This is a genomic window from Nisaea sp., assembly GCF_017640745.1.
In the GTDB taxonomy this organism is placed as follows: domain Bacteria; phylum Pseudomonadota; class Alphaproteobacteria; order Thalassobaculales; family Thalassobaculaceae; genus Nisaea.
The window spans coordinates 1-57,198 of record NZ_JAEPQA010000006.1; the positions used below are offsets into that span (position 1 = coordinate 1).

51 protein-coding genes and 1 riboswitch (1 of these 52 only partly in view) are annotated in these 57,198 nt (G+C 59.7%); of the genes, 27 read left to right on the plus strand and 24 right to left on the minus strand.

All coding sequences use genetic code 11. The features are described 5' to 3' along the window. Together JJ959_RS06225 and JJ959_RS06230 are read right to left on the minus strand one after the other, a co-directional pair. Window positions 1-3,183: YhaN family protein (locus JJ959_RS06225; protein ID WP_292880953.1), on the minus strand; the 3,183-nt coding region annotated here is incomplete at its 3' end. Between the two features lie 11 nt (window positions 3,184-3,194). Continuing rightward, window positions 3,195-4,439: a DNA repair exonuclease gene (locus JJ959_RS06230; RefSeq protein ID WP_292880956.1), complete on the minus strand. Its 1,245-nt coding sequence runs from the start codon at window positions 4,437-4,439 to the stop codon at window positions 3,195-3,197. A gap of 210 nt (window positions 4,440-4,649) precedes the next feature. Here JJ959_RS06230 and JJ959_RS06235 point away from each other — a divergent pair, with 210 nt between their 5' ends. Continuing rightward, on the plus strand, window positions 4,650-7,292 hold the full coding sequence (locus JJ959_RS06235) for an AAA family ATPase (protein WP_292880959.1): 2,643 nt from the start codon (window positions 4,650-4,652) through the stop codon (window positions 7,290-7,292). A gap of 84 nt (window positions 7,293-7,376) precedes the next feature. Here the strand turns inward: JJ959_RS06235 and JJ959_RS06240 are convergent, their stop codons facing one another. The 4 genes from JJ959_RS06240 to JJ959_RS06255 form a co-directional block, all read right to left on the minus strand. After that, window positions 7,377-8,237, minus strand: coding sequence for an HNH endonuclease (locus tag JJ959_RS06240; RefSeq protein WP_292880963.1), 861 nt, complete (start codon window positions 8,235-8,237; stop codon window positions 7,377-7,379). A 271-nt stretch (window positions 8,238-8,508) separates the two neighbouring features. After that, the gene (locus JJ959_RS06245; protein WP_292880965.1) at window positions 8,509-9,078 is read right to left on the minus strand and encodes an HNH endonuclease; all 570 of its coding nucleotides are present in this window, start codon (window positions 9,076-9,078) and stop codon (window positions 8,509-8,511) included. Then, window positions 9,075-9,617 (minus strand): HNH endonuclease, encoded by a 543-nt coding sequence (locus tag JJ959_RS06250; RefSeq protein WP_292880967.1) that lies wholly within the window; start codon window positions 9,615-9,617, stop codon window positions 9,075-9,077. The genes JJ959_RS06245 and JJ959_RS06250 overlap by 4 nt, the downstream gene beginning before the upstream one ends. 238 nt (window positions 9,618-9,855) lie before the next feature. Next, window positions 9,856-10,509, minus strand: a complete 654-nt coding sequence (locus tag JJ959_RS06255; protein WP_292880968.1) for a dienelactone hydrolase family protein — start codon at window positions 10,507-10,509, stop codon at window positions 9,856-9,858. A 110-nt stretch (window positions 10,510-10,619) separates the two neighbouring features. Here JJ959_RS06255 and gluQRS point away from each other — a divergent pair, with 110 nt between their 5' ends. The 4 genes from gluQRS (at window position 10,620) to JJ959_RS06275 (ending at window position 14,949) form a co-directional block, all read left to right on the plus strand. After that, window positions 10,620-11,480, plus strand: coding sequence for a tRNA glutamyl-Q(34) synthetase GluQRS (gluQRS, locus tag JJ959_RS06260; protein WP_292881283.1), 861 nt, complete (start codon window positions 10,620-10,622; stop codon window positions 11,478-11,480). 79 nt (window positions 11,481-11,559) lie between these two features. Beyond that, a complete protein-coding gene (locus tag JJ959_RS06265) occupies window positions 11,560-12,414 on the plus strand; it encodes a TauD/TfdA family dioxygenase (protein ID WP_292880971.1) in 855 nt (284 codons plus the stop codon). Between the two features lie 140 nt (window positions 12,415-12,554). Beyond that, complete coding sequence (locus tag JJ959_RS06270) at window positions 12,555-13,814, plus strand: ATP-binding protein (protein WP_292880974.1); 1,260 nt, start codon at window positions 12,555-12,557, stop codon at window positions 13,812-13,814. A 7-nt stretch (window positions 13,815-13,821) separates the two neighbouring features. Beyond that, window positions 13,822-14,949 (plus strand): PrpF domain-containing protein, encoded by a 1,128-nt coding sequence (locus tag JJ959_RS06275; protein ID WP_292880977.1) that lies wholly within the window; start codon window positions 13,822-13,824, stop codon window positions 14,947-14,949. On the opposite strand, the gene JJ959_RS06280 is transcribed toward JJ959_RS06275, so the two are convergent. From JJ959_RS06280 to JJ959_RS06300, 5 genes are all read right to left on the minus strand, one after another. Then, window positions 14,946-15,818, minus strand: a complete 873-nt coding sequence (locus JJ959_RS06280) for a DMT family transporter (RefSeq protein WP_292880980.1) — start codon at window positions 15,816-15,818, stop codon at window positions 14,946-14,948. The two genes, JJ959_RS06275 and JJ959_RS06280, sit on opposite strands and share 4 nt — an antisense overlap. 108 nt (window positions 15,819-15,926) lie before the next feature. Beyond that, on the minus strand, window positions 15,927-16,853 hold the full coding sequence (locus tag JJ959_RS06285) for a helix-turn-helix domain-containing GNAT family N-acetyltransferase (RefSeq protein WP_292880983.1): 927 nt from the start codon (window positions 16,851-16,853) through the stop codon (window positions 15,927-15,929). Window positions 16,854-16,925: 72 nt separating this feature from the next. Beyond that, window positions 16,926-18,083, minus strand: a complete 1,158-nt coding sequence (locus tag JJ959_RS06290) for an acyl-CoA dehydrogenase (RefSeq protein WP_292880986.1) — start codon at window positions 18,081-18,083, stop codon at window positions 16,926-16,928. A 119-nt stretch (window positions 18,084-18,202) separates the two neighbouring features. Then, complete coding sequence (locus tag JJ959_RS06295) at window positions 18,203-19,573, minus strand: MmgE/PrpD family protein (protein WP_292880987.1); 1,371 nt, start codon at window positions 19,571-19,573, stop codon at window positions 18,203-18,205. Window positions 19,574-19,596: 23 nt separating this feature from the next. Continuing rightward, complete coding sequence (locus JJ959_RS06300) at window positions 19,597-20,298, minus strand: haloacid dehalogenase type II (protein ID WP_292880989.1); 702 nt, start codon at window positions 20,296-20,298, stop codon at window positions 19,597-19,599. Window positions 20,299-20,597: 299 nt separating this feature from the next. On the opposite strand from JJ959_RS06300, the gene JJ959_RS06305 reads away from it, so the two are divergent. The 3 genes from JJ959_RS06305 to JJ959_RS06315 all read left to right on the plus strand — a co-directional run bounded on the left by JJ959_RS06305 (window position 20,598) and on the right by JJ959_RS06315 (window position 24,201). Continuing rightward, window positions 20,598-22,238, plus strand: coding sequence for an ABC transporter substrate-binding protein (locus JJ959_RS06305; RefSeq protein ID WP_292880991.1), 1,641 nt, complete (start codon window positions 20,598-20,600; stop codon window positions 22,236-22,238). A gap of 83 nt (window positions 22,239-22,321) precedes the next feature. Then, entirely contained in the window at window positions 22,322-23,293 is a 972-nt protein-coding gene (locus JJ959_RS06310; RefSeq protein WP_292880994.1) for an ABC transporter permease, read from the plus strand. A 14-nt stretch (window positions 23,294-23,307) separates the two neighbouring features. Continuing rightward, window positions 23,308-24,201 carry an ABC transporter permease gene (locus JJ959_RS06315; RefSeq protein ID WP_292880997.1) on the plus strand — a complete coding sequence of 298 codons (894 nt, stop codon included), beginning with the start codon at window positions 23,308-23,310 and terminating at the stop codon, window positions 24,199-24,201. 157 nt (window positions 24,202-24,358) lie between these two features. On the opposite strand, the gene JJ959_RS06320 is transcribed toward JJ959_RS06315, so the two are convergent. Next, window positions 24,359-26,218: an ABC transporter ATP-binding protein gene (locus JJ959_RS06320; protein ID WP_292880999.1), complete on the minus strand. Its 1,860-nt coding sequence runs from the start codon at window positions 26,216-26,218 to the stop codon at window positions 24,359-24,361. Window positions 26,219-26,567: 349 nt separating this feature from the next. Between JJ959_RS06320 and JJ959_RS06325 the strand changes: the two genes are divergently transcribed. From JJ959_RS06325 to JJ959_RS06340, 4 genes are all read left to right on the plus strand, one after another. Next, window positions 26,568-27,293 (plus strand): AzlC family ABC transporter permease, encoded by a 726-nt coding sequence (locus JJ959_RS06325; RefSeq protein WP_292881002.1) that lies wholly within the window; start codon window positions 26,568-26,570, stop codon window positions 27,291-27,293. Next, entirely contained in the window at window positions 27,290-27,628 is a 339-nt protein-coding gene (locus tag JJ959_RS06330) for an AzlD domain-containing protein (protein WP_292881005.1), read from the plus strand. Before JJ959_RS06325 ends, JJ959_RS06330 begins: the two co-directional genes overlap by 4 nt. Window positions 27,629-27,747: 119 nt before the next feature. Beyond that, a complete protein-coding gene (locus JJ959_RS06335; RefSeq protein WP_292881008.1) occupies window positions 27,748-28,257 on the plus strand; it encodes a hypothetical protein in 510 nt (169 codons plus the stop codon). Window positions 28,258-28,280: 23 nt separating this feature from the next. Further along, window positions 28,281-28,949, plus strand: coding sequence for a 5-formyltetrahydrofolate cyclo-ligase (locus JJ959_RS06340; protein WP_292881011.1), 669 nt, complete (start codon window positions 28,281-28,283; stop codon window positions 28,947-28,949). A gap of 24 nt (window positions 28,950-28,973) precedes the next feature. Here the strand turns inward: JJ959_RS06340 and JJ959_RS06345 are convergent, their stop codons facing one another. After that, window positions 28,974-29,930, minus strand: a complete 957-nt coding sequence (locus tag JJ959_RS06345; protein ID WP_292881013.1) for a radical SAM/SPASM domain-containing protein — start codon at window positions 29,928-29,930, stop codon at window positions 28,974-28,976. A gap of 137 nt (window positions 29,931-30,067) precedes the next feature. Continuing rightward, window positions 30,068-31,114: a 2OG-Fe(II) oxygenase gene (locus JJ959_RS06350; protein ID WP_292881016.1), complete on the minus strand. Its 1,047-nt coding sequence runs from the start codon at window positions 31,112-31,114 to the stop codon at window positions 30,068-30,070. Window positions 31,115-31,476: 362 nt separating this feature from the next. On the opposite strand from JJ959_RS06350, the gene JJ959_RS06355 reads away from it, so the two are divergent. Continuing rightward, window positions 31,477-32,391, plus strand: coding sequence for a flagellin (locus tag JJ959_RS06355; protein ID WP_292881019.1), 915 nt, complete (start codon window positions 31,477-31,479; stop codon window positions 32,389-32,391). 45 nt (window positions 32,392-32,436) lie between these two features. Here the strand turns inward: JJ959_RS06355 and JJ959_RS06360 are convergent, their stop codons facing one another. Continuing rightward, window positions 32,437-33,573 (minus strand): dimethylsulfoniopropionate demethylase, encoded by a 1,137-nt coding sequence (locus JJ959_RS06360; RefSeq protein WP_292881021.1) that lies wholly within the window; start codon window positions 33,571-33,573, stop codon window positions 32,437-32,439. Between the two features lie 500 nt (window positions 33,574-34,073). Here JJ959_RS06360 and JJ959_RS06365 point away from each other — a divergent pair, with 500 nt between their 5' ends. Further along, window positions 34,074-34,769, plus strand: a complete 696-nt coding sequence (locus JJ959_RS06365) for a hypothetical protein (protein WP_292881023.1) — start codon at window positions 34,074-34,076, stop codon at window positions 34,767-34,769. A gap of 15 nt (window positions 34,770-34,784) precedes the next feature. Here JJ959_RS06365 and JJ959_RS06370 read toward each other — a convergent pair whose 3' ends face one another. Further along, complete coding sequence (locus JJ959_RS06370) at window positions 34,785-36,137, minus strand: AarF/ABC1/UbiB kinase family protein (RefSeq protein WP_292881025.1); 1,353 nt, start codon at window positions 36,135-36,137, stop codon at window positions 34,785-34,787. Between the two features lie 114 nt (window positions 36,138-36,251). Continuing rightward, a riboswitch (FMN riboswitch) is annotated at window positions 36,252-36,409 on the plus strand. A gap of 86 nt (window positions 36,410-36,495) precedes the next feature. Here JJ959_RS06370 and JJ959_RS06375 point away from each other — a divergent pair. The 4 genes from JJ959_RS06375 (at window position 36,496) to JJ959_RS06390 (ending at window position 39,492) form a co-directional block, all read left to right on the plus strand. After that, entirely contained in the window at window positions 36,496-36,978 is a 483-nt protein-coding gene (locus JJ959_RS06375) for a 6,7-dimethyl-8-ribityllumazine synthase (RefSeq protein WP_292881027.1), read from the plus strand. A gap of 109 nt (window positions 36,979-37,087) precedes the next feature. Continuing rightward, on the plus strand, window positions 37,088-38,101 hold the full coding sequence (gene msrP / locus JJ959_RS06380) for a protein-methionine-sulfoxide reductase catalytic subunit MsrP (protein ID WP_292881030.1): 1,014 nt from the start codon (window positions 37,088-37,090) through the stop codon (window positions 38,099-38,101). Window positions 38,102-38,141: 40 nt separating this feature from the next. Next, the gene (locus JJ959_RS06385; protein WP_292881031.1) at window positions 38,142-38,831 is read left to right on the plus strand and encodes a class I SAM-dependent methyltransferase; all 690 of its coding nucleotides are present in this window, start codon (window positions 38,142-38,144) and stop codon (window positions 38,829-38,831) included. Window positions 38,832-38,946: 115 nt separating this feature from the next. Continuing rightward, window positions 38,947-39,492: a PAS domain-containing protein gene (locus JJ959_RS06390; protein WP_292881034.1), complete on the plus strand. Its 546-nt coding sequence runs from the start codon at window positions 38,947-38,949 to the stop codon at window positions 39,490-39,492. Between the two features lie 6 nt (window positions 39,493-39,498). Here the strand turns inward: JJ959_RS06390 and JJ959_RS06395 are convergent, their stop codons facing one another. Beyond that, a complete protein-coding gene (locus tag JJ959_RS06395) occupies window positions 39,499-40,305 on the minus strand; it encodes a class I SAM-dependent methyltransferase (protein ID WP_292881037.1) in 807 nt (268 codons plus the stop codon). Window positions 40,306-40,418: 113 nt separating this feature from the next. Here JJ959_RS06395 and JJ959_RS06400 point away from each other — a divergent pair, with 113 nt between their 5' ends. The 3 genes from JJ959_RS06400 to JJ959_RS06410 all read left to right on the plus strand — a co-directional run bounded on the left by JJ959_RS06400 (window position 40,419) and on the right by JJ959_RS06410 (window position 42,934). Next, the gene (locus JJ959_RS06400) at window positions 40,419-40,832 is read left to right on the plus strand and encodes a GFA family protein (RefSeq protein ID WP_292881040.1); all 414 of its coding nucleotides are present in this window, start codon (window positions 40,419-40,421) and stop codon (window positions 40,830-40,832) included. Window positions 40,833-40,929: 97 nt separating this feature from the next. Then, window positions 40,930-41,898 carry a thioredoxin-disulfide reductase gene (trxB, locus tag JJ959_RS06405; protein ID WP_292881042.1) on the plus strand — a complete coding sequence of 323 codons (969 nt, stop codon included), beginning with the start codon at window positions 40,930-40,932 and terminating at the stop codon, window positions 41,896-41,898. A gap of 142 nt (window positions 41,899-42,040) precedes the next feature. Beyond that, complete coding sequence (locus JJ959_RS06410) at window positions 42,041-42,934, plus strand: LysR family transcriptional regulator (RefSeq protein ID WP_292881286.1); 894 nt, start codon at window positions 42,041-42,043, stop codon at window positions 42,932-42,934. Window positions 42,935-43,281: 347 nt separating this feature from the next. On the opposite strand, the gene JJ959_RS06415 is transcribed toward JJ959_RS06410, so the two are convergent. Both JJ959_RS06415 and JJ959_RS06420 read right to left on the minus strand, forming a co-directional pair. Beyond that, window positions 43,282-43,593, minus strand: coding sequence for a hypothetical protein (locus tag JJ959_RS06415; protein WP_292881044.1), 312 nt, complete (start codon window positions 43,591-43,593; stop codon window positions 43,282-43,284). 365 nt (window positions 43,594-43,958) lie between these two features. Beyond that, window positions 43,959-45,845: a tetratricopeptide repeat protein gene (locus tag JJ959_RS06420; RefSeq protein ID WP_292881047.1), complete on the minus strand. Its 1,887-nt coding sequence runs from the start codon at window positions 45,843-45,845 to the stop codon at window positions 43,959-43,961. A 206-nt stretch (window positions 45,846-46,051) separates the two neighbouring features. Here JJ959_RS06420 and JJ959_RS06425 point away from each other — a divergent pair, with 206 nt between their 5' ends. From JJ959_RS06425 to JJ959_RS06435, 3 genes are all read left to right on the plus strand, one after another. After that, window positions 46,052-46,732 carry a class I SAM-dependent methyltransferase gene (locus JJ959_RS06425; RefSeq protein ID WP_292881049.1) on the plus strand — a complete coding sequence of 227 codons (681 nt, stop codon included), beginning with the start codon at window positions 46,052-46,054 and terminating at the stop codon, window positions 46,730-46,732. Window positions 46,733-46,768: 36 nt separating this feature from the next. Then, window positions 46,769-48,148: an aminotransferase class III-fold pyridoxal phosphate-dependent enzyme gene (locus JJ959_RS06430; protein WP_292881052.1), complete on the plus strand. Its 1,380-nt coding sequence runs from the start codon at window positions 46,769-46,771 to the stop codon at window positions 48,146-48,148. Between the two features lie 61 nt (window positions 48,149-48,209). Beyond that, on the plus strand, window positions 48,210-49,397 hold the full coding sequence (locus tag JJ959_RS06435; RefSeq protein ID WP_292881054.1) for a hypothetical protein: 1,188 nt from the start codon (window positions 48,210-48,212) through the stop codon (window positions 49,395-49,397). A gap of 68 nt (window positions 49,398-49,465) precedes the next feature. Here the strand turns inward: JJ959_RS06435 and JJ959_RS06440 are convergent, their stop codons facing one another. After that, complete coding sequence (locus JJ959_RS06440) at window positions 49,466-50,242, minus strand: hypothetical protein (RefSeq protein ID WP_292881057.1); 777 nt, start codon at window positions 50,240-50,242, stop codon at window positions 49,466-49,468. A 194-nt stretch (window positions 50,243-50,436) separates the two neighbouring features. Here JJ959_RS06440 and JJ959_RS06445 point away from each other — a divergent pair, with 194 nt between their 5' ends. Continuing rightward, window positions 50,437-51,078 carry an FkbM family methyltransferase gene (locus JJ959_RS06445; RefSeq protein ID WP_292881059.1) on the plus strand — a complete coding sequence of 214 codons (642 nt, stop codon included), beginning with the start codon at window positions 50,437-50,439 and terminating at the stop codon, window positions 51,076-51,078. A 115-nt stretch (window positions 51,079-51,193) separates the two neighbouring features. After that, window positions 51,194-52,663, plus strand: coding sequence for a hypothetical protein (locus tag JJ959_RS06450; RefSeq protein WP_292881062.1), 1,470 nt, complete (start codon window positions 51,194-51,196; stop codon window positions 52,661-52,663). On the opposite strand, the gene JJ959_RS06455 is transcribed toward JJ959_RS06450, so the two are convergent. The 4 genes from JJ959_RS06455 to JJ959_RS06470 all read right to left on the minus strand — a co-directional run bounded on the left by JJ959_RS06455 (window position 52,632) and on the right by JJ959_RS06470 (window position 56,188). Continuing rightward, window positions 52,632-53,624 carry a class I SAM-dependent methyltransferase gene (locus JJ959_RS06455; protein ID WP_292881065.1) on the minus strand — a complete coding sequence of 331 codons (993 nt, stop codon included), beginning with the start codon at window positions 53,622-53,624 and terminating at the stop codon, window positions 52,632-52,634. The two genes, JJ959_RS06450 and JJ959_RS06455, sit on opposite strands and share 32 nt — an antisense overlap. Window positions 53,625-53,630: 6 nt before the next feature. After that, window positions 53,631-54,515 carry an SPASM domain-containing protein gene (locus tag JJ959_RS06460; RefSeq protein WP_292881068.1) on the minus strand — a complete coding sequence of 295 codons (885 nt, stop codon included), beginning with the start codon at window positions 54,513-54,515 and terminating at the stop codon, window positions 53,631-53,633. Between the two features lie 542 nt (window positions 54,516-55,057). Further along, entirely contained in the window at window positions 55,058-55,249 is a 192-nt protein-coding gene (locus tag JJ959_RS06465) for a hypothetical protein (RefSeq protein WP_292881071.1), read from the minus strand. An 18-nt stretch (window positions 55,250-55,267) separates the two neighbouring features. Next, entirely contained in the window at window positions 55,268-56,188 is a 921-nt protein-coding gene (locus JJ959_RS06470) for a hypothetical protein (RefSeq protein ID WP_292881073.1), read from the minus strand. Window positions 56,189-56,730: 542 nt separating this feature from the next. On the opposite strand from JJ959_RS06470, the gene JJ959_RS06475 reads away from it, so the two are divergent. Further along, window positions 56,731-57,198, plus strand: partial view of an SDR family oxidoreductase gene (locus tag JJ959_RS06475; protein ID WP_292881075.1) — the 5' portion only. It continues 393 nt past the right edge of the window; 468 of the gene's 861 nt are visible here — the first part of the coding sequence; its start codon is at window positions 56,731-56,733; its stop codon lies off the right edge, out of view.

Sequence of the window (57,198 nt, forward strand, 5' to 3'; positions counted from 1 at the left end):
CGTGATCGGATTGGCGCCGGTCGAGGCTACCGCAGCGAAGATCTCGCTCGCGCGTTGGACGAGCGGGTGCTGGTTCGCCTCTCGATACCGCTCGACGGCCCGATTCAGGATGATGTTGGCGGCTCGGAGACGTAGCCAGCGCTCGACATGGTCGACCATCTCGGCCGCGGCGTCGTTCGCCTCCTGGGCTGCCGATCCAGCGCCTTCTCGCTGTCCCAGCGCCCTTAGCTCGCCCTGAGCCTCAGTGAGCGTCCGTTCGGCTCCCTGGACGTCCTGCAGCTGGCGCGTGATCTCGTCGCCGATGCGGGAGATACCCGCGACCACATCGTCCGCACCCAAGCGGCTGACCGCCTCCCGCAGGGCATCTTCATCCAGACCGTCACCCGCCGAGCTCAGGTCGTCACGCTCCTTCTGGAGGCCATGTACGATCACCCGTCGCTCGTCCGATGCCCGGGCCAGTGCAGGGACATCAGCATCGGCCTGAAGGCCGTGCGTCTGGCGAAGCGATGCCAGTTCTTGATTAGCGGCCGCGAGTTGCTCTTCGGCAACCTCATGGTCCGCTTCTGCCTTACGGATGCGGGCCTGGACCTCATCGATACGGGCCTGGCGCTGCTGAGCCTCGTCCAACCGGTTCCGGAGCAACGGCACCAGAACGGCACAATCGGTCTCCTTGCTCAGATCGGCGGCGGCTTCGCCGAGTTCGCTCATCAGGGATCCGACATCGGCCTCATAGGCCGCGATCACCTCCTGCATGTCCCTCAGGCGCTTTGCCGTCTGCAACAGGTCCGCCCGGAGCTTCTCGATCTCCTGCCAGACCGACAGCGCCTCGTCCGCTTCCTCGGGCGCGGCGTCCGACGGCAACCCAAGTGCGGGCACCTCGGCCGCCCACTGCTTGCGCCATTGATTCTGATCCGCCTCGACCTGGGCCAGATCCTCCCGACGCTCCTCGACCTGCTGGCGGCTGGCGGTCAGCGTACGCTTGAGCTCTACCGCTCCCGTCCAACGCTTGTCCGCCGCATCCAACGCGACCGTCACCCGTTCTCGCAGGACCGGCGTCGTAAGCTCCTCGGTGCCGTCGAGCCCAAGTTTCGCGGCCGCACGAATGAGATGGTCCCGGACCTGATGGTCCTCGGCTGCCGCTTCCTGTTCGGCCGACCGCGCTGATCTGAAGTCCCGGAGCTTCGAGAGAACCTGATCCTTGCGCGCCAACCAATCCCGCATATCCGCCGGTGCACCAGGCTTGACGCCGCTCTGCTGCCACAGGGCCTCCCACTCCGTTGTCCAGGTGTGCTTCCGCTGCTCAAGGTCCTCCTGGCGCGTCTCCAGGGCAGCGAGATCCGCTTTGACCTTCTCAAGCTGGCCAGTGGATGTAGCGAACCGGGCAATACGGTCAGCCTCCCGTTCACGGCCATCGGCCAGGTAATCGGCGTGGTGCACCGCACCCTCAAAGGCCTCGGCCACACCGGCGTCCCCGCCGAACTCCGCAAGCGCCTGTTCGGGCAAGTCGGCGCCTTCGACATAGCGGCGCCGGATTAAACGCCATCCATCGTCGCGGTGCTCGCGAGCCGTCTGCAGGGCTTCGGGCGTCGGAACTTCGCCTCCGGCCTCAAGCGCTATGAGTTCGCCTCCCAGATCTCGCTGTTCCGACAGCTTGCGTTCGCGCTCATCGGCCAATGCTTCCTGATCACGCCCGAGGCGATCCAAGGCCTGCCCCAGTCGGGCGACGGCTTCACCAGCGGGGAATGCCCTCTTCGCCAGTTCATCGGCGCCGAGGGACCATCGCCCGAGGCCGGACAGAACGTCGGCAAGGTCTTCCTCGGTCTTCTCGAGCGCGCGTTTGGCCTGAGCATGCCGGGCAGCCGTGTTTCCCAGTTCGGAGGCCGATTTCACGGCGGCCGCCGCGGCCGCAGGGTCGACCGGCGAGCCCGCCTCTTCCAGCTGTCTCTCGGCCTGGCGCACAGCCGCCTCGACCTGCTCGAGTTCATCACGGGCCGAGGTCATCTTCACGTCGAGCCGGTTGGACTCAGCGATCAGCGCCTTCACCCGACCGACTGATCGCGCGGTCGGTGCTCGATCCGCGATCTCCTCCGGCGACATGGACAACCCAAGCTTCTTCAGAAGCTCTTCGACTTGTCCCCATCCAAGGGCAAGCTCCCGTTCGCGGTTCGGTATGCTCCGACACTTGTCGATGTAGTCACCCAGGTGCGTCATGAGGGCGGTGATCCGGTCCGCCGATGCAGGCCACGGGTCCGCGCTCCCAAGCGCTTTCAGGTCACCCCGCAGGTGATCTAGCGCCTCGGTGGTCCTCTTGACTGCCGCGAATGTGTCCTCGAACGCCTTGGTCGCCTGCTGCCAGGTCTCAGCGAAGCCCTCAGGGAGATCCACTCCGTCGCCTAGGGCATCCAGGCGTTCCTGCAGATCCTCGATCCTGCGGAGGATCGGTGCCACCCGGCGGATCCGCTCAAGGGCGCTCTGCTCCCTGCGCGACTCCGCCAAGGCATCCTCGGCTTCCTTCAGAGCCGTTCTGGCCGCTGTGACCGCCCGCTCGGCCGCGACCCAGTGGTCCGCGCGCAGCATCTCGGACTTCATGCGGGAAATGGCCTTCTCGTAGAGATCATGTGCCTGCCAGTACGGCTTCGACGAAGCCTTCCTGATCGGCGCCCCAATGGCGTCCGCGTCGTCAGACAGCTGCCTCATAACGGTCGATAGATGGGCGGTACCGGCACCGGCCTCGAACAGGCTGCGGGCGATGTCGCCACCGGCCTCCAGCATGCCCTTGCCGCCCTCACGCAGACGCTGATGATTCAAGCCGAACATGCGGGTGAAGAAATCTTCCGTCGCGCCGCCCATAAACGGCCCCAAGCTATCCGCCGGAAGCTCTCCGCTCTCGTCTGGCTTCAAAAGGCTATTCCCACGGGCCTTGCGACGCTTAAACGCCAGATGCTGTCCGGCTGCGTTCGTGATCGTCGCGCCGATCCTCAGACGGCTGTAGTCGTGCAAGAAGTTGTATGGCGTGCGCTCGGGGATCCCAAACAGCACGTCACAGATCGCAGCCAATGCGGTTGACTTGCCCGCCTCGTTCGGCCCGTAGATCACATGAAGGCGGACATTGTCGCCCGAAAAGTCCAAGTGCAGATCGTCGAAGTGGCCGAACCTCTCGAGATGGAATTTCTCAATCCGCATCGTGACCGCCCTTAACCCGCGCCGAGCAGGCGATGGCGAAGAGTCGCCGTCGCGCCCTCGAGCACCGTGACTAGGGTCCCGTCATCAACCTCCTTCAGGCCAGCCAGTTCCCGTACGCGTGCTGGCACCCGGGTCAGTGACTGCTCAAGCGAGGCCTTGAGCGCATTCATCTCCTCGGAGCTCTTCAGGATCTCGTCGACCGTTCGCAGGAGCTCGGCGATCGCATCGGCGTCGGTCGAGGCCACAGGCCGCTCAAAGTCCTCGGTCTGCAGAACCACGCGCTCGACCCAGACGTCGCCGCCGACCTGCTGAGCGATGCCAAGGCATTCGGCCCGAGTGCGCTCAAGATCCCCGGCGAGTTCGCTATGCAGCGGTGTACGGCCCGAGATCGTCAGCCGAGCTGCCAGTGTCCGCCCCTCAGCCGCGTCAACAGCATTGGACAGTACGTCCCGGACCCGGGCCAGGGCATCTTCGTACTCATCGGATCCCGATAGATCGACACGCACATGCTCCCATCGCACGACGTCCAACGTGACGTGCTCGACGCCGGTGATCTCATGCCCGTCGACAGTCAGGACAGTAGCGCCCTTAGGACCGGCCTCGTTGGCGTGGCGCCCCTGAAGGTTACCCGGAAATACGACCCACGGATTCTCGCTCAGGACGGCTCGGGCATGGATGTGTCCGAGCGCCCAGTAATCGTAGCCCTTGGCGACGAGTTCGCGAATGGAGCAAGGAGCGTAGAAGGCGTGGCCCGGGCGACCGTCGGCGGCGGTGTGCAGCATACCGATGTTCAGCAAGCCGGGCACTGGATCCGGATAAGCCAGCGCAATGTTTTCGGTAACATCCCGCTTCGGGAAGCTGCGGCCATGGACCGCGACGCTAAGGCCGTCAAGTGTCCACGTTTCGGCGCGGTCGCTCCGAAAGACCTTCACATTGCCGGGCCAGGTCAACGACCGTGTCATCTGGTTCTCTGCGTCGTGGTTGCCCTTGATGACACCGACCCGGATCCCGGCGCGGTCCAGGCGAGCCATCTCGGACACGAAGAACAGGCCGGTCGAGAAGTCCCTCCAATCGCCATCGTAAAGATCGCCCGCGATCAGCAGCAAAGATGCCTCTATTTCGATGGTGTGGTCGACTAACGCTGTGAATGCTCGACGGGTTGCACCGACGAGGTCTGATGCTCGCTCACCGGCGCGCAACGTCAAGCCAGCGAGTGGGCTATCGAGGTGAATGTCAGCCGCGTGAACGATCAACATGAAATGGTTTTCTATCTTCCTTCGTGGGATATGTGCGTCAGCACAAATAGATTAGTTTTCAGCGCTTCCTGGAGATTCATCGCGGTAATGCAGGCGGCCACCTTGGTTAGCACCATTATCGCAGGCTCCCTACTTGCTTAGATCGATTGATTTTTAGAATTCCACAATCAAAAATCAATCCGAGATTGCAGGTGATTTATGAGGAACGTGATGGCCGCCACGCCAATCGACGAGATCGAATCTTGGTCCAAGAAGCTATCGCCTTGGCGACAGGATTGCCTTCGGCGCTTGGCGACTCAGAACACCCTGACAGAGAGCGACTTCACCGATCTCCTGGCCATTATTAGAGACGGCTCAAAACTCTCGCAGACTGTTACGCCGCCGACACCGATTTCCTTCGAACGAAAGCATTTCAGTGGAGGAAACAGCCAGCCCCTTATTCTTAAGGGAATTGCCGAAGTTCAAAACGTCAACCGGCTTCAATCGAACGCCTCCCTTAGCTTTTCTCCCAACTCGCTAACTGTTGTTTATGGAAGGAATGGCAGCGGGAAGAGCGGTTTCGTACGCATTTTTCGAACGGCCTGCCGAACTCGAATTGAGAATCCTGCAAAGCTCAAAGTTCTCGCCAACGTATATGGCGACAATTCAGCCCCACAGAGCGCCAACATAATCATCGACTTGGGAAACGGTGACCTAGCAGTACCTTGGACTCCAGATGGCGAGGTCGACGCACGACTCGCGCCGATTGCCGTTTTCGATTCGGCGTCAGCCCAGCTTTACGTCGATGGCGGCAACCAAATCCGATATTTGCCGTTTGGTCTGGATTTGCCTCACCGGTTAAATTCTGTGGGGATGATTTTGAAGGAGCGCTTGGATGCCGAACGGGCAAGCGCGATCGGAAACAAAGTCAGTCTGACAGCGGTGCCATTTGTAGCGGCACGCCAAACCGCGGCCCAGTCATTTAATCGAAACCTGAACAAAGACACGACTGACCAGCAAATCGATGCCGCCGCGCGATTTGACGACAATGATCAGACGCGTTTGGATGAGATCACTTCAATCTTGTCTGCAGCCTCGACAGCGGCAGCGGACCTAACTGCGCTGCTCTTATGGCTGGATTCCATTCTAAAAGAGAGTGAGGTGGCAATCGGTGCGCTTTCGGACGAAGGACTTGCGAAATGCACCGCAGCGAAGGCCAAAGCTTTCACTGCGCGCCAAGCGGCGGAGGTCGCCGCGACAGAGCTATTCACGGAAGAACCATTGTCAGGGGTCGGGAGCGAAACCTGGAGAGCACTCTGGGCAGCAGCCCGCGATTTTTCTGTCAGCGAGGCTTACGTAGACCAGCCCTTTCCGGTCACAACAAGCGACAGCGATATCGCAGCATGCGTCCTGTGCCAACAGACGCTTCTTCCTGAAGGGGCGAACAGATTGCAACGCTTTCAAGCGTTCATGGATGACACTCTCGATAAATCGGCCTCTCTGGCCGAGACGGCAGTAATCGAAGCGCTTGAGGGTTTGCCGGAACTAACTGGTTTGTCCGCCGCTGATTTCTCCGAACGTCTGGAGCAATTACGGAAACGAAATCAGGCAGCCGCCGAAGCCTTGGCAACTTTTCAAGCAGTTGTCACTAAACGAAGGATCGAAGCCTTTAACCGTCTTAACGGCGAAGCCGAGACTTCCACGCCGGTTCTCACATCCCCAATCGCGCTACTGGCTGAATTGAAGGAGAAATTGCTGGCTGAGAAAAGCGCATTGGAAAAAGTATCAGATGCGGACGAGCGAGAGAAATTTCTCGCCGAGAAAGCCGAGCTTGAGGACCGGAAAATTCTGGCTACGCATCGTTCGAATTTGAGCACCCGACGAGACCTCATGCTTACCGACGCTGCCTATGCCAACGCCCTCGCCGAAGTCCAATCTCGCTCTATAACCCAACGCGCAAATGAACTTGTAGATACCCATCTAACGGCCGCCGTGGTCGAACGTTTCAATCAAGAGCGATCAAGGTTTGAAATCGGGCATCTGAACATTGGACTGACCCGAAAGAGCGGCCAGACCAAAGCAGAATTCGAAGTTGACCCCCAAACGAAGGTGACTCGCTTAACGTCTGAGATCCTGAGCGAGGGTGAACAACGTGCATTGGCGCTAGCAGGCTTCCTAACGGAAGTCGCTTTGACAGATGGCTCCGGCCCAATCGTCATCGACGATCCAGTTTCTTCGCTGGATCGCGACCGAAGCGAGAAGGTTGCGGAGCGATTGGCAGAGGAAGCTGCCAAACGACAGGTGATTGTCTTCACTCACGACATGATATTCTTCAACGAGATTTGTCGCGCTGCAGATAGCATCGACATTGAGCCGACAACAATTGCGCTGTTCAGCGACAAAAGCTCTGCAGGCAAAATTGATGATGGCGGAGTAGCCTGGAAAGGGCTCAATGTTTCCAAACGGATCGGGAAGATTAAGAACCACTCCGCGCCGTTCAAAAAGCTTCAGATGTCCAGCCCCGCTGAGTATGAGTTCCAAGTCAAAAATCTATACGGTCGGCTGCGTGATACGTATGAGCGTGTAATCGAAGAAGTAATATTTAGCGACGTCGTGCGGCGTGGATCCGACGTCGTTCAGACACAGAGACTACGCTACGTGTCGCTCTCAAACGAATTGGCGATCCGATTTCACGAGGGCATGACAAAAGCAAATACGCATAGCCACGATAACCCAGCAGCAGACACTGTGACTGTTCCTGACCCAGAACAATTCCAAGACGACATCAAGGCTCTGGAGCAGCTTATCTCTGATTTTAAATTGGAGAGCGCTGCGGCCGAGGCCGCGCGACCGCAGATGAAGCCTAAAAACTGAGCTCGATAAAGTGGCTAGGAAACGTCAGGGGGAACTCCTGAAGGAAGCGGAGTGCCATTGCGAGGCAGATCGTCTGGGGCCGGACTACGACCTCCATGGCGAGATATTTTTCATTCTGCCGTTAGCGCGGTGTTTCTCGAACGCGGCACGGTGACTCGGGCAATAGAGGTTAATTTCACCGACGATCGCGTGATAGATAGGGGTATTCATAGCGGAAAATAAGCGAATCCGAACGATCACCAACGCGATGCCAGCCCGGACAAATAAGGCGTCTATGTTCAGAAGGTGGTCGCCGCCGTCTATTGGGGCCTCCAGATCGAAGCTTCCTCCCACCAGTTCAAATAGGTCATCTGATCTGCCAAGAATGATATCGTTCGCAATTGGTCGGAAGGCCCCATACCCGAGTTCTGCGACAGCGTAACCGTACCCAATTTTTGCGATAAGTCGTGCGAACTCATGCACCCGAATTTTAACCTGGTGCCCTCCGTCCCACTCCGGATATTTGGCTCTCATCTCTGTTTCAGAGCGATCTTCCGTCAGTACCTTCATTGTCCAGCTTAATGGGTCAATCGAGGCAGCGCGGCCGGACAAGATGCGGGCCTCGCTGAGCAGGTATAGGGGAACCGGTGACGGGTAATCTCGGATTGGTACCTGTAGTGGGCCACCGTCGTATTTTTTCAAAGTAACGTGGGTTTTCCGGCGTCTCTTATTGCGCGTCGGGAAATTGTGTTTGGATCTGAAATATCCCCATTCCTGGCTAGAGATGGGCGTCTCGATCAATCGATTGATTGTTGCCTCGCAGGTCTTGCAACTCGCCTCTGGGAGAATAAGGTTCCCCCCCAGCGCGAGCGGGATAATGTGCTCGTCCCCAAATCTCGGCACATCGTCAGGCAGTTCGGTTTCACCGCAATAGATGCAGATGCCAAGAGGCTCATATCGACTCATATGGAAATACCCGGCGAAGGAGCCAAAATCCAACCAACACAGACGTAGCAAAGGCATTTGGCTGAGTGCATGCCGACACGACACAGCCACGAGCCTATAACAGACGGCAGTTATCTGAAGTCGGCTGCAGATTGAACACGAAAGCAGTCCCTAGGCTACGGAAACCAAAATGCACGAGGCTAAGCGCACTTAATGAACCGGGTGCTTCCCACGCTCTTTCGGATACCTTGCAGACGAACCTCTTGAGCACACGAACCGCGGCCGCGCACAATCAGGGCTCCAGTTCGCTATCCCAATATAGGAAGTCAGACCATGTTCGGTGCAGGTCTTCCCTGATGGACATCGAACGACGTGCAATCGCATCAAGCTGGTGGGGTGTCGGTTCAAAAGGCGCGCGAAGAAGTCTCATCCCAGACTGCTCGAGCGTCAGATTACCCTTTCGGAGATTATCCGCCGGGCACGAGGCAACGATATTGGTCCAGCACGACGCCCCATTGCGGCTCCGAGGGATTACGTGATCGAAAGTCAAATCTTTAGCGTGGAATTGATTGCCGCAATATTGGCAGCGAAACTCGTCGCGTAGGAAAAGATGATATCGGGTGAAGGCTACTCGTCTGCGTTTATGATAGTTCTTTAACGCGACAACAGCTGGCACCTCATGCGACCTGGTTGCCGAGTGCACAAGGACATCCTCATAGGTCTTAAGTTGGATCACGCGTTCCTGCATGACGGCAACGAAAGCATCCTGCCAACTGAGAACCGACAAAGGCGCCCAACTTAACGGCTGCATGTCCGCGTTAAGAACGAGCGTCCGCAGATCGCCGAGCACCGCGCTGGTCATCGCGCGCCCTCCGGCCGAAAGCCTCGCGGCCCCAACAGGAGATCATTCAGCTGGCCAAAAACCGAAGCGAGATTTCTCCGAAAGCGGTTACACGATATCGATAGAATATATATATTATTTCTAATGCATTGTTTTTCATGAAACAATATATTTCTGGCTGCACCCAGTTTTAGCCAGCTGGTCCGGCCGCCGCGCGAGCGCGGCACCACATGATCGAAGGTCAGATCATGCGTCGGGAAGCGGGCGCCGCAATACTGGCAGCTGAAGCGGTCGCGCAGGAAGACGTTGAAGCGTGTGAAGGCCGGACGCCGCGACTGCGGCACGAATTCCTTCAGCGCGATGACACTCGGCAACTTCATCTCGAAACTCGGCGAGCGGACAACGTGGTCGTATTCGGAGAGGATGTTCACCCGGTCGAGGAACACCGCCTTCACGGCATCCTGCCAGGACCAAAGGGAAAGCGGGAAATAGCTGAGTGGTCTGAAATCCGCGTTCAGGACAAGTGCCGGAGAAGGATGAGCCGCCGATTGAACATTCATGCGTGTCTCTCCCTCCGGCCCGAGGCTTACCGACTAGGAAGCCGGCGAGAGAGTACCGCGCCCGACCACAACATATTGTGGGGTATCACGATGTACATGTGTCGCCGACCTCTATTTCCAACACGTTGAGCCTGAACGGCAATCGGTAGATATCAATATATTGTTACGGTTTTTGTAACTTGTCACCGGGTTTTTCCGCACAGCGAATAGGTCCGGAAAAACCCCCCGTTATCCACTGTTATTGAGGTAGCACACGCTGCAGGAAAACAAGTCCGCGGCGCAGTCCGTCCTCATCGATTCCATGCCCGAGGCCCGGCCGAGACATCGATTCGACTTCGATCCCGGCATTCGCAAGCGCTGCCTCGGCCGCAGGCATCGCACCGTGCGGCACAACCTCGTCCGCCTGGCCGTGGACCAGGGAGACCGGAGGTTTCGACCTGATCTCTTCCGCCAGCAGATCGCCACCGACCAGGGCGCCGGAATAACCGACGACGCCCGCCACCGCGTTTTCAAGGCGCGGCGCGAGATGCAGCGACATCATCGTACCCTGCGAGAACCCGACCAGCGCCAGCCGGTCCCAGCCGAGCCCGTGGCGCTCCAGCTCCTGCGCAAGGTAGTTTTCGAGGATCGGCGCAGCTTCGCGGACGCCCTTCAGCATGACCTCCTCGGTCCGCACCTGCAGGCTGAACCATTGCCGGCCGAAGGGAGCCATGTCGCAGGGGAATGGCGCATGCGGCGAGGCGAAGGCGACATGCGGCAGATGCGGCGCCCAGACCGGCGCCAGTCCGATCAGGTCGTTGCCGTCCGCGCCCAGCCCGTGCAGCAGCACGACGAGCGCCGTCGGTTTCTCGCCGCTGGCAGCTTCCATCCGGGGGCCGTCGAGTTCGATCATCTCCGTCTCTCCAAAAAGTACTCGGGACACAGGTTTCTCTCCCGCATCGGCTAAGGTACCTATAGCAGGAACCGCGTCGCGCCAAGCATGGAGCCTCAGCCCTGCCGTCGATACCGCCAGCCGCCAAACCGTCCGGCACCGTCACCCGCTTCGCGCCCTCTCCTACCGGCGACCTGCATCTGGGGCATGCCTATTCGGCACTCTTCGCCGCGGAAGCAGCGGCGCGGGAGGGAGGCAGCTTCCTGCTCCGCATCGAGGATATCGACGTCACGCGCTGCCGGCCCGAGATCGAGGCCCGCAATCTGGAGGACCTCCGCTGGCTCGGGCTCGACTGGCCGGAACCGGTGCGCCGGCAGTCGGAACATTTCGCCGACTACCAGGCCGCGCTCGACCGGCTGGGAGAAATGGGGCTGCTCTACCGCTGCTACCTCTCCCGCCGCGAGTTGAACGAAACGCTGTCCGCCCCGCACGGCGCACCGGAGACCGCACCGACCGACACCGACCGCCTGCTGTCCGACGAGGAACGGGCAAAACGTGAAGAGGAAGGCGCGTCCTTCGCACTCCGGCTCCGCATGGCCCGCGCGATGGAGCGCACCGGACCACTCACCTGGCATGATCGCGGCAAGGGTGCTCAACAGGCCCGGCCGGAGATCTTCGGCGACGTGGTCCTGGCCCGGCGGGACATTCCAACCAGCTACCACCTTTCGGTGACGCTCGACGACGCGCTGCAGGGCGTGACCCTGGTGACCCGCGGCGAGGATCTGTTCGAGGCGACCCATATCCACCGCCTGCTGCAGGCACTCCTCGGTCTGCCCGTGCCGGACTACCAGCATCACGGATTGCTGCGGGACATGACCGGAAAACGTCTTGCGAAACGCCACCAATCAGCGGCAATCCGCGATCTGCGCGCAGAAGGCCTCACGCCGGAGGAGGTCCGCGGGATGGCCGTTCCGGACCGCTTCGTGGAATAAGAACGCCACCGCTTGCCGGACGGCACTACCCGGAGCAAAAATTGCAGAAACGCAACTCAATTGCGGCCGGGAGGAAAACATGGCGCATTCAAGAAAGATCGAGCCCGCGCTCGATATCCGTCCGATCGCGGGGGCGCTCGGCGCGGAGATTCATGGCATCGACGCATCACGCGACCTCGACGCGGCGACGGTATCCGCCGTCAGACAGGCCCTGCTCGAGCATCTCGTGATTTTTCTGCCGGACCAGAAACTGACTCCCGTCCAGCAGCTCGCATTCGCAAAGCGCTTCGGCGAACCAATGATCTATCCCTTCGTCAAGGGACTGGAGGATTTCCCCGAGATCACGCCGATCCTGAAACGCGAGGAGGACCGAAACAATTTCGGCGGCATCTGGCATTCCGACACGGTCTACCAGCAACAGCCGCCCATGGGCACGATGCTCTACGCGCTGGAACTTCCGCCCTTTGGCGGCGACACTCTGTTCGCCAACCAGTACCTCGCCTACGACGCCCTGTCGGACGGCATGAAGGATCTGCTGGGCGGCCTAAAGGCGATCCACATTTCCGGCAAGAGCCGGGTGCAGCAGACCCGCACCGACATGATGAAACACGCGTCTGTCGGGATGAAGGGCGACGAGCTGCAGTCCTGCCATCCGGTCGTGCGCACGCATCCCGAAACCGGTCGCAAGGCGCTATACGTCAATACTGCCCACACGATCCGCTTCGACGGTATGACCGAAGAGGAAAGTGCGCCAATCCTGAATTTCCTTTTCGAGCACCAGATTCAGCCGGAATTTACCTGCCGGTTCCGTTGGAGTCCGGGTGCAATGGCGTTCTGGGATAACCGCGCGGCGATGCATTACCCGATCAACGACTATCATGGGTTTCGCCGGCTGATGCACCGCATAACCCTCGCGGGAGACACTCCATTCTGAAGGGATTCCCCGGACGCGAACACCATTCCAAATTGAGTACAATTTCAATAAACCCACCACTAAATAAAGTGGATCGAGAACCATTTTGCACTTAGTGTTGTGACGTGGCGGCAAAGAATGGCCGTCGGCCGCCTGTTCGGATGGGGGGGACAGGCAGGGCCGGATCTGTTCAAAGAAATCAGCCGGGAACGACCACATTGCCGCATACGAGCCTCCGGGGCCAAGGTAACTTGGGGAACGACTCAGAGCCGCCATTTGGCAGGGCCTCGGGAGGTCTTAGCCAAAATGATCTGCCGATTCCGATCGATGCGGTTCCGGATCCTTTGGTCGTGTTCGATTCCGAGGGTATCATCCGCGGCGCCAATCGGCTGCTCGGGCAGTTGCTCGGCTACAAATCCTCCGATCTGATCGGCCAGCAGGTCGAAATCCTGTTTCCCGATGCCGACCGCGCCGCCCACCGTTCTATCCGCCGCAGCCTTCTGGCGCGCTCCGACGACGCGGCGCCGACCCTGCACCGGGAGGTTTTCGCACGGCAGCGGCAGGGGAGCCTGGTTCCCGTCGAAATGTCCATGATGCGCGTCCCGACCGGGATCGGCATCATGTTCACCGCATCGATGCGGGACAGCTCGCGCCATGTCGAGATCGAGAAGGCACTGACCGAGGCGGTCGACGAGGCGGATGCCGCCAATGTCGCGAAGAGCCGCTTCCTCGGCACCATGAGCCACGAGCTGCGCACGCCGCTGAACGCGATCATCGGCTTCTCGGAGATGATCCAGCACGAGACCCTCGGCCCGATGCCGCACGAGAAATATGCGGATTACGTTAAGACCATTGGCGTTTCGGCCCGGCACCTGCTCGACCTGATCAACGAACTGATCGACCTCTCGCTGATCGAGGACAACAATCTGCGGCTCAAGCTCGAGCGCTGCGATCTGAAGGAAATCCTCCGGGAATGCCGCTCGGTGATCGAGCCGCGCGCCCGGTCGGAAAAGCTGAAGATCCGCGTTCTGCTGCCGAAGGATAATGTCAATCACCCTGTCGATCCGCAAAGACTGCGTCAGGTTCTGCTGAACCTGCTCAGCAACGCGGTGAAGTTCACCGATGCGGGCGGCACGATCACTCTCGCCCTCTGGCGCGATGCGACCGGCGTGAAGATCCAGGTCGCCGATACCGGGACCGGCATTGCGCCCGCGGTACTCGAAAACATCTTCGAGCTCTATGTTCGCTCCGAGGCGAAGCGCAACGTCACGGCTGGCGGGCTCGGCATCGGCCTGCATGTCTCCAAACGGCTGACCGAGGCGATGGGCGGCACCATAGGTGTGGAAAGCGAGCTTGGCCGCGGAACGACGGTGACGCTATCCTTCCCTCCGACGACTGCGACACCCGCCAACGAGAGATAAACGTCCCATGCCCAGCATCAGGATCCCGGCCTGTTTCATGCGCGGCGGTTCCAGCAAGGGCGTGTTCTTTACGGCGGCCGAGCTCCCGGCGGCGCATGCCGAATGGGATCCTCTTTTCCTCTCGGTTATCGGCAGTCCGGATCCCTATGGCCGGCAATTGAACGGCATGGGCGGCGGCGTCTCCTCGCTCTCGAAAGCCGCCGTGATTTCGGCGAGCCTGCGCGAAGAGGCCGATCTCGATTTCACCTTCGCCCAGGTCGCGGTCGGCGAGGCTCTGGTCGATTACAGCTCGAACTGCGGCAATCTCTCCTCCGCAGTGGCGCCTTTCGCGCTCGAACGCGGACTGATCCGGCTCGAGGACGGACCGGCCTCCGTCCGCATTTTCAACACCAACACAAACAAGGTCCTGATCGCCCATTTCGAGGTTTCGGGCGGGCGCGCGGTCGAGACCGGCACCTTCGCCATTCCGGGCGTCTCCGGCTCCGGTGCGCCGATCCGCCTGGAGTTTCTCGATCCCGCCGGCGCCGGGACCGGCCGCCTCTTCCCCAGCGGCAATCTCAAAGACCGGATCGTGGCCGAGGACGGTCGCGCCTTCGAAGCAACCCTGCTCGATGTCGGCAATCCCTGCGTCTTTGTCGATGCGGCTGCTTTCGGCCGGACGGGAAACGAGATGATCCGGGAGCTGGAGAGCGACACCGCCCTGATGACCCTTCTGGAGGATCTGCGCCGCAAGGCCGCGGTCCTGATGGGCCTCGCGGAGGACGAAAGCGCGGCGCCGTCGGCAGTCCCGAAGATCGCGATCGTCGGCGCGCCTCTTCCCGCAAAGGATCTCGCCGGCAATGCGATCGATCCGGCCGCCGCCGACCTCGCTGTCCGGATGCTCTCGATGGAGAACGTCCACCGGGTCCTGCCGCTGACGGGAGCCATGTGCTCCGCCGTCGCCAGCCGCATTCCCGGCACCGTTCCGGCAGATCTCGCGCGGCAGGCCGATGGCGACGTGCGGCTCGCCAATCCCTCGGGCATTCTTCCCATCGGAACCGATGTCAGCCTCGACGGTGCGCCGACGGTCCGCTCCGTCACGGTGATTCGGACGGCGCGGCTGCTGATGACCGGAGAGGTCGTCCTGCCGTCCTAGCGGTAGAAGGCGATCAAAGCCACCGAAGCACAGACGATCAGGACAGCAACGGCAATCTTCACGGTCAGCACCTCGCGGCGGAAGATTGCCAGACTGAGCATCATGCTGAAGATCGGCGCTGCGGCGATGATCGGCACGACGGTCACGACCTCGCCGAGTAGAAGTGCCTGATTGAGGCAGACCACCGCAAAGCCGAATGCAAGCCCGGCGAGAGCGAAGTGTCTCGGCCCCGGCGCATTCCAGACGAACGGCGCATCGACTTTCTTCACGAATCGCGCACCGGTGGCGATGAACGCAGAAACGGTGAATCCGACCAGCGTGGCGAAATAGGAATCGGGGATGAACTCCATTCCGACCTTGGAAAGCACATGCGCCAAGGCCCTGAGCATAGCCGCGCCCAGCGGAAACAGCAGGGCCCAGAGCGGCCAGGAATGCGTGCTCAGCTTTCCCCGCCGGGACAGCATGAACACGCCCGCGACGATCCCCGCCGTTCCGAGCGCAGTCGCCGGCGTCAGATGTTCCCCGAGCAGGAAGATACCGAGCGCCAGCCCCCAGAGCGGCGAGGTCGAGGCCAGTGTCGAGGCCAATGTGGGGCCGAGATAGCGGATTCCGATGACCGAGAGGTTTGCCGAGAGCGCCGGCCGGAAAAGACCGACCGCGGCGAAGATCAAGACCGCCGGGTGCAGCCAGTGGGACCAGTCCATGAAGATTGGCGCGACGACCCAGTACATCAGAGCGGAGAACGTGATCGATATTGCCGCGCCGGTCCGCGAATCCAGGGTCTGGACCCCGAGATTCTGGAACTGACCGCCGACGGCGAACATGAAGGCCGCAAAGAGCGCCAGCAGCGGCGGGACGTATTCAGTCATCGGTCGACCAGTCGGCAAGAGATGGAGATGCGGGCCGACAGAGCGCCCCGACCGACTGATTTTCAAGCAAGAATAAGTATCGCGAAAGCGCCGATCGCGGCACGGGTGCTATGCCAGATCGCGCCGCCAATGCTGCTCGGTAAGCGCCTGTCCGTAGATCTCCATATCCTCGCTCCGTTCAAGCGAGAACCCCGCCGCCTGGTAGACCCGGCGCGCCGCCGTCAACACACTGAAGGTGGAGAGCACCATATCGCCATATCCGCGGTTCCGGGCGAAGTCGATGCAGGCGCCGACCAGCTTGTGCCCGAGCCCGAGACCGCGCGCCCAAGGCTCGACATAGACGATCCTGAGCCTCGCCGTCGTGTCTCCATCCCGGACCACGGCGGCCGATCCGGCGATCCGTCCTTCATGCTCCGCGATCCAGAGACAGTCATCATCCGGATTGTAGCTCTCGAGGAATTCTCGTCCGATCTTCAGAAGGGTCAGCTCGAAAGCGCCGTCCCATCCGTATTCCTCGGCATAGAGCGTGGCCTGCCGCGAGAGGATCCAGGAAAGCTCGCCGATGCGATGCGGCCGTATGACCGGAACGGAAGGAGACGCCATGCCGCGGAGAAGCCGTTCGGCCGCCTGCAGACTGTCGACGAGGTCACGCTGCTTCGCCGGCGGGAGAGGTTCCAGCACTTCGCCGATCTCGGCCCTCGATCGCGCCTCGAGGGTTTCGAGCGCCGCCACGCCGCTTTCGGTCAGGGACAGCAGTTGCCGGCGCCGGTCTCGCTCCGAGACACGGTGCGAGACCAGTCCTTTTCGCTTCAGTCCGCCGAGCAGCCGACTGAGATAGCCAGGATCGAGGCCAAGCAACTCCGCCAGATCGCGCGCCGTCATGCCGTCGTGATGCCCGAGTTCGAAGATCACACGGGCTTCGGGCGGGGTGAAATCGCTGTCCAGCAGACGCTCCTTCAGCACCCCGACCTTACCGGTGAAGAAGCGGCTGAAATGCCGAACCGCTTCGACCGGATCCTGACGCAGTTCCACCATGCGAACCTCCTTTGAGGTCCTCACGGTGACGCAATCAATTGCTTTCGGCAATCAATTAATTGCTAACAGCAATCACCTTGCCTTTGGAGGTCGTTGCGAGAAGCGGCGCCCGAAGACACCCTCGGCGATGCGGTTCTTCATCATCTCGAGACTGCCGCCGGCGATCTGCCAGCCACGGGTCCGGCGCCAGCAATATTCGACCAGGCTCTCCTCGGTATAGCCGAGCGCGCCCAGCACCTGCATGGCGTCGTTGGCGGCGCGGAAGCCTGCTTCATTACAGAGCAGCTTGGTGATCGCCGTGTCGTAGGCGGACGGAAGCCGGTCGGTCGCTTCCGTCGCGACCTTGTAGAGCATGAGCTGCGCCGCCTCCATCTGCGCTGCGGCTTCCGCGAACTTCCACTGGATACCCTGGAAATCGGCCAGCTCGCGGCCGAACTGCTTGCGCGTGAGGGCGTGTTCCTTCGCGATCTCGAAGGCATGCCGGCCGAAGGCGAGCGCGCGGGCGGAGTTGCCGATCCGCTCCACGTTGAAGGCCGAGATCTGCTTGCGGAACCCGCCCTCGCCGAGGAGCACGTTCTCCGCCGGGACATAGACATTATCGAAATAGAGCTGGCACCAGTGTTCGCCGCCGACATAGCGCACCGGCTCTCCGAAGGTGAACCCTTCCTGCCCGCGCTCGAGAATCACCGATCCGATGCCATCGACACCGGGACCGTAGCGGACATAGATCAGGAAGATCTCCGCCTCAGGGCTGTGGGTGGAGAAGACCTTGCTGCCATTGACCCGGAAACCGTCTCCGTCGGGGGTCGCCGAGGTCACGAGTTCGGTCGCCGCGGAGCCCGCTTCCGGCTCGCTCATGCCGAGCGAGATCGCGATCTCTCCGGCGAGCAGGCGGGTCAGCCACTTTTCCTTCTGCAACGGCGTCGCATATTCGGCAAAGGTACGGATCGGGCCGAAATTCCCGGCCTGGATGACGTCGGCGCTGCGCGGGCAGACTTCGGCGACCGCCTGGATCGCAAGCACCGCATCCATCACCGTGCCGCCCTGACCGCCATCCTCTTCGGAGAAGGTGATGCCCATCAGGCCCTGTTCGGCCATCAGCTTGGCAATCTCGAAGGGGAAGCCGTCCTCGTGCGCCCGGGCAAGCGCACGGTCGCGAAGATGACGTTCCGCGAAGCCGCGCACCGCATCCTGGAAGAGCCGCTGCTCCTCGCTCAAACTGAAGTCCAAGTCCGCCTCCCGGTGGTTCTTATTGATCGGCGACTGTCCCATCCGGGCGCCGGCGGCTCAACAGCGCTTTCCGTCAAGATGCGGAGTCCACTTGGGAAAGATTGCGACCGAAGCCGGCCCTATCCGGCTTTGCGCGCCGGGACGGCGACCGGCAGTTCGGCAAGCGTGCGCATCTTTTCGAGGCCCCAGATCGCCTTTCGCAGATTGTCACTTTCGGAACCGAGGACTTCCGCCGTCAGCTCCATGAACTTGGCGTCGAGCTCGGCATCGCTCAGCGGCGCGTCGGGATCGCCCTTTCGCGTCGGCGCGTAGTGGCTGAAGCGACGTCCGTCCACCGTCTCGATCATCACGCGGGCGGACCGCTTCTTTGGGAATGCCGCCTCGCAATCCGGGTCGACCGAATGCACGACCTTCGCCGCCAAGGCGCGGATGTCGGGATTGGCGAGCGTCTCGGGCGTGAAGGCGGCGATCCGGACCGCGCCGGTCGCAATCGCCGCGCCGACGCAATAGGGCAGCGAGAACTTCGCCTCGAACGCCGTCTTCGGATCCGCGTTCCCGCAGATCTCCAGCGACTTCGCATAGGACCCAACCTCGATGCGTGCGATATCCGCGGCCGCGAGGCAGTTTGCGGCGACGATCTCCCGCGCCGCGTCCACAGCGGCGTGGACATGACCGCAGGCGGCATGGTTCTTCTGTGTCGTCCGCTCGATGGTCCAGTCCGTGCCGAGACCGGCAACCGCTTCCGTCCAGTCGACGTCCCGGCTCATCGCGGCGCCGAACCCGGCCGCGCCGTCGAGAATGTCCAGCGCCCCCGTCACTCCGGCTTCCGCCATGAGCGCCGCGAGCACGCCGCCTTCGGCCGCCCGGCCGGCATGCAGCGGCTTGCTCATCGCCTCAGCCCGGAAGGCCTGCTGCAGCCCTGCCGCCATGGTGCCGGCACTGGCCAGCGCATGCGCCGTCTGCGCCGCGCTCAGCCCAAGAATCGCCGAAGAGGCCGCTGCGGCGCCGAAGAATCCGACGGTCGCAGTGGTGTGCCAGAAATCGTAATGCGCCGGATTGACCGCGGCGGCGATCCGATTGGCGGTCTCGTAGCCCGCGATCACCGCGCGCAGAAAATCATCGCCGGAAACGCCCTTGTCCTCGGCAAGCGCAAGCGCCGCCGGGATCACGACCACACCCGGATGGAACAGCCCGTCCCGGTAAATATCGTCGAACTCGACAGTGTGCGAGGCCGCACCGTTGATCAACGCGGCCGCCCGCGCCGTCGCATGGCGGCCGGAGGGAACGATTCTGGAGCGTCCGCGGTCGAGGTCCTCGGCAATCGCATTCTCAAGAAGCGTCGCAGGCGCCAGAACGCCCCCCGGCACGGCGGCGGCGAACCAGTCGAGCACGCAGCGCCGGGCATGATGACGCGCGCCCTCGGGGATCTCTGTATTGTCCAGGCCGGCGATAAAATCGGCAAAAATCTCGATGGGGCTCTTCTCGGCCATTTCCCGTCCTCCCTATTCCTCGATCAGCATCCGAGCTGATCGGCGACACCTTCCATGGACTCCGCGATCACGTCGAACGCGTGTTCGGCCTTGAAATCGACCGTCTGCTCCGGTCCGTATTCCGTCGGCCGCGCGATGAAGGCCGTCTTCAGGCCGAGATTTCGCGCGGCGACCAGATCGTCATTATGCGCGGCGACCATCATGCACTCCTCGGGCGCCAGATGCAGCAGACGGCAGCCGGTCAGGTAGGTCTCCGGCTGCGGCTTGTAGGTCTGCGAAATTTCAGCACCGAGAATCATGTCCCACGGCAATCCGCCGTTCTTCGCCATGTTGACCATGAGCGCGACATTGCCGTTGGACATGGTGGCGATGATGAATTTCTTCTTCAGCCGCGTCAGTCCCGGCACGCTGTCCGGCCAGGGAGAGAGGCGATGCCAGGCGCGGTTAAGCTCATCGATTTCCGCCTCGCTGAGGCTGTCCACACCGAACTCCTCCAGCACCTCCAGAAGGTTTTCCCGGTGCAGCGTATCGAGCGCGACGAAACCGCGATCGCCGGACCGGATCACCTTCATGGCCGGCTGGTAGCGCCGGCGCCAGGCCAGCGCGAAGGCCTGACCGTCGATCCCGAGCCCCTTCGCATCTGAGAGCCGGTCAACTTCGGCGGCGATGCTGTTGCGCCAATCGACCACGGTCCCGAAGACGTCGAAAAAAAGCGCTTTCACCATGAGCCGTTCCTCCTCCCCGAATTATTGTTGCGTTCCCGTACTCCGGAAAAGCCTCCGCCCAGTTGCACAGATTTCTTGACCGGAAATCGAAAGCCGGGACAATGGTATACAGTTCGTACGGCTGGAAGACCGGGAAACAACGGTTAGCAGACCGACGAAAGGGTAGGCGAACGGAGGAACGTCAGGCAACGCTCCCAAATGGCAAGAGTCTCTTCTTCGCTATGCGAAGAAGCGTTGCTGCGCGTGACAAACCGCGCCTCTCAACAAGAATTTCCGTATGTAGGGAAGGAGTTACGTCCATGAAGAAGCTTTGGCGGTCTACCGCCACCACTGCGCTGGCCATCGGTGTCGCGGCCCTCTTCGGCCCCGCCGCCGCGAAGGCCGAAACACCGCAATACGGTGACGAATTGCGCATGGTGGTCGGCTCGAACATCCCGTCTTTCGACGCGCATATCGAGTCCACTTTCGGCATGATCCATCCGATCCGGCCGTTCTACAGCGTGCTGATCCGGGTCAATCCGGACAATCCCTCGTCGCCGACCGACTTTGTCTGCGATGTCTGCGAGGGTGCCGTTCCGAAGCCGACCGAAGGCGGCACGAAGTACACCTTCAAGATTCGGAATGACATCAAGTTCCATGACGGCACGCCGCTCACCGCGCATGATGTCAAGGCAACCTTCGACAAGATCGTCTTCCCGCCGGAAGGCATCGCGTCGAACCGCGTCGCCTACTTCCGCATGGTTGAATCGATCACCACGCCGGACGATTACACGGTCGAGTTCAAGCTGAAAAATCCGAGCGGCACGTTCCTGCCGTCCGTCGCCATGCCGTTCAACTTCATCTACGCGAAGAAGGACCTGGATACGCACGGCTACACCTGGCACCAGAAAAACGTGAACGGCTCCGGCGCCTTCAAGTTCGCCGAATACGTTCCTGGCAGCCACGTGAAGGGCGTCAAGTACGAAGGCTACCATCACAAGGGTCAGCCCTATCTCGACGGCTTTACCGCCATCGCGGCCCCGAAGATGTCGGTTCGCCTGCAGGCGATCCGCGGCGGCCAGGCCGATATCGAGTTCCGCGGCTTCCCGCCGAAAGCGCGTGACGACCTTGTCGCGGCCCTCGGTGACCAGATCACCGTGCAGGAAAGCGACTGGAACTGCGTCCTGATCGTGACGCCGAACCATGAGGTCAAGCCGATGGACGATGCGCGGGTTCGCCGTGCCCTGTCCCTCGCCATCGACCGCAAGGGCGGCTCGCAGTACCTCTCCAAGATCGCGATCGTGAAGACGGTCGGCGGTATCGTCTTCCCGGGCCACCCGCTTGCGGCGACCGAGGAAGAGCTGTCGCAGCTCGCCGGCTACGGCAACGATATCGAGGCGAACCGGGCGGAAGCGAAGCGTCTGCTCAAGGAAGCCGGTCACGAGAACCTGAAGATCACCCTGCACAACCGCGGCGTCGACCAGCCGTACAAGGTTGTCGGCACCTGGCTGATCGACCAGTGGAAGAAGATCGGCGTCGAGGCGGACCAGTGGGTCCAGCCCTCCACTCCGTTCTATGCGACCCTGCGGTCCAAGAAGGACTTCACGATCTCGCTCGACTTCAACTGCCAGTCGATCATCAACCCGATCGCCGACATCTCCAAGTTCCTCCCGGGATCGGGCGCAAACTACGCCTACTTCCAGGACGAGCAGCTGGTGAAATGGTATGACGAGATGCTGGCCGAAGGCGACGAAGCCAAGCAGCGTGAACTCATGCGCAAGTACGAGAAGCGGGTTCTGGATGATCTGGCCTCCCAGTTCATCACCCTGTGGTGGTACAAGATCAACCCGCACCGTTCCTACGTGAAGGGCTGGAAGATCGCGCCGAGCCACTATCTGAACCAGGCTCTGGACAATATCTGGATCGATCAGGCCGAGAAGAAACGTCAGCTCGGCGGCTGATCCCGGATAAATGAACTTGGCCGCCCCGCCCCGGTGCGGGGCGGCCTTCCTTTACCAGCTAAATATCGGAATCGACGGACGGCATGTACGGATACATCGTCAAACGCATGCTCATGCTGCTGCCCACACTTCTCGGCGCAGCCATTCTCGTATTCCTTCTGCTGCGGCTTGTCCCGGGCGATATCTGCCTGATCAAGTTCGGCGGCGAGGGATCGTACGCAGACCCGGAGCAAATCAAGCAGTGCCAGGAACGGCTTGGCCTGTCAGAGCCGATCTACGTCCAGTTCGTGGATTACATCGCGGGGTTCCTGACATTCGACCTCGGCACGTCCATGTGGACCGGCCGATCCGTCGAACATGAGATCGGGATCAGGTTCCAGCTCTCCCTGCAGATCGCGATCATGGCGACCCTCACCTCGATCGTCATCGCCATTCCGCTCGGCGTCATTTCCGCCGCGAAGCAGAACACGATGACGGATTACGTCGTCCGCGGCTTCAGCATCGCCGGCATCGCCATGCCGTCCTTCTGGCTCGGCATTCTCATCATCCTGGGCCTCTTGATCACCACGCAGGAATTACTTGGTCGTCCCTGGATGCCACCCATTCATTACGTGCCGATCTGGGAAGACCCGATGCATAACCTCTCACAGCTGATCTGGCCGGCCCTGGCGACCGGATACCGCTATTCGGCGGTCGCCACCCGCATGACCCGGTCGGCGATGCTTGAGGTTCTCGGCGAGGATTACGTCCGGACCGCTCGCGCTAAGGGCCTGGTCGAGAAGATCATCATCAACAAGCACGCGCTGAAGAACGCCATGCTTCCGGTGGTCACGATCATCGGCATGGAATTCGCCTTTCTGATGGGAGGTCTGGTGGTGACGGAGCAGGTCTTCAACCTGAACGGCATCGGCAAGCTCTTCGTCGAGTCCGTGACGCAATCGGACTTCACCATGACCCAGGCGCTGGTGATGCTGGTGGTGGTGATCTTCGTCGTCATGAACTTTCTCGTCGACGTCGCCTATGCGTGGCTCGATCCGCGCATCCGGTACAGCTAGGGGAGATTTGAGACATGACCACTATGGACGTGAGCCCCGAGACAAACACCGGCTTCCGGCGCAAGACGGTCTGGGACCATCTCAGCCGTCTCGTGCGGCGTCAGCCGCTCGGCGCGGGCGGAGCCGTCGTCATCATCGTCATGCTGATGATGGCGCTCTTCGCAGAGTTCATCGCCCCCTACGATCCGGAGGCAAACAGCTTCGAATACATGCTGGTTCCGCCGAGCCTCGACTTCCTGCTCGGCACCGATCAGTTTGGACGCGACCTGTTCTCCCGGATCGTCTACGGCGCCCGGACCGCACTCTTCGTCGGGTTTGCCTGCGCCATCATCGGGGCGTTCGGCGGGCTGGTGCTTGGCGTTGCGAGCGCTTATTTCGGCGGCTGGCTGGATCTTGTCATGCAGCGCATCATCGATGTGTTCATGGCCTTCCCGCTGATCATCATGGCGCTGGCCATCGTCTCAATCTTCGGGACGGGAACGGACAAGGTGATCATCGCCATCACCATCCCGTTCATTCCGAGATGCGCCCGCGTCGTCCGATCGAGCGCGCTGGCGGTTCGCGAAATGCCCTATATCGACGCCGCAAGGTCGATCGGTTACGGCCATTTCCGGATCATCATGAAGCATATCGCCCCGAACGTGGTGGCGCCGTTCCTGATCATGCTGACGGCCTTCCTCGGCGAGGCCATCCTGCTCGAGGCTTCCCTCTCCTATCTCGGCCTCGGGGTTCAGGAGCCGACCCCGGCCTGGGGCCTGATGCTGCAGGGCGGTGCGGAGGAATATGCCGAAAGCGCGCCGTGGGTTCCGGTCTGGCCGGGGCTTGCGATCACGATCGCGGTGTTCGGCTTCAACCTCTTCGGCGACGCTGTCCGCGACATGCTGGATCCGAAGCTGCGGACCCGGTAAGCGCCAAACATCGAAACAAGAAACCCCGCCATTCGGCGGGGTTTTTTATTGGCTCGCGACAGAGGGGCACCTGCGGTGCAGAACCTTGTCACGGGAAAGAAAAACGGCGCCTCCGGGCGCCGTTTTCCAATCAGTGATGCACCGAGCGAGAGGCCGCTCAGTTCTCCAGCACGAAATGCCCTTCGCCGACCTGGCGGTATTCCCGCTTCGGCGGCTCGTAGCCCATCGGCTTCAGCGGGCTCGGGATCTCGTCCGTCATCAGGTTGAGTTCCCGCTTGCGGCGGGACGGATCCGCGACCGGCACGGCCGACATCAGCTTCTTGGTGTAAGGATGCTGGGCGTTCTCGAACACCGCGGCCCGAGGCCCGATCTCGACGATCTCGCCAAGATACATCACCGCGACCCGGTGGCTGACGCGCTCCACGACCGCCATGTCGTGGCTGATGAAGAGATAGGCGAGGCCGAATTCCTCCTGCAGATCCATCATCAGGTTCACCACCTGCGCCTGGATCGACACGTCCAGGGCCGAAACCGCCTCGTCGGCAATGATCAGCTTCGGCCCGAGGCCGAGGGCACGGGCGATACAGAGCCGCTGACGCTGGCCGCCGGAGAATTCATGCGGATAGCGCTCGGCGTGCTCGGCATCGAGACCGACGCGGCGCAGCAGCTCAACCACCCGCTCGTCCGCTTCCTTGCCCTTGGCGAGACCGTGCACGACCATCGGTTCGGCGATCGTGGCGCCGGCCGTCATGCGCGGATTCAGGGACGCGAACGGATCCTGGAAGATCATCTGCATGTCGCGGCGGAGCGGACGCATTTTCTTCGGATCGAGCCCCATGAGCTCGGTGCCCTCGAACTTGATGCTGCCGCGGTTCGGCTCAACCAGCTTGATGATCGAGCGGCCGGTGGTCGACTTGCCGCAGCCGGACTCGCCGACCAGCGCCAGGGTCTCGCCCGGTTGCAGCTCGAAGGAGACTCCTTCGACCGCATGAACCCGGGCCGTCGCCGCACCGAACATCCCCTTGCGGATGTCGAATCGCGTGGTCAGGCCCTCGACCTTCAGCAGCGGCGCCGCGTCGTGCCGGACCGTGTCCTGCATTTCCTCGAGCGTCGCCTCGGCGCTGGCGCCTTCCTTGACAACGTCGCCCTCGGCCCGCTTCACGTCCACATTCGCGAACTTGGCCGGGAAGGTCTTGCCTTTCATGGAGCCGAGCTTCGGCACCGCGGCGAGGAGCGCCTTGGTGTAGGGATGCTGCGGGTGATGGAAGATCTGCTCGGCCGGGCCTTCCTCGACCTTCTCGCCCTTCAGCATCACGACGACCCGGTCCGCCACCTCGGCCACAACACCCATGTCGTGGGTGATGAACATGACCGACATGCCGATTTCCTGCTGCAGCATCTTGATCAGATCGAGGATCTGCGCCTGGATCGTCACGTCGAGCGCGGTGGTCGGCTCGTCCGCGATCAGCAGGCTCGGCCGGCAGGCGAGCGCCATGGCGATCATGACGCGCTGGCGCATGCCGCCGGAGAGCTGGTGCGGATACTGGGTAAGCTGCTTTTCCGGCTCCGGAATGCGCACCAGCTTCAGCATCTCGAGCGCCATATCGAGCGCTTCCTGCTCGCTCTTGCCCTGGTGCAGCATGATCGTCTCGGCGATCTGGAAGCCGATCGTGAACACCGGGTTCAGCGAGGTCATCGGCTCCTGGAAGATCATCGAAATGTCGTTGCCGCGGATATCGCGCATCACGCTCTGCGAGGAGGTCGCGATATCGATGACTTCGCCGTTCTTGCGCCGGAAGTTGATGTCTCCGGAAACGATCTGGCCGCCTGCATAGTCGGTCAGCCGCATCAGCGTCATCGCGGTCACGGACTTGCCGGATCCGGATTCCCCGACCACGGCCAGGGTCTCGCCCCGATCGATATGCCAGGAAACCCCGTCGACCGCCTTAACGGTCTGATCGTCCAGCGGAAAATGTACCCGAAGATCGTTCACTTCGATCAGTCGGTCCTGATGCATTTATACGGCCTCCCTGGCTCGCTCGTCAGATGCCGGTGCTTTTGAAGTGTTTTTCTTATTGCACCCCTATTCAAGCCGGGGAGTGTGTCCGCTTTTCCGCATTGAATCCAGACGCAATATGCCAAATTTCGCTTGCCGGAACCCGGGCCGCCAATCGGCTTCCGCGCTTTAACGCCAAACGTGCGAAAGCTCCGCATTACTTCTCGATAGACGGATGCTTTCCCGGGACTTTCTGTCACGCAGACCACACGGTCCCACGCCTGCGCTTTGCGACGTAGGCTTTTCGTAGCCATGGCCGGGCATGATCTGGCAGGTTTCGGGTTCCGATCATTTAAGGACCCAGGAAGACATGAAGGCGGGGACAAAGGCGTCCGGCCCCGGGCCGGACCGCCGCGCGGCATTCAACGAAGGTATTCGCCACGGGCTCGCCGTGCCGTCCATCGTCGTTTTCTCGACCATGCTCGGCTTCGGCTCCATGGCCCACGCCAACGGTTTCTCCGCCTTCGAGGCCTTCCTTTCGACCCTCCTGGTCTGGGCCATGCCGGGCCAGGTGGCCATGGCGGACCTCCGCGCCTCCGGGGCCGACCTCTTCGTCATCCTGCTCGCCGTCTCGATGGCGAGCGTGCGCTTCTTCCCCATGGCGACCATCCTGGTCGGCACGCTGCGCGGCGCGACGCCGGATTTGCCGCGCCAGTTGCTGATCGCGCACCTCATGTCCGCCTCGACCTGGCCGATGGGCATGGCCGCCTCCCAGCGCATGCCGGTCGCCTCAGCCATGGCCTATTACTGGCCGGTCGCAACACTTTGCATAACCTTCGGCTGCATCGGGACGCTCGCCGGCTACTGGCTCTCCGCCGACATGCCGGAGATCGCGCGGCTGACCCTGGTTTTCCTGAACGTGGTCTTTCTGTCGCTGCTCTTCGCGCAGACTCGCGACCGGCTGGTCATTCTCGCGGTCGCGACGGGCGCGGTGCTCGGCCCGCCGCTTCATGCGCTGGAGCCGAATTACGGCGTGCTGCTGACCGGCGTGATCGGCGGCACGTTCGCCTATGCCCTGCTCGGGAGGCGGCGATGAGCGGCACTGCCATCACACCCCTCGCCCTCGTCCTCCTTGCGGCGTCGGTCACCTTCCTCTGGCGCGCGCTCGGCGCCGTGCTCGCCTCGAAGATCGATACCGAGGGCGCGCTCTTCCGCTGGATCGCCTGCGTCTCCTATGCCACCGTCGCCGGGCTGATCAGCCGCATGGCCGTGCTGCCGACGGGCGAGCTCGCGGAAACCCCGCTTGCCCTTCGCCTCGGCGCGGTCGCGATCGGTTTCGCAGTCTATTTCCTCGCCCGGCGGAACCTGCTGCTCGCCGCCGCCGCGGGCGCCGCGAGTTTCGCCGGCGGGCTCGCCCTTCTCCCGGTCTGAACCGGGCCAAACCCCGGCAACAATGAGGAAATTCCATTTCCGCGTAATATCGGGCACACTCTTCGCGGATGGGAGAGCCCGGCGGCCGGCGAAGGCCGCACGCGTGAAGGAGCCGTTCCATGGCCAAGACGCTCAACCCGATAGACACAGAAGAGGAACCGCGCCCGGACCCGCTCAACCCGGCGGAGGATACGCCGAGCGAGCTGGCGGAGACGACACATGCCGAGTTCCTCGCGATCTACCGGGACGCCTCGAACAATCTGCGTTTCGCGAAGACCCAGCAATGGCGCTCCGTGCTCTATTTCTCCGTCGGCGCAACGCTGGTGACCGCCTACGGGGAATGGACGCACTGGCAGGCTAAGGACCTCGCGCGTCTCCTGCTCTTCATGGTCTGGGTTTTTAGTCTCGCCAGCGCTGCCGTGATCCTCAGCCTTCAATGGTGGCAGGCGGCGGAGAACAGCAAAATCGCCTATGTCACCTCGAAATGGGGAAGCTTCAGCGCGGCTGCCCGGAACCGGAAGTCGAAGCTGATGAGCGACATCCAGCGCTACGGCATCCTGATCGCGATGATCCTCTACCTCGAATTCGCCACCATCGCGGTGACACGGATCTTTCTGCTGAACATATGACCCCCCGAGCGAAGGGAGCGGCAATGACGGAGGAAACGGCAGGGGGCGAATCGGCCTGCTTTATGCACACTCTTGTCGACGGCCAGCCGGTCGATCCGGATACCTGGCGCGATGTCGAGCGCTTCCGGCGCGCCGAACGGCAGCGGCTTTACGACCTGCGGAGATCCTTCTCCCCGGAGCAGCGCAGTACCGCCACCGCGGCGATCGTCAACGATCTGAAATCGGTTGCCGGTCCGCTCGAAGGGCTGAACATCTCGGTCTACTGGCCGATCCGGGGCGAGCCGGACCTCCGCCCCTGGATGAAAGAGGCGCACGAGGCCGGAGCACGGATCCTGCTGCCGGTCGTGGAGCAGAAGGGTCAGCCGCTCTCCTTCCGCCACTGGGAGCCGAGGGCGAAGATGGCGCGCGGTATCTGGAACATTCCCGTGCCGGCTTCCTGTGAAACGGGCCTGCCGGATCTGGTGATCTCGCCCCTCGTCGGCGCCGACGAGGACTGTTTCCGGCTCGGCAATGGCGGCGGCTATTACGATATGACGCTGGCGCGCCTCAAACCGCGCCCGCGGATCATCGGCGTCGGCCTGCCCGGCTGCATGCTGAAGACGATCTTCCCGATGCCGTGGGACGTGCCAATGGACGTGGTCGTCCTCGGAGACGGCAAGCCGCAGACAAGAAATTCTGCCACCCGCGGCTGATCGAAAGCTCGCGGAGGCGCCGCTTCACTGATAGGCGACACAGGCCTCGCACGGCGTCCCGGAGACATCCTGCCGCAAATGGGCTTCCCTCAGTTCCTTGAACCGTTCGGAATGCCAGGCCTCGAGGAAAGGCGTCGCGGTCAGGTCGCCCATGTGGAAACGACCGTCATGGTCGAAGCAGCAGGCGCTCAGCTGGCCGTCCCAGGTCACGTGCCCCTCGGTGAAGATCGACCAGCAGGGCAAGGCATCGCGGAGGGCGCCGGAGCGGCCGCGATTGCCCGCCGTCGGGGCCCATCCCTGGGCCTTTTCCCGCTCGGTCACGAGCGAGGCCTGATTGTAGAGCGGCAGGGCATAGACCTCGTCCGCGACCTCGGCGATGCGCGCCACGGTTTCCCGCATCCGGTCGCCCTGCTCGCCGTCATATTCGATGTAGCTCGCATAGATCCCGCAGCGGTGTCCGGTCTCCGCGTACACACGGTCACGCACCTCGGCTGCGCTCCGCAGATTGCGCTCGATCGCGGCGTATAGTTTCGGCTTCACCTGCGCGACGCTCTGGAACTGGCCGGCATCGGCGTAGTTCATGGAGAATTTCAGACTGTCCAGCCCGGCCCGGATCGCCGCCTCGACCCGCTCCGGCGTGCTGACGGTGCCGTTCGTCGTGAGAAACACATAGGGAAAACCCGCCTCCTCCTTCGCGAACCGGACCGCGTCGGCGAGCCACGGCAATAGGAAGCTCTCGCCGAGATAGAACAGGCCGAGTTCCTCAACCCCGGCCTGCCGCATATCGACCGTAAGCCGCTCGAAGAAGGCGCGGTCCATGTCGGCATGCTGGCGGAGCGACATCGAACGGGCGCAGAATGTACAGGCGAGATTGCACCGCGCCGTCAGCTCGATCTTCACCGAGCGCGGTGCCGGCGGCAAGGCCTTCCGGTAATTCGGATCCATCTTTGTTACCCGGTCGATACGCTCTGTAATTCCCATTTCCGCCTCCTTTCGGCGATTCCTCCGGGGCGCATGCCCACCGGAATACCGGGGAGAAAAACAGGTGTTTCGCGAACGATCCTTGACTTATATCAAGTCGCCTGAATGCTGCGTCGATTTGACCGGGGGTTCCTCCCTTAGTGCAGGAAGGCGAGCAAAACGTAGCGTTCGCCGCTGGTGACCGGACGCGCCTCGTGCAGCAGGGAGCAGGAAAAGGCCACCGCATCGCCGGGTCCCGGCCGGTAGCCGAAATCGCCGGATTCCGGGAAGACGAGATAGCCGCCGGTATAGTCGCCCGCGCCCTCTTCGTCCGCGCCGGTATTGAGATTGAGCGTGACGGCGAATTTCCGGGTCTGCGTGGCGGCCGTCGTGTTGTCCCGGTGTGCACGGAAATGCCCGCCGTCGGCGCCGCTGTAGCGCACGATCTTGAATTCCTCGTGACGCTGGATCGGGCAATGCGTCGCCTTCTGGATCTCCGGGATCACCCGGCGTGCGAAGATCTGCTCGATCTGCTTCTCGAGCGCGCTGCCGGAGGCGATCACATGATCGCGCCGCACCTTGACCGAGGGGTCGGTCCTCAGCACGCCCTTGCCCTTCTCCTGCTGCATGAAGCCTGAGGGCTCGCTGCCTTGCGTGTCATGAACATGGATCAGCCAGCGGCACCAGTCAGGACTCAACACGCGCGGGACCGGCACCACCGGCGCCTGCACCGCCGGCCCCGGCCGGAAGGATTGCGGCGCCGCCTCTCCGACCGCCTTCATCACGGCGGCGAAATGCGCCTCCGCGCTCTCGCCCGGCGCGACCGGCAGGACCGCCAGCAGACGCGTGTCCGGGCCGATGAGCAGCGTGCCCTTGCCCTTCAGATTGACGTTATGCGCCAGCGCTCCCGGCTCGTCCGCGAGCACCGGAAAGCCGAGCCCCAGCTTCTTTTCCATAGCGAGATTGCGCACCGGCGCCGCGCGGCGCACGAGAAAGGGGGCGGCCCCCAGCGCAGCCAGCTCGCCGCGCAACTTCTCCAAAGCGGCGGCGGCCTCTTCCGCTGCCGCGTCGTCCGAGACATGGATCACAGCGACAGCGCCCGCCATCCTGTTCGGCGGCTTCGGCTTGCCGTCCGAGAGCTTCAGATCGATCGACGGTATGGTGTCGCCGATATCGAACCACGGATTGAGCGCGGGCTGTTTCATCGATGTGTAGCCTTCCCCGGTCTGCGGGAGTTGATCCCGTTCTGGGGATGAAGATAACGGGAGGGCACGCGAGCGGCAAAGGGCGATGGAAGAGATGGGCGGGGACGCTATTTAAGGGCGTATCCCGAAATACGCGTAACGTCGTCATCCCGGCCGGAGAGCCGGGACTTGCCGATCCGAGGGTGGTGCGCGGCATGACAGGATGCCGGACCGCGCCCTTGGAGTGACCTTCGATCAAAATTTCTTCTAAAATTAGATGAAAATTACTTTGACTTTTATACGATTTTCGATTGATTTATGGCCTGCGAAAGAATTTCGCGTGACCGTTCGAAAGCAAGATGACTCTAGAAAGAGGTCAGGCCATGGCTATAAGCAATTCCGTTCTGACAAATCCGGCAAGCTTCGTGGCCCTTCGGAACCTGAACCAGATCAATCGAGATCTGGATACCACGCAGGATCGTGTCTCCACCGGGCTTCGGGTCACCGGCGCTCTGGATGATGCGTCCAACTTTGCCATAGCCCAGGGCATCCGAACCGAAATCAGCGCAATCAGCTCCGTTATCCAGGGCCTGAACAACGCGAAGGGCATCGGCAAGGTGGCGCTTGCCGGTCTGACCGGCATCTCGAATCTCCTGATAGATATGCGGGGAAAACTCACTGAACTTGCGAATGAAGGCATCACGCAAGAACAGCGCGACATCCTCGTGAACGACTACGGGGAAATGCTCGATCAGGCTTTGGATTTCGCCAATAACGCCGAATACAACGGCGTCAACCTTCTGAACGAGAATGCAGGCGTCGACACACAGATCCTGTCCAACCTGCAAGGTGATACCCTGACGCTGAGTGGCGCCAAGAACGGGTCTTTCTGGCAAAATCCCGGTGACGGGCACAGCATGCAGACATGGATAACGTCTACGAAAGGCGCCCTGTCCGATTTACGAAACGGCGGGGGTGGATTCACAGCCGCGGAAGTCGCCCAAAGAGAACTCGAAGTGAATGTCGGAGACGGGGTGACGTATTACGACGACCTCGACGCGGCAGTCCGCCGATACACGGGGCGCCTTGCCGCCGAGGTGCGCGCACTGGATCTGCAGACCAGTTTTCTTGAAAGCCTCTCCGACGCGACCGAAGAAGGACTTGGCAACATCGTCGACGCCGACCTTGCCCGCGAATCCGCCACACTGACAGCGGTCCAGGTTCAACAGCAGCTCTCGACCCAAACCCTCGGCATCGCCAACCAGAGACCGCAGACCCTGCTTGGTCTGTTCAGATGACGGATTAAGTAGCGTGTCCTCCAAATTCCTCGTACCGGCCCGTGCTCAGTTCCAGAAAGCTTCCTGAACCACGGCGTCCCGCAGCCCCTCCGGCGTTTCGACCGTCACCGCCGTTCCCGCGTCCCAGTGGGTCATCTTCACCATTCCGATCGCGACGTTGGTCTTGAAATCCGGCGACCACACCGCCGAGGAAATCCGGCCGACGACCTGCCCCCGGGCCAGAACCGGCCAGTGGCGATCGCAGCGCGGCACGGGTGGCCCGTCGATGGCGATGGCGCGGATCTGCTTCACCGGCCCTTCCTTGGCGACCCGGAGAAGCGCGTCGCGGCCGATACAGCCGATCGCCGACTCGGTATTGCAGAACCGCCCGAGGCCGCATTCGTGCGGCGTGTTGTCGTCGGTCATGTCGTTGCCGTAGGAGAGCAGCCCGCTCTCGATGCGTTCGATCAGGTTCGGGCAGCCGGCCCGGACATCCATCGCCTTGCCGGCTTCCATGAGCGCGTTCCAGAGCGGCATGCCGATATCGCCGCCCTCGACATAGATCTCGAACCCGCCCTGTTTGGAATAGCCGGAGCGCGCGATCACCAGGTCCCGTCCGGCAAAGCCGAAGAGGCTGAACCGGAAAAACCGCAACGACCGGATCTGCTCGCCGAAGACGGCGCACATCAGATCCTCCGCCTTCGGTCCCTGCACGGCGAGCGGGGAGACGTCGGGTTCGTCCACAAGCACATCCAGCCGGTAGCCGTAGGCAATGCCCTTGACCCAGTAGAGCAGGTCGCTGTCGGCGATCGAGACCCACCAGCGATCCTCGGCCAGCTTCACCGCCACCGGATCGTTGAGCATGCCGCCGGTCTCGTCGACGATGGGCACGTAGTAGCATTGCCCGGGGAGCATCCGCGTCAGACTGCGCGGGGTCAGCATCTGCACGAGCCTGCCGGCGTCGGGCCCTCGGATCTCGACCTGACGCTCGCAGGCGACGTCCCAGACTTGAACCGCCTCCTTCAGATGACGGTAATCCTCCTCCACGGAGCGGAAGACCGTCGGCAGCAGCATGTGATTGTAGACCGTATAGCCCTTCACGCCCGCGGCCTCGACGCCGTCGCTGAAGGGTGTGCGCCGCAGACGGCGCGAAAGCGAGATTTCCACCATGGACAGGCCCCGAACTCCCAGAAGCTGCAGCACCGCCCTTCCAGGCGCCTTCGGGCAGGTGCAAGATCCTGCTGACGGCGCGTTTCGGGCCCGATGGTGTCAATCTAGGGAAAGTCTTTCAGCGGAACTGTCCGGGAAACGCCTGGATGAACGACTGATTGCGACATGCCGGAGCAGAGCTGGTGAAGCTGCGACAGTTCCGGGGACACGGCGGAGTCGGGCTCCGGGACAGGACACTCGCTTGTCCGGCATTTCCCGAATTAAGGGGACGAGATAGGTAATGTGCCTCTTAATTGGCAGGATCTGGACGATCGAAGGATTGATCGCCGCAACGGATCGATGTCCGGAATGACAGTCACTTAGCTCTAGAGGGGCACTGCAGTGAATTGATTCGTTTGTCACCTTAAACGCATCCCTATAATCACTTAATTCTTACTTGATTGGAAAACTTATATTTCTTGTCTCAGTTGAAATACGCTAATCTTACCCATTGCATGCATATTCAAAACCACCTCATTAGGGAGGGTAGCTATATGGCCCGCTGGTTCTCCATTTTAATAACATCGCTGATTTTTACACTATCAAACAGCGCATTTGCAAATGATGAAAAAATAAAGCAGGCTATAAACGTTGTAAAAAGCCTCTGCTTGGCAGGACAACAATATGACATCGAAGCAGACATAGAAGGAAATATTAGATTTAAGAGTTTTGTTCCGGGAGGAGAAGGAAGTTTTTCGATAAATGTTAGAGAAGCCTCAGGCGCGACGGCCATAAAAACCGAAAAACTTCGCCTAATTGCAGATCGCGAGGTGCGAGAGTGCACTAGAAATCAAATATCTCGAATTGTGGATGCTATTTTTTCCGAAAATCCACCTTCCGAGTCTTCTCAAACAGCAAAAAATCACTCCATCCGGTCTGCTAAATTTATTGGCCACCTCCCTGGCGAGCTATTAGCAATAGGACAACTAGAGAAATTGGACCGACAATATTTTCGATTCTCCGCCAGCGAACCAATAATAATAGATATCGATTCTATAGATACCGAAAATAGAATAGACGCACAATTATCCTCAAAGAATACGATAATACATGAAAACGGAAGCATAGAAAAAAAAGAAAGAATATTTAATGGCGTAAAGCTATTGCCAGGCGACTACTATCTTTCAATAAAACCTTCATCCAATTACTTAGCGTATTTTGAAATTAGGATTTCTGGATACCGCCACTGACTTCACCACTGATTTCTACTCCGCGTCCGGCACCCGCGCCTCTACCAGCGCCTGCGCCTGCCGCTTTGCCAACACCTCCACATCGAACCCCGCGATCAGGTCGTGGAACAGGCGGTACCAGTTCACCTCCGCCTTTAGGTGCAGGAACACCGAGCCGAGACCGATCGCGGCGCGGTCCATCAGGACGAATTCGCGCGGCGGCTTCACGCCCTGCAGGCGGCGGAGCTCGACATGGACCTTCTCCGCCACCTCGCGGCCATACATGCCCGTGTTGGTCTCCTGGATGCGGCGCGCCTTGTCCTCCATCAGCGGGGCATAGATGAAGCGGGCCCACATGTTGAGGACCCCGATCGTCTCCTTGTCGAGCCCCTCGAAGCCCCAGCTCTCGTAGGCATGCACGGCGAGCGCCTCGTCCTCGCTGGCGAGCGCGTTGTAGAGGTCGATCACGCCCTTGACGAAGCTCGGCGGGAAGACGCGGATGCAGCCGAAATCGAGCAGGTTGATGCTGCCATCAGGCCGCACCGAATAGTTCCCGAGATGCGGGTCGCCATGGATCACGCCGTACTCGTAGAAGGGTACATACCAGGCGCGGAACATGTTGAGCGCGACCCGGTTGCGCATCTCCTGGTCCTCGTGCGCGGCTATGAAATCGAGCAGCTTGGCGCCGGCGAGCCAGTTCATCGTCAGCAGACGCGGCGTCGTCAGCGCCTCGACCGCTTCCGGGACATGGACATTTTCCTCGTCCTTCAGCATCACGCCGTAGAGCGCCATGTGCCGCGCCTCGCGCTCATAGTCCAGCTCCTCACGGAGGCGGGCGGAGAGCTCCTTGTAGATCTCGTCGGTATGGATCGCCTTGTCGTAGCGGGCATAGATCGAGAAGATCAGCCGGAGCTGGCGGAGATCCGCCTCCACCGCCGAGGCCATGTCCGGATATTGCAGCTTCACCGCGAGTGCGTTGCCGTCACGGTCCGTCGCCCGGTGCACCTGGCCGAGCGAGGCGGCGGCCGCGGCCTCATGCTCGAAGCTTGCGAACCTCGATTGCCAGGCGGCGCCGAGTTCCCGGCTCATCCGGCGCTTCACGAAGAGCCAGCCCATGCTCGGCGCGTCGGCCTGCAGCTGCACCAGCTCGTTGGTGTATTCCTTGGGCAGCGCGTCGGGGATGGTGGCGAGGATCTGCGCCACCTTCATCAGCGGCCCCTTCAGGCCGCCGAGTGCCTCGCGCAGCTCCACCGCATGGGCGCCCTTGTCGAGACTGAGGCCGAGATAGCGCTCGCCCGCGACCCGTGCGGCAAGGCCGCCCACCGCGCCCGTGACCCGGGCGTAGCGCTTCACGCGGCCGCCGAGAGAATTGCGTTCGATGTCTTTCATGGCGCTGAAGATAGGGCACAGCCGCGCCGATGCCAGAGGCAATCCGATCCCATTTCGCAATTGTATCGCGCCGCCCGGATCCCTAGGTTCCAAGTGTCGCCAAATGGTTGGCGGCGAAGTTCTCGGGGCGGGGTGAAAGTCCCCACCGGCGGTAACACGAGAGGGCCATCCGGCTCTTCCGTGAAGCCCGCGAGCGCCCGGCACTGCCGGGGTCAGCAGATTCGGTGAGAGTCCGAAGCCGACGGTGAAAGTCCGGATGAAAGAGAACGGCATGGAGGCGCCGCGCCTTGGGTACGGCGTGCCTATCCGTGTTCGAACTCGGCCTCGATTCCTTATGTTCAACAAGGAGTTGGAACCGATGACCCAGAAAGATATCAAACCCACCACAGGCCCGGTCGGCGGCCGCATCGCCTTCGTCCAGGCCCGCTGGCACCACGACATGACCGGCCAGGCCCGGTCCGGCTTCGCCGCCGAGCTTGCCGAACGCGGCTTCGGCGGCGACCGCGTCGATTATTTCGAGGTGCCCGGCGCGTTCGAGATCCCGCTGATGGCCCAGCGGCTCGCCGCGCGGCCAGACTATGACGCCATCGTCGCCACCGCTTTCGTCGTCGACGGCGGAATCTACCGGCATGATTTCGTCGCCTCCGCAGTGATCGACGGGCTGATGCGCGTCCAGCTCGACAGCGGGGTGCCCGTGCTCTCCGTCGTCCTGACGCCGCACCACTTCCACGGCACGGACGATCATATCGGCTTTTTCCGGGCCCATATGGAAACCAAGGGCCGCGAGGCCGCGCATGCCTGCCTTGAGGTCCTCGATCTCGAGGAGAAACTCGCCGCCTGACGTTCGGGCCCGGCACTTCCGGACACGGCTCTCACCCGCACGTGACTGGCCGTGTCCGGCACGCTGGCTTATGTCTCTAGGCAGGATAGTTGCGGCCGGAGGATACGCCATGCTGTTGAAACGATGGAAAGGCTGGGAACTGCCGGAAAGCGCGGCAACGCCTGAATCGGTGTTCCGGAACCGCCGTGCCCTGCTGAAAGGCATCGCCGCCGGGCCTATGGTGCTGTCGGCAGCGGCCCTGACCGGCTGCGGAGAGGAAGCGACGGCGGAAGGCGATCCGGCCAGCATGCTCGCGGCGCTCCCGCCGGATCCGTCCGCGCATCTCTACCCGGTGAAGCGCAACCCGGCCTACGCGGATGCCGGTCCGAAATACCCGCTCACCGCGGAAGACCTCGCGACCAGCTACAACAATTTCTACGAGTTCGGCAGCCACAAGGACATCGTCCGCGCGGCGCAGGACCTGAAGATCCGTCCCTGGACCGTGACCCTCGACGGCGAGGTTACCAAGGCGAAGACCATCGATATCGATGACCTGCTGGAGCAGATGCCTCTGGAAGAGCGGGTCTACCGCCACCGCTGCGTCGAGGCCTGGTCGATGGTCGTGCCCTGGAGCGGCTTTCCGCTCTCCGCGCTGGTAAAGCTCGCCGAACCGCTCTCGTCGGCGAAATATGTCCGCATGGAGACCTTCATGGATCCGGAGATGGCGCGCGGACAGAAACAGCACTGGTATCCCTGGCCCTATATCGAGGGCCTGACCATCGAGGAGGCGATGAACGACCTCGCCTTCATCGCGACCGGGATCTACGGCAAGCCGATGCCGCGGCAGAACGGGGCGCCGCTGCGCCTCGCGGTGCCGTGGAAATACGGCTTCAAATCGACCAAGTCGATCGTCCGCTTCACCTTCACCTCCGAGCGCCCGGTCTCGTTCTGGGAATCCCTGCAGGCGAGCGAGTACGGGTTCTGGGCCAATGTGAATCCGGAAGTGCCGCATCCGCGCTGGAGCCAGGCCTCCGAACGACCGCTCGGCGGCGGCACCAAGATCCCGACCCTGCTCTATAACGGCTATGCCGAACAGGTGGCCGGTCTCTACAAAGGACTGGAGAACGAGCGCCTCTTCATGTAGGTCCGGAGTCCGTGACAGACTGGCCGTGGGGAGCCAAGCCGTGACCGGACCGACCGAAGACACGTTCCATAACGTGGTGAAGGACACTGACACGGCGCGCGGCAAGCTCGTTCCCTATCGCGACTCCATTCACCGCACCATCATCGACCTGTTGCCGGAACCGAGAGCCGAAGAGCCGCTGCGCATCCTCGATCTCGGTCCCGGGACCGGTCTGCTTGCGGAGCGCATTCTGGCCGCCGACAGGACCGCCGAACTTACCCTGGTCGACTTCTCCGAAGCCGTTGTCGCAAATGTGCGCGGCCGGCTCGAGCCTTACGGACCGCGCGTCACGGTGACCACCGGCGACTACGTGCACATGAGCTATGACGGCCCCTACGACGTCATCATCGCGGAACTCTCGATCCATCATCTCAACCCGAAATCGATCCGGACCCTGCTCTCCGCCAGCTATGCCGGGCTGCGCCGGGGCGGCGGCATGTTCATCAATGCCGATCAGGTGCGGGGCGAAACGGACTTGGTCGAGGACAGGCATCTCGAGGCCTGGCGCCGGGACGCGCTCCATCTCGGCGCTCTGGAAGGCGAAATCGACGAAGCGATCGAGCTGCACCGCAACGGCCGCCCGCCGACCCTCGGTGCGATCATGCAGAACCTGTCCGACGACGGCTACGAGGACGTCCGCTGCGACTACAAGCAATGGTGCTTTGCGGTGGTGTCCGGCGCCAAGCTTTGACCCGGAACCTGGCGGCCGAGCCAAGAAGGCGATTTGATTGTTCCCGCCAACGCTTGCTAAACAATAACTGCGCTAAGCTGGAACTCTGTCGAAGTCTTGTGCGTGAACCCTGTTGATGTCCTCTGAAGCCAGAGCGATCTCGGAGCTGAAGAAGCGAATTCCCCAAGCCGATGGGAGAATTTTCGATTTCTTTGCTGCCTGGCTCTCGGCGCGCGGCGACGCTCTTGTCGCACGCCGCAAGGCTTTCTCCCCGCTCAGCGTCCCGTCCCTGCTGCGCTATATGTGGATCTACCGCTTCGAGGAGGAAGCGGACGACTATGTCTGCAAACTTGCGGGCGAAAGCGTGAACGACGCATGGGGCAAGGGGATCAAGGGCCGTGCTCTGCGGGATATCATCGGCCAGGCGGACTACCCTGTCGTGCGGGAGCGTTGGGACCGCATCGTTGGCGTTCCGCTGATCCAGTATGGCGCGGTCGAGGAGCGGCTCTCTTCACTCGATGCCTGGCATGCCGAGAGGCTTCTGTTGCCCATGACATCGGAAGACGGCAGGACCGACGTGGTTCTGGGGATCAGTCTCTACAATCTCGATCATCTGGCCGACGACAAGAGCGCGAACGTCTCCGAGGTCGTCTTCCAGTTCCCCTGCCGCGACTTTCTCTGAACGTCCTTACCTGCCGGCAGCAGCCGTCCGCCGGTACATCACGAGATCCGTTTCGGCGATATGCACGAGCGGCAGCTGCTTCGAGAGATCGTTCAGGAAGGCGAAGACATCCGGCGCGTCCGGCTTGTAGTCGTGCCAGAGGATGACCCCGTCCTCGGCCAGCATGTTCAGCGCCTTGCGCGTGTCGCTCTCGACATAGGTGCGCGTATGCGCGCCGTCGACGAAGACCAGATCGACTTTCCCCCGCAGATCGCTCTCGTCATAGGCTTTGCTGTCGGAGAAGATCTGCCGGATGTTCTTCTCCGTCGGCTGGCCGTTATAGAAGAACGTGTCGAAGGAAGATTCCTCTGCCGCGACATCGCGGTGATGCTTGTCGTCTCCGAGGCCAAATTCCAGCGCGGCGAGATCGTCCGGATGCAGCGTGAGGGTGTGGATCTCGGCATCGGGCGCGGCGTTGAGAGCGAAGACATGGGCGGTCTTGCCGGTGCAGGTGCCGAACTCGAAGATCCGCTTGGTTCCCTTGGCGAGGGCCGCCATCACCCAGGATTCCCGATCCGACAGCGACGCGACCACGCCCTCGCCGCCGATGAACCGGACCTCGGAGTCCGGGCTCGGCCCGTAGGGCGTCATGGCGAAACACGGCGCGACCTCTTCCAGCTTCACCTTGCGGATCGGGTAGTCGGAAAAGGCGAAGGCCCGTTTCTTCTGCCGCCGCAGCTTCAGCATGCGCCGGGTGATGAAATAGAGTGCGACCAGCGACAGGAGATTGGTCGCGATCAGCAGGGTCGTCAGCCAGGCAGGCCAATCAGGCATCGACAATGTCCCGTTCCTGAGGTGAGCTCGGATCGCCGTGAGACATGCAGGCGCAACGGAAGACTGTCAAGCAGCCCCGAACGGCCCTCCCGGACAAATAAAGGAGCGGAACCATGAGCGAACCAACGGAAACCCGCCAAGGCAGATGTCTCTGCCGGCAAACCCGCTATGTGGTCGCCGGCCCCGTCAGGTGGACCTGCCATTGCCATTGCGAAAGTTGCCGCCGGCAGACCGGCTCGCCCTATACCACTTTTATCGGCGTTGCGCGGACCGACGCCAGCTTCACCGGCGCCGCTCCCGGCATCTACCGCTCCTCGCCCGGAGTGGAGCGGCTTTTCTGCACCGCCTGCGGCACGCCGATCGCTTTCCGCGCTGACAAGTATCCGGACGAGATCCACTTCTACGCCGTCACCCTCGAAGACCCGGAGCGTGTCACACCGGAGTGCCATGTGCATTGGGAGGAGCGCTTGCCCTGGGTGATCTGCGACGACGATCTGCCGAAACATGAGGGAAGTTACCAGGAATAGGCCCCGCGCCGCTTGTTCGCTTCCCGGCGGTTGCTTATGTTCGCAAGAGGCCGCCACCGCCGGTCCAAGAACTCCAGACAACAGGACTGCTCTGCCCATGACCGAACATCGCGAGAAAATCGTCATCATCGGCTCCGGCGCCGCCGGACTCACCGCCGCCATCTACACCGCGCGCGCCAATCTCAAACCGGTCGTGCTTGCGGGGCTGCAGCCGGGTGGGCAGATGACGATCACCTCCGAGGTCGAGAATTATCCGGGCTTCGCGGACGTCATCCAGGGCCCTTGGCTGATGGAGCAGATGCAGAAGCAGGCCGAGCATGTCGGCGCGCGGATCGTCTACGATCTCGTCACCGCGGTCGATTTCTCCAAACGGCCCTACACCCTCACGATGGATAGCGGCGACAGCTTCGTCGCCGACGCCGTGATCATCGCCACCGGTGCGCAAGCCCGCTGGCTCGGGCTGGAAAGCGAGCAGACCTACAGCGGCCGCGGCGTCTCCGCCTGCGCCACCTGCGATGGCTTCTTCTTCCGCGGGCAGGATGTGATCGTGGTCGGCGGCGGCAATACCGCGGTCGAGGAAGCGCTCTATCTCGCCAATATCGCCTCCAAGGTGACGCTGGTGCACCGCCGCGACTCGCTCCGGGCAGAAAAGATCATGCAGGAGCGGCTGTTCCGGCACGAGAAGATCGACGTGATCTGGGACAGCACCGTTGAGGAAATCCTCGGCGGCGAGGGACCGATGGCCGGCGTCGAGGGCGCGCGAATCAAGAACGTCAAGACCGGCGAGACCAGCGAGATCAAGGCGACCGGCTTTTTCGTCGCCATCGGGCACGATCCGGCGACGAAACCTTTCGTCGAGGCCCTCGAGGCCGACGAAGAGGGTTATCTCATCACCAAGGCCGGCAGCCCCCGCACCTCGATCCCCGGGATCTTTGCCGCCGGCGACTGCGTCGACAAGATCTATCGTCAGGCCGTCACCGCGGCTGGCATGGGCTGCATGGCGGCGCTGGAGGCTGAGAAATACCTCGCCGCACTGGAAGATGCTGCGGCCGAAGCGGCGGAATAACGGAGCGGGTTCGGTAACGATCCGATAACCCTCTTCTATTAAACTGCTTTTTGCTCCGTGTTCTGCTGGCCCGCGCCTCTCGCCTGGCCTAGACTGAATGCCGGTAATCTGAGCGAGAAGACGAGATCGGTTCAAAATGGCCATGGACTGGGACAAACTCCGGGTCTTTCACGCTGTCGCCGAGGCAGGCAGCTTCACCCATGCGGGTGAGACCCTCAATCTCAGCCAGTCTGCGGTCAGCCGACAGATCAGCCAGCTCGAAGACTCCCTCAAGGTTGCGCTGTTCCACCGCCATGCGCGCGGCCTGATCCTGACCGAACAAGGCGAAACGCTGTACCGCACTGCACGTGAAGTCTTCGCCAAGCTCGCAGCTGCGGAAGCCAGCCTCTCGGAAGGCAAGGAGCTGCCGCGCGGTCCGCTCAAGATCACTACGCCGGTCGCCTTTGGCTCGACCTGGCTCGCCTCGCGGATCGGCCGTTTCCTCGAGCTCTATCCCGAGATCACGGTCAATCTGATCATCGACGACGGCGAGCTCGATCTCGGCATGCGGCAGGCCGACGTCGCGATCCGGCTAAGTCCGCCGCGGCAGCCGGACCTGATCCAGCGCCATATCAAGAACATCAAGCTGCACCTCTATGCCTCGCCCTCCTACCTGAAGCAGGCGGGCGTGCCGCAGACGGCGGAAGATCTGCAGAATCATCGGCTTGTGCTGTTCGGCGACACACCGCACCCGCCGTTTCCGAACGTCAACTGGCTTCGGGATCTGGCTACTGGCGGGAACCGGCGCGTGCATATGAACACCTTCGCGGTGAACAACTATTACGCCATCCTGCGCGCCGTTCAGGGCGGGGTCGGGATCGCCGCGATCCCCGACTACCTGGCCCAGGAAGACAGCAGCCTGGTTCGGGTCATGCCGGATGTCGAAGGACCGCAGGTGCCCGCCTATTTCGTCTATCCGGAAGAACTGCGGCATTCGAAACGGATCACCGTGCTGCGTGATTTCCTGATCCAGGAAGTCGCCAAAACGCAGTTTTGATTTTTAGAAAAAGTCTAAAACAGCCTAGGTTGCGCCTGCCGTTTTTAAGGCCTATTTATGATTCGGGATTCTGATCGGAATCCAATTTTGTTTCATAAATTTGACTTCGATGGATAAACGGTCATGCGTTTTTTGCATATCCGAACTGAACAAAAATGCATGGTCGTTAACGTCTTATAGACATATTTAGAAGAAGATCACGGTGCTGCTCTGCAGCATCTTCCCTTCAGGCCCCCGCCTGAAGTAGAGGGCCCTTCGGGGTCCTACGTCTCCCAGACGTGAAGCCTCCCTGTTCAACTTGCCGGGAACCCAACGGTTCCCGGCATTTTTTCTGTCCGAATTCAGCGTCAGGTCCCAACCAGGTCCCGAAAAACTTCCTCTATATCGGTCAGATCAAGATTCTTCGGCTCACCTCTCCGAGCATCCGCCGCAAGAAGGTCGACATCCTCCTCAACAATGCCGGCATCAGCGTCAGCAGCTTTCGCGGCGATGCGGAGACCAACCTTCCGACAAACTCCGAAGTTACCCCGGATCTCATGAACCGCTTCTACCGCATAAATTTCATGGGGGGCGGTCCATATGATCCGTGCCGCCGTCCCCGGCATGGTCGATCGAAGCTGGGGACGGTTGATCAACAACACGACAAGCTTCATCACCATACTGCGGGTTCTGCCCTATGGCCCGTTCAAGGCGGCATTGGAGGCGAACTCGGCCGTTTGGCATGCCGACACCGAAACCATTGGTCCACCGTCCGGATCATGTTCGCGGCAGACACGCCAAAACGCCTAGCCTCCAGCAGCGTCTCATACCGCCCCCGACGGCACCAACCAAATACTGACGGAGACCTCTAGATACGGTTTGAAACATGGAAGCTGGCCTCCTGCGCCAGCCTCTATATTGAATCAGAACTCAACCCCCAATGAGAATCCCATTACAATTCAAATCGATCAGAAAATACTCAAGAGCATCTCTCGTACTACGACTGTCGTGATTTTTGGGGAACTCAAAAATCGCAACTCAGAACTTACGAATAATTTGGAGTCTTTCCGTATTGACGAAAGCACTCAACGACCCTGTCAACTGTATTGACTTCGCCATTCAATTCTAGATAGCGCATCAAAAATTGATTAAGACGCACTTCATTATAGAAACTAGATATATCGCGGCCAATTCTAATTTTTTCCATAAATTTATCGACTAGGTTAAGAAGATCATCTCGGCAACGGATATCGCATTCTGGCATTTCTCTAGAAACCAAAGTTTTATTAGCATGCAGATATGACAATTCTAAACTTGGTTTTCTCAATTGCAAAGATTCTAAAATTATGCTGGTTCCAAATGCCATGCTCACATCCACAGAACGCAAAACAAAAGTACCGGGGATGCCCTCAGGTACAATGGTTAATTTGGATGTGGGATGCCGGTCACAAAATTCATCTGCATCGATAACAGGTCCGCCGTCGGGCAATTCCTTCCAGCATAAGTTAACATCATCAAATTTCTTATATTCTCTCGGATGTTTCTGGATCACAAGGTGAACATTTGGGCGCTGAAGCAACATCCTTACAGTACGCCAAACCTCTTCCCACCAAACTGCAAACTTCGAATTGATCAGAAACAGCGCAATCTTGAGACGGCCATCCGGCTCGAGGCGCCACGGAGATGGCAAGCTCGACAAATGCTTAATCCAATAATTGGAGTAGCGAACCGATCCGAGAACCGCGGTTCTTCCGTTTTGCGAATTTTCCAAACGCGCCTCTTCAAACGCTCTATGCAGGTCACTGGAATAGATCCTCAAAGAGTACCAGTTCTTGGATTTGGGCATCTTTTCCAAAGACAAGTCATCGACGGCTTGCAGATGGTTGACTATTGCTGGTTCACCATGCGGTAGCGAAACAACTTCAATTGCATAGGCATCACATAATCTTCTTAGTTGATGGATCAGATTATGAGACGTTCCGTCGGACGCAAAAATTGTGCGGAAATTTGGACGGGCGAGCAATCGAATAGCCCGATCGAGGGAAGCCTCGTTGCCTAGGTATGCGTAGATATCCCCCATCGACACAATCAGGAGTCCCGGCAAGCCGCTGACGAGATCCCAAACGGGATTGCGCACGACCTCGGAAGGCTCAAGCAATATCAGGGTGAGCAAGAAATCAGGATGGTTGTCCGAGAGTCTCTTCAAAATGGGAGCGACATGATCCAGATCGATCTGCGCGCGCGCGAGGTACACAAAATGAAATGCTTTACCGTCTTGCTGCGTCGATAGATGATTTACGATCTTTTCATCACGCTCCGATTCTAGGAACGTCTGCTTTGTCCAGAAACATGAGACCGAAATGCCCCGGAAGAACTCCCTGTAAGCCGGGGTTAGCCCATCCAGACCGGATTCTAAAATCAATACGCGCGCTTCGCAGAACATTCCCCGGGCGTTCAAACACCGTGCGAGGTCGAGTTTGACCGATTGGCTCTCCGGCTTCAGCGCCATGGCCCGCCTAAGGTGCGGCTCCGCCTCAAGTGGACGATTGTCGGCGAGCAAAGCCAATCCTGCGTTATGTTGAACGTCCGGGTTATCGGCGTTTTGACTCAAGATTTTCCGAAACACTGAAACCGCTTGACCTGGGGATCCGGAGTCCATCAATACGCCGCCGAGGCGAAACTGAAATTCCCTGGAGTGAGGATTGAGGACGACCGCTTGTCGCATCAGCCACAGGGCCAAGGGAAGCTGCTTCCGACGCTGGAGCAGACGTGCTCGTATAGCGATGAATTGCTCCGCCTCCGGCGCGGCAAGTCCGATTTTTCTCAAATTGGCGTCCGCTTCCTCGTAACGCCCCGTCTCGATCAACTCGTTACAACTCGAAATCAATCCGTTGAGAAAATTGGCCGTAGCCGCATCGAAATTCGAAGACATATTTTACCCAGTAGACCTTGTTGATTCGACACTCGGCGCGTTTATCTGGCGGCGCTTGCTATCTGAATCGTGAGAGTATGGACGATGGATACGTCATTATGCTAACGCCGCATATTGTCCGCAATACGAGTTGGACGTTTCCCAAGAGTTCTGTTCCAAACTGTGCGAGATATTGCTGCTAATGCCGGATGCGCTCGGGAGTTCAAATGACGTCTGCCCCCTCTAAAAATTCCGAGTTTGTATTCAAGGACAATCCGGACGGCAGCATTGATTTCGTAGGCGATTTCGAAGGCCTCTACAAGGCAATCGACGACCCTTGGAGTCAGCAATTTCCCGATGAGCGGATGCGAAGTTACTATGCTGTGTCCCGAGACCGATTGATTGAAAGCTTGTCACGAGAAGCGCCTGTTTCCAGCTTGGTAGAAGTGGGATGCGGACTCGGCCAAGTCTGTAGCTTGATCAGCAATAATGTTTCGGTAGATCGTGTCATTGGGCTTGATATCAGTGACACCGCGGTCATAAGAGCGCGGGCGTCTTTCCCAAAAATAGAATTCCATGTCACGGACATTCGGTCAGATTGGCCGGAGGAAGCCGGCACGGGTCACGACGTCATTATCCTCAACCAGATTCTCTGGTACATCTTGCCCGAGCTCCCGGATGTGATCCGGCGTTTGGCTTCAAAACTCAAAGCGGGAGGCTGCTTGTACATTCAGCAAGCGTTTCTACGTGACGAACAGAAATTCGGTCGGGAGTTTGTCGACGGATTCGGTGGACTGGTCTCATTGTGCAGAAACGGATCGTTCGCGGCGCTGGAATTAGAATATGCTGTCCTGAATTGTGATCGGAAAATGGCGCATGACGATGGTTTGCTTATCCTGCGTCGCTGACTCCGGAAACCCTTTGTTCAGGACGCTCACGCGGTAATGACTCTCCAGAAAAAATTACGGTCGGATAAATTGTCTGAACTTCTAGGTCGGGTGCGGCGTGAGATCTCTGAGCGCATTCCACATTCACCGAAAGAAATCGGGGCGATCGGCAATAGTGTCCTGAACGAAGGATTCTGCTTTTCCGACAATGCCTTGTTTGTCGAACGCGGTCAGGGCCCACATGTCTTCGACACCTCGGGAAACCAGTACGTCGATTTCAGCCTGGGATCCGGGACGATGATTCTTGGCCATGCCAACCCGGAAGTGGTTACGGCGGTCGAGAAGCAAATCAGAAACGGGAGCATTTTCTCTCGACCGAACTCTTTAGCATTCCAGTACGCGGACCTTCTTTCGGAGATCCAACCGTCTCCGCGTAAGTTTGCGTTCTGCAACAGCGGCGCCGAGGCGACGATGCGAGCGATTAGAGCCGCGCGCGGTTACACCGGCAAGCCGGTCGTAGCGATGGTCAACGGAGCATGGCATGGATCTAACGACTGGGGACTTTTCCAGGAAGACTACGAGAGCGATCCGGAGGCGCCGAAACTAGCACCGCGATCTGCCGGGATTCCGACGCAGATCGGCGAGCATCTCGCATTGCTGCCCCCCGACCAGAATGCGATTCAGGCCTTCGTCGAAGAGAATGCATCCCGACTCGCCATGGTCTTTGCAGAGCCGGTTCAAGGTCCGTTGCCGTTGCCGGGAGCGAAGCGAAGACTTGAACATCTCCGGACCGTAACCCGAAAGAACGATGTTCTGCTCGGCTTCGACGAGGTCGTGACCGGTTTCAGGCTTGCACTTGGCGGAGGGCAGGAATACTTCGGCGTCGAAGCAGACATCATTTCTTACGGGAAAATCGCCGGCGGCGGCCTGCCGATAGGTATCGTCGGCACGTCGCTTGAGATTGCCAATCACATCTCAGCCAATGAACCAGACGCAGAGAATATCGTCTATTTCGGCGGGACGTTTTCAGCAAACCCACTGACCTTGTCTGCTGGACTTGCGACCGTGAAAACTCTGGCCGCCGAAGCAGAGTCAATCTATCCGAGGCTGGAAGAGACAACCGATCTGTTTGCACGACGCATGAACGCCACCTTCGAACGTCTTGACGTTCCGATCCGCATCGCGCACGCCCCCAGCATTTTTCGCTTTATCTTCACTGACCGCCCTCTCCGGACAAGGCGAGATCGCGATTTGCTGGAGATCGATCGGAAAATTCAGGATCTGTTCTACGATCTTCTCCTGTTGGAGGGCTTCCATATCGGGACCAACCGGATAAATTTCCTGAGCATTCATCACGATGAGAGCATGCTTGATGAACTTGCTCAGGCCTGCGAGCGGGCTGCACTCTTGATGGTGCAAGATGGGGCGTTCGCCTAGAACCCAAGCGCCTCCCAGTCAGACCGCCGGCGCTTGCCAATTGAAAGCTTAAGATCTGACAATGCCCGATATTGAACAAGTGAAGAGGCCATACGCTTCCGCGAAAGAAGCGGCCGAAAGAGGCAGTCACGAAGAGGCGCTCACCCTTTTAGCGATCGAACTTGTAACATCACCAGGATCTGCTCCTGGCTGGTACGCACTTGGCGGGCTTCAGCTCCAGCGCAAACTTGTGCTGGATTCGCGTGAGAGCCTGAAACGCTGCAGCATGCTGGTGTCGGATGACAACATGAGAGCCGCTCTGCAGAGCCTGAGCCTGCAGGCACGGCGAATGCGCCCGATTCCGTATTATGAGGCTCCTGAAGCAGCACCGGCGAACATTTCGCGAAATCTGCGGGTTCTGGCGGATCAGCGAAAGAAAATCGTACTCGTATATCAAGCTGGCCGGGTCGGCTCGACTGCCTTGCAGGAGCAGCTCCAGAGAAGGCTCCCGAGTCGTTATGTCGGCCACCATCATGTCATTTCGGAAGAAGGTTGTCGCCGCGCCAGGCAGGGGCTCTCGGCCTTCGCTCAGAGCGGGAACGGAAATTTGAGACATGCGCATGGTCTTCGGGTGTCTCTGCAGACCGGGGAGTTGGTCCGACAGAAACTTGAGGAAGCGATACAGACGGGACGACAGGTCGACATCGTGACTGTCGCACGCGATCCCCTGGAGCATGAATTATCGAATTTCTTTTTTCATTTACCTATTTTGTTTCCATACTGGCAAGACATCGTAAATTTTCACAAGAGCGTTGACTTTTTCTGCCACTGGTTCGTTAATTATTTGGATACAGCATATAATAAAGATCGTGAATCAGCCGCGACAGAAGCTCTTCGGTCCGATGCGAGCAAATACGCGTTCATCATATCCGGCGGCATTGATAGCTGGTTTTCCTGCGAACTGAATGCCCTGCTCCAAATCGATCTCGATGGCCTCGGCTTCAGCGGAAACGCCCCTTATGCAATATCCCGACACCCTTGGGGAAACCTGCTCACGCTGCGCTTCGAGAAGATGCAGACCTGCGCCGGTGAGGCCCTTTCCGAAATGTTCGGCTTCCCAGCTGAGAATTTAAAAACCCTCAACACTTCAAACGAACGCGTCTCTCGAGCATTTCGTGACGAATTTATGAAAAGGCTTTCCGTACCGGACGAGCTGAAGGACAATATTTTCGGCACGAAATACGCAAGATATTTCTATCCAAATGCTTAAATTGTCATGCTCCATGCTACAAAAATACGTCTAGGACACAAGGCGCTAATGCGTTAGCTTGAATTTATCTAATCGTGATAAATATTCCACATTACATTTCGCCTCAATACATTTTTATTTTTGATCTGCGCGATGCCGTGAAACATCCGATTGCCTACGATAAATCCAAACAGATTATTCGGTATGTATTTCGCGGTCCTTACAACATCGAAATCTGATAAATCGTGATACTTTCCAATGAAGTTGTTTCGGTAACCGGGGTTCTTTTCTAAAAAACTGGCCCTCGGTCGAAATACAGAAGTACCGAGCGCAGCATTCTCCGCATTCACGGGGCAATACAGCAACATCGAAAGTACTTTCTTGGGCGCATCCAGATGAGGGCCGAGCAGGAAACCATCTAGGTCTGTTTGAACCAGAACTTCGGAGTGCATCGCCTTCACAGGGTAGATCTCCGGCCTCTCCTCGGCAATAAATGGCTGCATCTTCCGATAAAATGCACCGACGACCTCCGCCCCACTGAACAACGAGGCCAACACTTTCCAGATCAGCGCTTCCTCTGCCGGCCCGCGCGCGATCAAATCGGTTATTTTTGCTACTTTCCGCGCTTCCGTTACTGCGTTTTCACGCGCGGTACGCTTAACGGCCAAACCGGCCTCGCTGAGGGTCTGAAGTTCGGAAACAGGGGGCCATATCCCGACCATGCGGTCGTACAGGTCCTGGGGAAGGAAGTTCTCAATCTCGAAACTGTACCCCTGCTCCTTCTCGACAGTGCATTCTTCAATTTTCTGAACAATGGCACATTGCCAGCGTTCGACGTCGTCTATATTTAGGCTCATGCGTTCCAACGTGTTGATTTCCAAATTAGCAACGTGCGACTTCCAGGTTCGTCTTGTGCGCGAAAGGGCAAACAATGCCGTCTCATCCCGAACAGGTTATAGTCGCGGCGGGAGGAAAGGAGATCAAGTTCCATACGCCTGATCCGATAGCTTTCCAACGCGTCGCCGAGTTGAGGGGGCTCGCGACGAGTGGCGGTGGACGCATGACCGAACCCGAAACGGTCGCTTGGGTGTCAGAGTTCGAGCCGGGATCGGTTTTCTTCGATATTGGAGCCAATATCGGCCTTTATTCCATTCTGGCAGCTGCGCTGAAGAATGTGGAAGTCCATGCGTTTGAGCCGTTCTGTATTGATTATCTGACGCTGAACAAAAACATCGATCTGAACGGATTGAAGGACAATATGTCTGCATATTGCCTCTCCGTTTCAGACGGTATCAGTATTTCGTCGCTCTTCTCGGCGAGGCTCGCTCCTGGAGCCGGGAATTTCTTTGGGGAGAGCAAGGACGCATTCCTCCAGGAAAGTCCCAAACGGTTCCGTCAAGGGAGTCTTGCACTCTCTCTCGACATGGCGATCTTTGATCTCGGCCTACCTGTTCCGCGTTATCTGAAGATCGACGTGGACGGACTGGAGCACAAAGTGATCAGCGGTGCGACCCGGCTGCTCGAGAACGGATCGGGATTGAAGGAGATACTCATCGAAATAAACCCTGCACTCGCTGAACACCGGGACATTCTGAATATCCTCGAGCGACGGGGCTTCGCCTACGATCCGACGCAAGTCGAAAAAGCCACCGTAACCGAAGGCCGCTTGCGGGGCATGGCAAACTATATTTTGCGCAGGTAATGCGCCGCGATTAACGGATCAGACTCTTCCTGCTCGGGAATCTTCGAAACAGAGGCACCGGACTTTCATGACTACAAGCGACAGAGCTAGATTTGGCCCGGATAGTTTGCTTGTCGTGAAGCAAGGAAATGGCGTCTTCCTGCTGCCTCCGGACGCTAAGCAGGTACGTGAGGTCGCCTTGCTTGGATCGTCGGGCAATCTCGACAATCTTGCTGTCAGTGCGAGAGCTGCCGGCATCGAAATTCAGGACACATTCGAGATCGCAGATCCGTTCCCGTCAGCCCGGCGGTTACTTGCCGTAGCGAAGCGGTTTCCGATATGGTTCGTGGCGGACGATTTTCCCTGGATTCGCACCTTCTGGCGCGCGGCCGGAGATTTGGCGGAGCCACTGCTCGCCGCAGCGAACGTGGTTCAGAAGATCGATAACATCGAAAGGCGGAGGGATCCCGCGATCGCGGCAATCGTAGGCGGCTACGAGGTCGCTGCCGGTTCTGTTCCGAAACCGGAACTCGCCCGGGATCTCGAAAATCTGCTGCGACTGTTCTCTTTCGCGAGGCACCCTCTTTCCGAGACCGACTCTTGCCTCGATACATTGTCCGCGCTGGCGCCCTACTTTGCCGGGATAGCGTTTGCGCATCTCGCAAATGGCCAACTCCCGCGCGGATGGTGGCTTTACGAGGCAAGCAAGAGACGCGAATTGCGCGACGGCAAGAAACCTTTCTCTCAGCCGCTCTGGGCTGGTGAACCTCCCTCAGGAGAGTCCATTCTAGTATGGCGGAATGCGGGTCCCGGCGACGAGATCGTCTATGCACAGGTGTTCAACGATGTGATCGCTGCCGGGGCCAAGCTTTTTATAGAAGTAGACGAACGTCTTGTATCTCTCTTTCGCCGTTCCTTTCCGGAAATGACGGTTGTTCGGCGGGAGACACCGCCATCACGTCGGCTCCAGCAATCCGACATTCGCTTTCAGGCCACCTTCGCATCGCCCTGCCGTTATTTTCGCCGCTCTCTCGAGGATTTCTCTCCGCAAGCTCCATACCTCATTCCTGACCCCGAGCGTGTTTCCCACTGGAAGCAATGGCTTTCGGAAACCTTCGGACAGCAACCGGTGATCGGCATTTCGTGGCGCTCAGGAAGCATCGCGAACAAGCGTTTCAATCACGACCTGCTCGCTTGGAAAGAGCTGCTGCAGCGTCGTGACTTCGCATTTGTCAGCGTTCAGTACGGCGACTGCCGCGAAGAGCTCGACGCCCTGCGGGCGGCAACGGGAATATCGATCCCGGAACCGCCCGATCTGGACCTTTTCAACGACTTCGAGAACCTGGCCGCTCTGCTCTCCGCTTTTGACGCGACGGTCTCGATAGACAATGTGACGTCAAATCTGGCCGGAGCCGTCGGAGCGACGGTCATTCAGCTCACCAAGCGGTTCGGACACCTCACACTCGGTCAGGAGAGAAGTCTCTGGTACCCGGCAATGTCTTTCGTCTTCCCGGACGAACGACAGCATGATGAATGTATTTCCGAGGTGATCACAAAACTCGAATCAGAGCTGATCATGTCTCCGGGAACGGAAAAGCACAGGTGACCACGTTGCCGGCCATCCTCTTTTGCACAAGATAATCGGACAGCATGTCCTGAAACTCCGGGTCCTTGATTGCGTTTTGCAAGAACGCGTCGGTGCGCCCTGCGACTACCGGGTCGCTGTCGAGCAGCTTCAAAACGTAGGAAATATCGAGGCTCGGATTAAGCGTCATTTGATCTCGGACGCCAAAGCCGTTCTTCTCAAGAAGGCGAACGATATTTTTTGTATTCAATAAATTAACATGACCAGGTGGCAGGATTTGCACATGCCTGTTGCCGGCGACCAGCCATTCGAAACTATCCGTGTTGGGAGTCGAGAAGGCGAAAATACCGTCCGGGCGAAGCAATCTCCTCACCGTAGCCAGCAGTTCGTCCAGATCAACAATGTGCTCGAGCGTATCCCACATCGTCACGACGTCGTATGCGTTATGCTGATCAAGGTCTTTTGCGTCGCAATTAAGGATCTCGATATCGCCGTAGGTCTGCGCCAACTGTTCGCATGCTGCTGCATTCAAATCGCAGGCCGTGATCTCGTATGGGGCCTGCGCACGTCGAAGACTTTCCACGAAAATGCCGATCGCGCTTCCGATATCCAGAAGTCGGCCCGATGGTTTCAGCGCGCGTATAAGCTCAACTCGCTTGCTGAAGAGCATTGCTCTCGCCTCAAAGGTCTCCCGAAAAAATTCGTTTTCGAAATCCTTCATCTCGCTGTTGTAATACAGATCCAACTGGGTGGCCGTCGGATAGGGATTGCAGAAGATCAGGCCGCAATCGCCACAGCGATCCATGTCAAAGCCGAAGGCCTGGACGAAATGGGCGATATCGGGTGCGTCGCAGATCGGGCACCTAGTTCTCTTGGCATTGGAATTCGGCAGCTGGGCGACATCCTGCACCGTGCGCAGCATCATTTCACGAAGTCGATGCTGTTTCGTTGCCGAGTGAATCTGGTCGAACGTAAGTTTCATGAGGGACTAGCTGTTCGCATCCACGGCGGTAGTTTGCCGCAAAGACTTCCACGCATCGCAGTGGTTGAACCCATGCAGCGTTCCATCAGCGTTGCAGTTCGAACACGGCGCCACAGTCCGTTTTCCCTTTATCAAGCGCTGGCGATATTTGGCCATCGTCGGCGACTTCCATATATCAAAAATATGTTGTGCAAACAGATTTCCCGCCTTCACCCGCTTGTGCCAGTCCTGAACGCATAAGAGAGCGTCGCCATTCCAGTCAAACGTCATGGAATAGGAGGGGTAGTAGCACGGCTGTGAGCGGACTACTGGATCTTGATGTCCGATATTGATGGTTCCGGCGCGATTGGTGAGTTTCAAACCGAAATCATCTTCTTCGGAATGCCATCGGTCCCGAAGGATGTATGTCTCCGGCGCGAGGCTCGCTTCGCTGAATAGCGCCTTGAAATACGCCTCCTGATGCGGTCCGTCATACATGCTGACAACGAAGTAATCCAATCCTGCATCATAGAGCCTGAGTGCGTTTGACGCATTGAGCTTGTCCCCATTCGTCACCAGCTCCACACGATGATGGCGACCGAGAATCGAAACAATCTCGACGAGTTCCGGATGCAGCATCGGTTCGCCAAAACCACAAAGGACAATTGCCCCCTTGTAGTTAAGCTCCTGGAGCTCTTGCGCCAATTTTTCGACCAGCGGTAAAGCCATATGCAGGTTCTGATTGGGGTAAAACGCGTCGTCTACCCGAGGACAAAAAACACATTTCCGGTTGCAGAGTTCGGTTAGATTGAGATCGATCCAGCTAAAGAGCGGAATCCCCTCATGGTATTGGACCCTATCTATATAGGAACTCTTACGGCGCAAATTGCGCTTTGTCGCATCGTTGATCATTCAACAAGCCTTCCAGAATTCCTTCTTGTTGGAGGAAAAATCTTCCCTGAACCAATCATCGCAAATGCATAAAGCCGCTTGATGGTCACACACAAGTGCGCTTCCCGCTTTTCAAGCCTGATCCGGCGGCTGCGCGTCAGTCGCACCAACAGTGTTAGTGTATTCTCAAATCGCGGATCAACGACAATCATCCAAATTCGTGCAAAAAGAATTAGAGACCGACTGGCAGAGCCTTACCCCTAGAGAAGTGCGAGATATGTCCGAAATGCCACGTTTTCAACAACGACATCCCGCAAGCGAAACACACCGGCATCCGAGAGTGTAGCCAGGACATCTCCTGTCAATCGGTCGGGAGCCGGAAGGCGTGCGCTGCGAAGGGATCGAACGAGATCACGGCGCAAGACCGAACGTCAGGGTAATATTCGGGCAGATTTCATCTAATATTATCCAACCGCAACCAGGAGGATCAGATGCTGGTTTGCTCTGATCCTCGCACTGTTTAGGTGCGAACAAGGCGCTCCACCGAGCTTTATCATCCGCGCTCAGGCCGCCACGCCGAGGTCGGTTTCATCCATGTCCTCCAAAATCGAAGGAACATCAGGGGTAACTTCAATGATGTCTTCGCTATCCGACGCAGTAATTTCGAAGGCGGACATCGCGTCTGCGATCTGCCCGGCGATTTCAGCGAACTCTGCATCTTCCTCTGAAATCTGAACCGCGTTATCGCTGGCCACCCCTTCTTCGGTTTCTATCTAGACTCCGGGAGATTCGGCTTCGTCGAAAACGCCATCGAGTCCGGCAGTCTCCGAACCATCCTCTTCGATGCCAGGATCGGCATCGGCCGACTTATCTTCTCCCTCTTCAGTGATCGCCCCGGCACCGACCTGACCGTCTTCCTGTTCCGGCGCAAGGTGCTCGGCTTCCTCGCTGCCTGCTTCGAATGCGAAGCGGACATCGGCGGCAATCCCGGTCTCCCCGGTGGAAGTCGTAAAGGTTTCGACAGTCTCGATCGTATTACCGTCGACCTCATCCCGGAGCGCCTCGGTTGCGAGAGAGATATTGGTGATGCCCGCGTCCTCTATCGAACGGAGTTCCCCATCCTCGCTCTGGCCGTTCTCGTTGAGATCCTGCCGAAGGAGCCGCTGGGCGAATTCCGCGTCGTCCCGATTGATCTCGACGTCGCTGTTTTCGTCCCGCGTGGCGAGAGCCGTGAAGCCGGTCGAGGCCTCGCCCGGCGCGGAATACTCGAAGAACAGCTCCGAGAGATCGTTGATAATCCCGTCCTCGTCGCGATCGATGGCTAGCAACGCGTCGTCCCCGGAAATCCATCCGGTCCGCTCCGCCACACTGTGGAAGTTCATGTCGAAATAGGCCGCGCTCTCGGAAAGAGAGATCAGTTCAATACCGCCCCCATCGAGATCGAGGATGAGCGGATCAACCGTGTTGATCGCGGTTTCGAGCTCTGAGTAGGTAGAAGTCTGGTTTGTGAAGACGATGGTTTCAACATTCTTCACGACGTCCACCATATTGCCGGAGCCAAAATCCAGAGTCAGGGATGAAGCGCCTGCCGCCTTTGAGACTGCCGAACCATAGGCCGGCTCCACATAGAGGATGTCTGTGCCACTGCCGCCAAGCATCGTGTCGGCACCCGTCCCCGCATAGAGGAAGGTCATTCCCGATAAGCGTGTCCGCATTCTCATGGCCAAGCAGCGTATCGTCCCCGGCGCCTCCGTCGAAGTAGTCCGTACTCCAACTCGCCCCGACCGCAAGAACGTCGTTGCCCTCGCAGCCATAGAAACGGTGCAGGCCGGATCCGTTCGAGATCAGACTGTGGTCACCCGCGCCGCCATAGACCTTATCGTCGCCGGAATCGGTATAATCTGTGTCGTTACCGAGCCCCATATGGAAGTACTCGCTGGCAGCATCCCCGCCGCGGTGCGAGATGCTGTCGTCACCGGACGTCCCGAAATGAACCGTCGCGCCGTTAGACAGCAGCCCCGTCTCCCAGACGTGAAGCCTCCCTGTTCAACTTGCCGGGAACCCAACGGTTCCCGGCATTTTTTCTGTCCAGCTACGGCTTCAGGCCCCAACCAGGCCCCATAATCTTCGCCATCCTGTCAGACCGGAGGCTTTCCGGCTGATTTCTGCGCGCATGTCCGACAGGAAATTCGATACAGTTGCCCCCCTGTGTAACGAGTGCAGTGGAGGAAGATCAATGAGTCAGTCCAGGGTTGCGATGGTAACCGGCGGCGGCGGCGGGATAGGAGCAGCCATGGCAAGCGCCGTTGCCGCGCGCGGCATCAGGATCGCGGTGACGGACATCGATCTCGCAGCTGCCGAAAAGGTGGCACTGGACATCAACAAGGCGCATGGGGACGGCTCCGCCATCGCGCTTGCGCACGATGTCTCCAGGGAAGCGGACTGCAAACGCGCCGTCGGCGATACGATCGCCAGATTGGGCAGCGTCGACATCCTCTTCAACAATGCCGGCATCAGCGTCAGCAGCTTTCGCGGCGATGCCGAGACCAACCTGCCGTCAATCTCGGAAGTGACCCCGGATCTGATGGACCGCTTCTATCGCATCAACTTCATGGGGGCGGTCCATATGATCCGCGCCACCGTCCCCGGCATGGTCGATCGAGGCTGGGGACGGGTCATCAACAACACGACAAGCTTCATCACC

What these genes read in the sequence shown, in the direction of transcription:
- JJ959_RS06230 (WP_292880956.1), bottom strand. Translation starts at nt 4,439, where the DNA reads ATGTTGATCGTTCACGCGGCTGACATTCACCTCGATAGCCCACTCGCT.
- JJ959_RS06235 (WP_292880959.1), top strand. Translation starts at nt 4,650, where the DNA reads ATGGCCGCCACGCCAATCGACGAGATCGAATCTTGGTCCAAGAAGCTA.
- JJ959_RS06240 (WP_292880963.1), bottom strand. Translation starts at nt 8,237, where the DNA reads ATGAGTCGATATGAGCCTCTTGGCATCTGCATCTATTGCGGTGAAACC.
- JJ959_RS06245 (WP_292880965.1), bottom strand. Translation starts at nt 9,078, where the DNA reads ATGACCAGCGCGGTGCTCGGCGATCTGCGGACGCTCGTTCTTAACGCG.
- JJ959_RS06250 (WP_292880967.1), bottom strand. Translation starts at nt 9,617, where the DNA reads ATGAATGTTCAATCGGCGGCTCATCCTTCTCCGGCACTTGTCCTGAAC.
- JJ959_RS06255 (WP_292880968.1), bottom strand. Translation starts at nt 10,509, where the DNA reads ATGATCGAACTCGACGGCCCCCGGATGGAAGCTGCCAGCGGCGAGAAA.
- JJ959_RS06265 (WP_292880971.1), top strand. Translation starts at nt 11,560, where the DNA reads ATGGCGCATTCAAGAAAGATCGAGCCCGCGCTCGATATCCGTCCGATC.
- JJ959_RS06270 (WP_292880974.1), top strand. Translation starts at nt 12,555, where the DNA reads ATGGGGGGGACAGGCAGGGCCGGATCTGTTCAAAGAAATCAGCCGGGA.
- JJ959_RS06275 (WP_292880977.1), top strand. Translation starts at nt 13,822, where the DNA reads ATGCCCAGCATCAGGATCCCGGCCTGTTTCATGCGCGGCGGTTCCAGC.
- JJ959_RS06280 (WP_292880980.1), bottom strand. Translation starts at nt 15,818, where the DNA reads ATGACTGAATACGTCCCGCCGCTGCTGGCGCTCTTTGCGGCCTTCATG.
- JJ959_RS06285 (WP_292880983.1), bottom strand. Translation starts at nt 16,853, where the DNA reads ATGGTGGAACTGCGTCAGGATCCGGTCGAAGCGGTTCGGCATTTCAGC.
- JJ959_RS06295 (WP_292880987.1), bottom strand. Translation starts at nt 19,573, where the DNA reads ATGGCCGAGAAGAGCCCCATCGAGATTTTTGCCGATTTTATCGCCGGC.
- JJ959_RS06300 (WP_292880989.1), bottom strand. Translation starts at nt 20,298, where the DNA reads ATGGTGAAAGCGCTTTTTTTCGACGTCTTCGGGACCGTGGTCGATTGG.
- JJ959_RS06305 (WP_292880991.1), top strand. Translation starts at nt 20,598, where the DNA reads ATGAAGAAGCTTTGGCGGTCTACCGCCACCACTGCGCTGGCCATCGGT.
- JJ959_RS06310 (WP_292880994.1), top strand. Translation starts at nt 22,322, where the DNA reads ATGTACGGATACATCGTCAAACGCATGCTCATGCTGCTGCCCACACTT.
- JJ959_RS06315 (WP_292880997.1), top strand. Translation starts at nt 23,308, where the DNA reads ATGACCACTATGGACGTGAGCCCCGAGACAAACACCGGCTTCCGGCGC.
- JJ959_RS06320 (WP_292880999.1), bottom strand. Translation starts at nt 26,218, where the DNA reads ATGCATCAGGACCGACTGATCGAAGTGAACGATCTTCGGGTACATTTT.
- JJ959_RS06325 (WP_292881002.1), top strand. Translation starts at nt 26,568, where the DNA reads ATGAAGGCGGGGACAAAGGCGTCCGGCCCCGGGCCGGACCGCCGCGCG.
- JJ959_RS06330 (WP_292881005.1), top strand. Translation starts at nt 27,290, where the DNA reads ATGAGCGGCACTGCCATCACACCCCTCGCCCTCGTCCTCCTTGCGGCG.
- JJ959_RS06335 (WP_292881008.1), top strand. Translation starts at nt 27,748, where the DNA reads ATGGCCAAGACGCTCAACCCGATAGACACAGAAGAGGAACCGCGCCCG.
- JJ959_RS06340 (WP_292881011.1), top strand. Translation starts at nt 28,281, where the DNA reads ATGACGGAGGAAACGGCAGGGGGCGAATCGGCCTGCTTTATGCACACT.
- JJ959_RS06345 (WP_292881013.1), bottom strand. Translation starts at nt 29,930, where the DNA reads ATGGGAATTACAGAGCGTATCGACCGGGTAACAAAGATGGATCCGAAT.
- JJ959_RS06350 (WP_292881016.1), bottom strand. Translation starts at nt 31,114, where the DNA reads ATGAAACAGCCCGCGCTCAATCCGTGGTTCGATATCGGCGACACCATA.
- JJ959_RS06355 (WP_292881019.1), top strand. Translation starts at nt 31,477, where the DNA reads ATGGCTATAAGCAATTCCGTTCTGACAAATCCGGCAAGCTTCGTGGCC.
- JJ959_RS06365 (WP_292881023.1), top strand. Translation starts at nt 34,074, where the DNA reads ATGGCCCGCTGGTTCTCCATTTTAATAACATCGCTGATTTTTACACTA.
- JJ959_RS06370 (WP_292881025.1), bottom strand. Translation starts at nt 36,137, where the DNA reads ATGAAAGACATCGAACGCAATTCTCTCGGCGGCCGCGTGAAGCGCTAC.
- JJ959_RS06375 (WP_292881027.1), top strand. Translation starts at nt 36,496, where the DNA reads ATGACCCAGAAAGATATCAAACCCACCACAGGCCCGGTCGGCGGCCGC.
- msrP (WP_292881030.1), top strand. Translation starts at nt 37,088, where the DNA reads ATGCTGTTGAAACGATGGAAAGGCTGGGAACTGCCGGAAAGCGCGGCA.
- JJ959_RS06390 (WP_292881034.1), top strand. Translation starts at nt 38,947, where the DNA reads ATGTCCTCTGAAGCCAGAGCGATCTCGGAGCTGAAGAAGCGAATTCCC.
- JJ959_RS06395 (WP_292881037.1), bottom strand. Translation starts at nt 40,305, where the DNA reads ATGCCTGATTGGCCTGCCTGGCTGACGACCCTGCTGATCGCGACCAAT.
- JJ959_RS06400 (WP_292881040.1), top strand. Translation starts at nt 40,419, where the DNA reads ATGAGCGAACCAACGGAAACCCGCCAAGGCAGATGTCTCTGCCGGCAA.
- trxB (WP_292881042.1), top strand. Translation starts at nt 40,930, where the DNA reads ATGACCGAACATCGCGAGAAAATCGTCATCATCGGCTCCGGCGCCGCC.
- JJ959_RS06410 (WP_292881286.1), top strand. Translation starts at nt 42,041, where the DNA reads ATGGACTGGGACAAACTCCGGGTCTTTCACGCTGTCGCCGAGGCAGGC.
- JJ959_RS06415 (WP_292881044.1), bottom strand. Translation starts at nt 43,593, where the DNA reads ATGGTGATGAAGCTTGTCGTGTTGTTGATCAACCGTCCCCAGCTTCGA.
- JJ959_RS06420 (WP_292881047.1), bottom strand. Translation starts at nt 45,845, where the DNA reads ATGTCTTCGAATTTCGATGCGGCTACGGCCAATTTTCTCAACGGATTG.
- JJ959_RS06425 (WP_292881049.1), top strand. Translation starts at nt 46,052, where the DNA reads ATGACGTCTGCCCCCTCTAAAAATTCCGAGTTTGTATTCAAGGACAAT.
- JJ959_RS06430 (WP_292881052.1), top strand. Translation starts at nt 46,769, where the DNA reads ATGACTCTCCAGAAAAAATTACGGTCGGATAAATTGTCTGAACTTCTA.
- JJ959_RS06435 (WP_292881054.1), top strand. Translation starts at nt 48,210, where the DNA reads ATGCCCGATATTGAACAAGTGAAGAGGCCATACGCTTCCGCGAAAGAA.
- JJ959_RS06445 (WP_292881059.1), top strand. Translation starts at nt 50,437, where the DNA reads ATGACCGAACCCGAAACGGTCGCTTGGGTGTCAGAGTTCGAGCCGGGA.
- JJ959_RS06455 (WP_292881065.1), bottom strand. Translation starts at nt 53,624, where the DNA reads ATGAAACTTACGTTCGACCAGATTCACTCGGCAACGAAACAGCATCGA.
- JJ959_RS06460 (WP_292881068.1), bottom strand. Translation starts at nt 54,515, where the DNA reads ATGATCAACGATGCGACAAAGCGCAATTTGCGCCGTAAGAGTTCCTAT.
- JJ959_RS06470 (WP_292881073.1), bottom strand. Translation starts at nt 56,188, where the DNA reads ATGACCTTCCTCTATGCGGGGACGGGTGCCGACACGATGCTTGGCGGC.